The sequence below is a fragment of the Mycobacterium sp. IDUB_5 genome (assembly GCF_055419565.1).
Genome location: NZ_JBVAXX010000006.1, coordinates 317,590 through 374,590, shown reverse-complemented (window position 1 = coordinate 374,590; position 57,001 = coordinate 317,590). Strand labels below are relative to the sequence as shown.

General features: G+C 68.8%; 57 protein-coding genes (2 of these 57 running past the window's edge). 18 read left to right on the top strand and 39 right to left on the bottom strand.

What is annotated here, in order from left to right:
* Together mntR and ACZY1G_RS21780 are read left to right on the top strand one after the other, a co-directional pair.
* Nucleotides 1–299 carry the 3' portion of a manganese-binding transcriptional regulator MntR gene (gene mntR, locus ACZY1G_RS21785; RefSeq protein WP_463823585.1) on the top strand. 406 nt of this gene lie to the left of the window's left edge, so only the last 299 of its 705 coding nucleotides appear in the window; its start codon lies off the left edge, out of view; it ends in the stop codon at nt 297–299.
* 92 nt (nt 300–391) lie between these two features.
* Nucleotides 392–823, top strand: coding sequence for a type II toxin-antitoxin system Rv0910 family toxin (locus tag ACZY1G_RS21780; protein WP_463816801.1), 432 nt, complete (start codon nt 392–394; stop codon nt 821–823).
* A gap of 25 nt (nt 824–848) precedes the next feature.
* Here the strand turns inward: ACZY1G_RS21780 and ACZY1G_RS21775 are convergent, their stop codons facing one another.
* Nucleotides 849–1,727 (bottom strand): LysR family transcriptional regulator, encoded by an 879-nt coding sequence (locus ACZY1G_RS21775; RefSeq protein ID WP_463823584.1) that lies wholly within the window; start codon nt 1,725–1,727, stop codon nt 849–851.
* 87 nt (nt 1,728–1,814) lie between these two features.
* Between ACZY1G_RS21775 and ACZY1G_RS21770 the strand changes: the two genes are divergently transcribed.
* From ACZY1G_RS21770 to ACZY1G_RS21755, 4 genes are read left to right on the top strand one after another with little or no spacing between them, the layout of a single operon-like run.
* Nucleotides 1,815–3,026 (top strand): acetyl-CoA C-acetyltransferase, encoded by a 1,212-nt coding sequence (locus tag ACZY1G_RS21770; protein ID WP_463823583.1) that lies wholly within the window; start codon nt 1,815–1,817, stop codon nt 3,024–3,026.
* The gene (pcaD, locus tag ACZY1G_RS21765) at nt 3,023–3,793 is read left to right on the top strand and encodes a 3-oxoadipate enol-lactonase (protein ID WP_463823582.1); all 771 of its coding nucleotides are present in this window, start codon (nt 3,023–3,025) and stop codon (nt 3,791–3,793) included. The genes ACZY1G_RS21770 and pcaD overlap by 4 nt, the downstream gene beginning before the upstream one ends.
* The gene (locus ACZY1G_RS21760) at nt 3,790–4,590 is read left to right on the top strand and encodes a CoA transferase subunit A (RefSeq protein WP_463823581.1); all 801 of its coding nucleotides are present in this window, start codon (nt 3,790–3,792) and stop codon (nt 4,588–4,590) included. The genes pcaD and ACZY1G_RS21760 overlap by 4 nt, the downstream gene beginning before the upstream one ends.
* Entirely contained in the window at nt 4,587–5,273 is a 687-nt protein-coding gene (locus ACZY1G_RS21755) for a 3-oxoacid CoA-transferase subunit B (protein ID WP_463823580.1), read from the top strand. The genes ACZY1G_RS21760 and ACZY1G_RS21755 overlap by 4 nt, the downstream gene beginning before the upstream one ends.
* Nucleotides 5,274–5,325: 52 nt before the next feature.
* Here ACZY1G_RS21755 and truB read toward each other — a convergent pair whose 3' ends face one another.
* From truB to ACZY1G_RS21740, 3 genes are read right to left on the bottom strand one after another with little or no spacing between them, the layout of a single operon-like run.
* The gene (truB, locus tag ACZY1G_RS21750; RefSeq protein ID WP_463823579.1) at nt 5,326–6,225 is read right to left on the bottom strand and encodes a tRNA pseudouridine(55) synthase TruB; all 900 of its coding nucleotides are present in this window, start codon (nt 6,223–6,225) and stop codon (nt 5,326–5,328) included.
* Nucleotides 6,222–6,899 (bottom strand): 4'-phosphopantetheinyl transferase PptT, encoded by a 678-nt coding sequence (gene pptT, locus ACZY1G_RS21745; protein WP_463823578.1) that lies wholly within the window; start codon nt 6,897–6,899, stop codon nt 6,222–6,224. The genes truB and pptT overlap by 4 nt, the downstream gene beginning before the upstream one ends.
* Entirely contained in the window at nt 6,896–7,843 is a 948-nt protein-coding gene (locus ACZY1G_RS21740; protein ID WP_463816809.1) for a metallophosphoesterase family protein, read from the bottom strand. Before ACZY1G_RS21740 ends, pptT begins: the two co-directional genes overlap by 4 nt.
* Before the next feature lie 138 nt (nt 7,844–7,981).
* Here ACZY1G_RS21740 and ACZY1G_RS21735 point away from each other — a divergent pair, with 138 nt between their 5' ends.
* Nucleotides 7,982–8,554 carry a DUF3558 domain-containing protein gene (locus ACZY1G_RS21735; RefSeq protein ID WP_463816810.1) on the top strand — a complete coding sequence of 191 codons (573 nt, stop codon included), beginning with the start codon at nt 7,982–7,984 and terminating at the stop codon, nt 8,552–8,554.
* 22 nt (nt 8,555–8,576) lie between these two features.
* Nucleotides 8,577–10,190, top strand: a complete 1,614-nt coding sequence (locus ACZY1G_RS21730) for a CocE/NonD family hydrolase (protein WP_463823577.1) — start codon at nt 8,577–8,579, stop codon at nt 10,188–10,190.
* Here the strand turns inward: ACZY1G_RS21730 and ACZY1G_RS21725 are convergent.
* Nucleotides 10,179–10,739 carry a DUF1802 family protein gene (locus tag ACZY1G_RS21725; RefSeq protein WP_463823576.1) on the bottom strand — a complete coding sequence of 187 codons (561 nt, stop codon included), beginning with the start codon at nt 10,737–10,739 and terminating at the stop codon, nt 10,179–10,181. The two genes, ACZY1G_RS21730 and ACZY1G_RS21725, sit on opposite strands and share 12 nt — an antisense overlap.
* Nucleotides 10,736–11,002, bottom strand: coding sequence for a DUF2277 domain-containing protein (locus ACZY1G_RS21720; RefSeq protein ID WP_463816813.1), 267 nt, complete (start codon nt 11,000–11,002; stop codon nt 10,736–10,738). The genes ACZY1G_RS21725 and ACZY1G_RS21720 overlap by 4 nt, the downstream gene beginning before the upstream one ends.
* Before the next feature lie 45 nt (nt 11,003–11,047).
* Between ACZY1G_RS21720 and ACZY1G_RS21715 the strand changes: the two genes are divergently transcribed.
* Nucleotides 11,048–11,809: an enoyl-CoA hydratase gene (locus ACZY1G_RS21715; RefSeq protein ID WP_463816814.1), complete on the top strand. Its 762-nt coding sequence runs from the start codon at nt 11,048–11,050 to the stop codon at nt 11,807–11,809.
* Between the two features lie 147 nt (nt 11,810–11,956).
* Here the strand turns inward: ACZY1G_RS21715 and ACZY1G_RS21710 are convergent, their stop codons facing one another.
* The 7 genes from ACZY1G_RS21710 to rimP all read right to left on the bottom strand — a co-directional run bounded on the left by ACZY1G_RS21710 (nt 11,957) and on the right by rimP (nt 19,730).
* Nucleotides 11,957–13,279 carry an MATE family efflux transporter gene (locus ACZY1G_RS21710; RefSeq protein WP_463823575.1) on the bottom strand — a complete coding sequence of 441 codons (1,323 nt, stop codon included), beginning with the start codon at nt 13,277–13,279 and terminating at the stop codon, nt 11,957–11,959.
* Nucleotides 13,272–14,261: a DHH family phosphoesterase gene (locus ACZY1G_RS21705; RefSeq protein WP_463816816.1), complete on the bottom strand. Its 990-nt coding sequence runs from the start codon at nt 14,259–14,261 to the stop codon at nt 13,272–13,274. Before ACZY1G_RS21705 ends, ACZY1G_RS21710 begins: the two co-directional genes overlap by 8 nt.
* Nucleotides 14,242–14,757: a 30S ribosome-binding factor RbfA gene (rbfA, locus tag ACZY1G_RS21700; RefSeq protein ID WP_463816817.1), complete on the bottom strand. Its 516-nt coding sequence runs from the start codon at nt 14,755–14,757 to the stop codon at nt 14,242–14,244. Before rbfA ends, ACZY1G_RS21705 begins: the two co-directional genes overlap by 20 nt.
* A 29-nt stretch (nt 14,758–14,786) precedes the next feature.
* Nucleotides 14,787–17,603, bottom strand: a complete 2,817-nt coding sequence (gene infB / locus ACZY1G_RS21695) for a translation initiation factor IF-2 (protein ID WP_463823574.1) — start codon at nt 17,601–17,603, stop codon at nt 14,787–14,789.
* 103 nt (nt 17,604–17,706) lie between these two features.
* Nucleotides 17,707–18,120 (bottom strand): YlxR family protein, encoded by a 414-nt coding sequence (locus tag ACZY1G_RS21690; protein WP_463823573.1) that lies wholly within the window; start codon nt 18,118–18,120, stop codon nt 17,707–17,709.
* Nucleotides 18,121–18,150: 30 nt separating this feature from the next.
* Nucleotides 18,151–19,200 (bottom strand): transcription termination factor NusA, encoded by a 1,050-nt coding sequence (nusA, locus tag ACZY1G_RS21685; RefSeq protein ID WP_463816820.1) that lies wholly within the window; start codon nt 19,198–19,200, stop codon nt 18,151–18,153.
* Nucleotides 19,197–19,730, bottom strand: coding sequence for a ribosome maturation factor RimP (gene rimP / locus ACZY1G_RS21680; RefSeq protein WP_463823572.1), 534 nt, complete (start codon nt 19,728–19,730; stop codon nt 19,197–19,199). The genes nusA and rimP overlap by 4 nt, the downstream gene beginning before the upstream one ends.
* Before the next feature lie 147 nt (nt 19,731–19,877).
* On the opposite strand from rimP, the gene ACZY1G_RS21675 reads away from it, so the two are divergent.
* Nucleotides 19,878–20,402 carry a hypothetical protein gene (locus ACZY1G_RS21675; protein WP_463823571.1) on the top strand — a complete coding sequence of 175 codons (525 nt, stop codon included), beginning with the start codon at nt 19,878–19,880 and terminating at the stop codon, nt 20,400–20,402.
* Nucleotides 20,399–20,881 carry a ferritin-like domain-containing protein gene (locus ACZY1G_RS21670; protein ID WP_463816824.1) on the top strand — a complete coding sequence of 161 codons (483 nt, stop codon included), beginning with the start codon at nt 20,399–20,401 and terminating at the stop codon, nt 20,879–20,881. Before ACZY1G_RS21675 ends, ACZY1G_RS21670 begins: the two co-directional genes overlap by 4 nt.
* Before the next feature lie 3 nt (nt 20,882–20,884).
* Here ACZY1G_RS21670 and ACZY1G_RS21665 read toward each other — a convergent pair whose 3' ends face one another.
* From ACZY1G_RS21665 to mqo, 9 genes are all read right to left on the bottom strand, one after another.
* Nucleotides 20,885–22,627 carry a proline--tRNA ligase gene (locus ACZY1G_RS21665; protein WP_463816825.1) on the bottom strand — a complete coding sequence of 581 codons (1,743 nt, stop codon included), beginning with the start codon at nt 22,625–22,627 and terminating at the stop codon, nt 20,885–20,887.
* Between the two features lie 36 nt (nt 22,628–22,663).
* A complete protein-coding gene (locus tag ACZY1G_RS21660; RefSeq protein WP_463816826.1) occupies nt 22,664–24,133 on the bottom strand; it encodes an MFS transporter in 1,470 nt (489 codons plus the stop codon).
* Between the two features lie 79 nt (nt 24,134–24,212).
* The gene (locus tag ACZY1G_RS21655; RefSeq protein ID WP_463816827.1) at nt 24,213–25,814 is read right to left on the bottom strand and encodes an MFS transporter; all 1,602 of its coding nucleotides are present in this window, start codon (nt 25,812–25,814) and stop codon (nt 24,213–24,215) included.
* Nucleotides 25,815–25,847: 33 nt separating this feature from the next.
* Entirely contained in the window at nt 25,848–27,044 is a 1,197-nt protein-coding gene (gene cobA, locus ACZY1G_RS21650; protein ID WP_463823570.1) for a uroporphyrinogen-III C-methyltransferase, read from the bottom strand.
* Nucleotides 27,041–28,411, bottom strand: a complete 1,371-nt coding sequence (locus ACZY1G_RS21645) for a cobyrinate a,c-diamide synthase (RefSeq protein WP_463823569.1) — start codon at nt 28,409–28,411, stop codon at nt 27,041–27,043. The genes cobA and ACZY1G_RS21645 overlap by 4 nt, the downstream gene beginning before the upstream one ends.
* A gap of 111 nt (nt 28,412–28,522) precedes the next feature.
* A complete protein-coding gene (gene cobO / locus ACZY1G_RS21640; protein ID WP_463816830.1) occupies nt 28,523–29,137 on the bottom strand; it encodes a cob(I)yrinic acid a,c-diamide adenosyltransferase in 615 nt (204 codons plus the stop codon).
* Between the two features lie 12 nt (nt 29,138–29,149).
* Nucleotides 29,150–31,024, bottom strand: coding sequence for a magnesium chelatase subunit D family protein (locus ACZY1G_RS21635; RefSeq protein ID WP_463823568.1), 1,875 nt, complete (start codon nt 31,022–31,024; stop codon nt 29,150–29,152).
* Entirely contained in the window at nt 31,021–31,467 is a 447-nt protein-coding gene (locus ACZY1G_RS21630) for a GNAT family N-acetyltransferase (RefSeq protein WP_463816832.1), read from the bottom strand. The genes ACZY1G_RS21635 and ACZY1G_RS21630 overlap by 4 nt, the downstream gene beginning before the upstream one ends.
* A gap of 13 nt (nt 31,468–31,480) precedes the next feature.
* Nucleotides 31,481–33,037, bottom strand: a complete 1,557-nt coding sequence (gene mqo / locus ACZY1G_RS21625; RefSeq protein ID WP_463823567.1) for a malate dehydrogenase (quinone) — start codon at nt 33,035–33,037, stop codon at nt 31,481–31,483.
* Nucleotides 33,038–33,154: 117 nt separating this feature from the next.
* On the opposite strand from mqo, the gene ACZY1G_RS21620 reads away from it, so the two are divergent.
* Together ACZY1G_RS21620 and mtr are read left to right on the top strand one after the other, a co-directional pair.
* Nucleotides 33,155–34,141, top strand: coding sequence for an alpha/beta hydrolase (locus ACZY1G_RS21620; protein ID WP_463823566.1), 987 nt, complete (start codon nt 33,155–33,157; stop codon nt 34,139–34,141).
* Nucleotides 34,134–35,558, top strand: a complete 1,425-nt coding sequence (gene mtr / locus ACZY1G_RS21615) for a mycothione reductase (protein ID WP_463823565.1) — start codon at nt 34,134–34,136, stop codon at nt 35,556–35,558. Before ACZY1G_RS21620 ends, mtr begins: the two co-directional genes overlap by 8 nt.
* Before the next feature lie 5 nt (nt 35,559–35,563).
* On the opposite strand, the gene ACZY1G_RS21610 is transcribed toward mtr, so the two are convergent.
* Together ACZY1G_RS21610 and ACZY1G_RS21605 are read right to left on the bottom strand one after the other, a co-directional pair.
* The gene (locus ACZY1G_RS21610) at nt 35,564–36,244 is read right to left on the bottom strand and encodes a sigma-70 family RNA polymerase sigma factor (protein ID WP_463816836.1); all 681 of its coding nucleotides are present in this window, start codon (nt 36,242–36,244) and stop codon (nt 35,564–35,566) included.
* Nucleotides 36,245–36,275: 31 nt separating this feature from the next.
* Nucleotides 36,276–36,686: a DoxX family protein gene (locus tag ACZY1G_RS21605; protein WP_463816838.1), complete on the bottom strand. Its 411-nt coding sequence runs from the start codon at nt 36,684–36,686 to the stop codon at nt 36,276–36,278.
* Nucleotides 36,687–36,876: 190 nt separating this feature from the next.
* On the opposite strand from ACZY1G_RS21605, the gene ACZY1G_RS21600 reads away from it, so the two are divergent.
* Nucleotides 36,877–37,644, top strand: coding sequence for a response regulator transcription factor (locus tag ACZY1G_RS21600; protein ID WP_463816839.1), 768 nt, complete (start codon nt 36,877–36,879; stop codon nt 37,642–37,644).
* A 62-nt stretch (nt 37,645–37,706) separates the two neighbouring features.
* Entirely contained in the window at nt 37,707–39,167 is a 1,461-nt protein-coding gene (locus tag ACZY1G_RS21595; RefSeq protein WP_463823659.1) for a sensor histidine kinase, read from the top strand.
* On the opposite strand, the gene ACZY1G_RS21590 is transcribed toward ACZY1G_RS21595, so the two are convergent.
* The 15 genes from ACZY1G_RS21590 to ACZY1G_RS21520 all read right to left on the bottom strand — a co-directional run bounded on the left by ACZY1G_RS21590 (nt 39,127) and on the right by ACZY1G_RS21520 (nt 53,182).
* Nucleotides 39,127–39,747, bottom strand: coding sequence for a superoxide dismutase (locus ACZY1G_RS21590; RefSeq protein WP_463823564.1), 621 nt, complete (start codon nt 39,745–39,747; stop codon nt 39,127–39,129). The two genes, ACZY1G_RS21595 and ACZY1G_RS21590, sit on opposite strands and share 41 nt — an antisense overlap.
* Before the next feature lie 213 nt (nt 39,748–39,960).
* Nucleotides 39,961–40,701 carry an energy-coupling factor ABC transporter ATP-binding protein gene (locus tag ACZY1G_RS21585; protein WP_463823658.1) on the bottom strand — a complete coding sequence of 247 codons (741 nt, stop codon included), beginning with the start codon at nt 40,699–40,701 and terminating at the stop codon, nt 39,961–39,963.
* An 11-nt stretch (nt 40,702–40,712) separates the two neighbouring features.
* On the bottom strand, nt 40,713–41,492 hold the full coding sequence (cbiQ, locus tag ACZY1G_RS21580) for a cobalt ECF transporter T component CbiQ (RefSeq protein WP_463816841.1): 780 nt from the start codon (nt 41,490–41,492) through the stop codon (nt 40,713–40,715).
* Between the two features lie 16 nt (nt 41,493–41,508).
* Nucleotides 41,509–41,871: a PDGLE domain-containing protein gene (locus ACZY1G_RS21575; protein ID WP_463816842.1), complete on the bottom strand. Its 363-nt coding sequence runs from the start codon at nt 41,869–41,871 to the stop codon at nt 41,509–41,511.
* Nucleotides 41,868–42,554, bottom strand: coding sequence for an energy-coupling factor ABC transporter permease (locus ACZY1G_RS21570; protein WP_463817182.1), 687 nt, complete (start codon nt 42,552–42,554; stop codon nt 41,868–41,870). Before ACZY1G_RS21570 ends, ACZY1G_RS21575 begins: the two co-directional genes overlap by 4 nt.
* Nucleotides 42,555–42,667: 113 nt before the next feature.
* Nucleotides 42,668–45,127, bottom strand: a complete 2,460-nt coding sequence (locus ACZY1G_RS21565) for a GcvT family protein (RefSeq protein WP_463816843.1) — start codon at nt 45,125–45,127, stop codon at nt 42,668–42,670.
* 1 nt (nt 45,128) lies between these two features.
* Nucleotides 45,129–46,058, bottom strand: a complete 930-nt coding sequence (locus ACZY1G_RS21560) for a phosphotransferase (RefSeq protein WP_463823563.1) — start codon at nt 46,056–46,058, stop codon at nt 45,129–45,131.
* Between the two features lie 48 nt (nt 46,059–46,106).
* Entirely contained in the window at nt 46,107–46,889 is a 783-nt protein-coding gene (locus ACZY1G_RS21555; protein ID WP_463816845.1) for a GntR family transcriptional regulator, read from the bottom strand.
* Nucleotides 46,886–47,206, bottom strand: a complete 321-nt coding sequence (locus ACZY1G_RS21550; protein WP_335333292.1) for an ArsR/SmtB family transcription factor — start codon at nt 47,204–47,206, stop codon at nt 46,886–46,888. The genes ACZY1G_RS21555 and ACZY1G_RS21550 overlap by 4 nt, the downstream gene beginning before the upstream one ends.
* Before the next feature lie 48 nt (nt 47,207–47,254).
* Nucleotides 47,255–48,100, bottom strand: a complete 846-nt coding sequence (locus tag ACZY1G_RS21545; RefSeq protein ID WP_463823562.1) for a class I SAM-dependent methyltransferase — start codon at nt 48,098–48,100, stop codon at nt 47,255–47,257.
* A gap of 70 nt (nt 48,101–48,170) precedes the next feature.
* Complete coding sequence (locus ACZY1G_RS21540; RefSeq protein WP_463823561.1) at nt 48,171–48,893, bottom strand: FadR/GntR family transcriptional regulator; 723 nt, start codon at nt 48,891–48,893, stop codon at nt 48,171–48,173.
* Nucleotides 48,894–48,911: 18 nt separating this feature from the next.
* Nucleotides 48,912–49,688, bottom strand: a complete 777-nt coding sequence (locus tag ACZY1G_RS21535; protein WP_463817184.1) for a 3-oxoacyl-ACP reductase — start codon at nt 49,686–49,688, stop codon at nt 48,912–48,914.
* Nucleotides 49,685–51,067, bottom strand: a complete 1,383-nt coding sequence (locus tag ACZY1G_RS21530; protein ID WP_463823560.1) for an aldehyde dehydrogenase family protein — start codon at nt 51,065–51,067, stop codon at nt 49,685–49,687. The genes ACZY1G_RS21535 and ACZY1G_RS21530 overlap by 4 nt, the downstream gene beginning before the upstream one ends.
* Entirely contained in the window at nt 51,064–51,831 is a 768-nt protein-coding gene (locus tag ACZY1G_RS21525) for a gamma-glutamyl-gamma-aminobutyrate hydrolase family protein (protein ID WP_463823559.1), read from the bottom strand. Before ACZY1G_RS21525 ends, ACZY1G_RS21530 begins: the two co-directional genes overlap by 4 nt.
* Nucleotides 51,818–53,182 (bottom strand): glutamine synthetase family protein, encoded by a 1,365-nt coding sequence (locus tag ACZY1G_RS21520; RefSeq protein ID WP_463817185.1) that lies wholly within the window; start codon nt 53,180–53,182, stop codon nt 51,818–51,820. The genes ACZY1G_RS21525 and ACZY1G_RS21520 overlap by 14 nt, the downstream gene beginning before the upstream one ends.
* Nucleotides 53,183–53,364: 182 nt before the next feature.
* Between ACZY1G_RS21520 and ACZY1G_RS21515 the strand changes: the two genes are divergently transcribed.
* The 3 genes from ACZY1G_RS21515 to ngg all read left to right on the top strand — a co-directional run.
* Entirely contained in the window at nt 53,365–54,936 is a 1,572-nt protein-coding gene (locus ACZY1G_RS21515; RefSeq protein WP_463823558.1) for an amino acid permease, read from the top strand.
* 141 nt (nt 54,937–55,077) lie between these two features.
* Complete coding sequence (locus ACZY1G_RS21510) at nt 55,078–56,883, top strand: N-acetylglutaminylglutamine amidotransferase (protein ID WP_463816852.1); 1,806 nt, start codon at nt 55,078–55,080, stop codon at nt 56,881–56,883.
* 80 nt (nt 56,884–56,963) lie between these two features.
* On the top strand, nt 56,964–57,001 hold the start of the coding sequence (gene ngg, locus ACZY1G_RS21505; protein WP_463823657.1) for an N-acetylglutaminylglutamine synthetase. The gene runs 1,675 nt beyond the window's last position; the window shows 38 of its 1,713 coding nt (coding positions 1–38); its start codon is at nt 56,964–56,966; the stop codon falls past the right edge of the window.

Below are 57,001 nucleotides of genomic sequence, written 5' to 3'. Positions count from 1 at the left end.
GCGACCCGATACCCGCCGCGGACGGCCGGGTGCCGACCCCGCCGGCCCGTCAGCTCTCGGCGTGCCAGAACGGGGAGGCCGGCACGGTCGCGCGGATTTCCGACGCTGACCCAGAGATGCTGCGCTACTTCGACTCCGTGGGTATCAGCCTGGATTCGCGCGTCCGGGTGGTGGCGCGTCGCGATTTCGCCGGAATGATCTCGGTCGCCGTGCACAATGCTCACGATGGCGACGGACCCGAAGAGACGACCGTCGACCTGGGAAGCCCGGCCGCGGACGCGATCTGGGTCGTCGCATAGTCGTTGCACGTACATAGTCGTTGCACGTACATAGTCGTTGCACGTACATAGACGTTGCACGTACATAGACGTTGCTGAGGAGCGCACACCAGATGGCCAAACTCGAACTGTCCCGGTCCTTGCCGATGTCGGCCGAGGACGCGTGGGAGCACGTGTCCGATCTGTCCACACTCGGGGACTGGATGGTCCTGCATCAGGGCTGGCGCTCGGATCTGCCCGACGAGCTGGCCGTCGGCACGACGATCGTGGGGGTCGCAGGCGCCAAGGGCATGCGTAACCGGGTGACGTGGACGATCCGCGAGTTCGATCCGCCGAAGACGCTGTCGATCAGCGGCGAGGGCGTGGGCGGGACCCGGTACAAGCTGTCGATGAACGTCGCCGACACCAAGGACGGGTGCGCGTTCACCGTCCGGATGGATCTCGGGGGTGCGCCCCTGTTCGGACCGATCGGCGCCGCGGCTTCTCGTGCGGTCAAGGGCGACCTGGACGCATCGATCAAGAAGTTCGAGAAGCTCTACGCGTGAGAAGGCCCTTCAACCTGGGACGAGTTCACACCATGCCGCGCAGCACGCGAACCACGTTGGCGACCAACGGGTCCGGACCGGGATTGCGGTAGGCGACGACCAGGTCGATGAACGCCGGGTCGACCAGCGGGCGGTAGCACACCCCAGCCACGTCGAGCCCCGACGTCGGCTCCGGCACGATCGCCACCCCCAGGCCCGCGGCCACCAGCGTCACCAACGTCGAGGTCTCCTCCGCCTCGTGGCGAACGGTCGGGACGAACCCCGCTGCGGCGCACAGTGCCGTCAGCTCGGTCTGCATGCGCGAGCGACCCCGCCCGGCGTGGCTGATGAAATCCTCGTCCGCGAGATCGGCGACATCGATCGACTCGCGGCCGGCGAACCGGTGGTCGGTCGGCAGCGCCACCAGCAGCCGCTCGCGGCGGAGGGTCTCGACCGCGATGTCGGGATGGCGCACCGGCGGCCGCAGCAAGCCGAGATCGATCTCCCCGGCGCGCAGTGCCTCGACCTGCGCCGGAGCGAGCATCTCGCCCTGGACATTGACGTCGACCTCCGGCAGCGTGCGCCGGAGCTCACGAACCAGCTCCGGCAACAGGGAGTAGGTGGCCGACCCCACGCACCCGATCATCAGCCTGCCCTCCACACCCTGTTCCGTACGGCGGGCCTGGTCGGCGGCCGCGTCGACGGCGTCGAGTATCTCGACGGCCCGGCTGAGGTAGATCCGTCCCGCCGCGGTCAGCTCGACACTGCGAGTGGAGCGAGTCAGCAGGGTCACCCGGAGTTCACGTTCGAGCTGGCGGATCTGCTGGGACAGCGGCGGCTGAGCGATGTGCAGACGCTCCGCCGCGCGGCCGAAGTGCAGTTCCTCGGCGACCGCCCGGAAGTAACGCAGATGCCGCAGTTCCACGCCTACCTCCTTTTGATATGCAGAACATATCAATAGCCGTCATTTGTGTATTTCAGAATATCGTTGCCGAGACCTACCTTGGCAGACATGGACGTCGTCATCTGCTCCCCGCTCCGCACACCGGTCGGCCGGATGGGCGGCTCGCTGTCGACGAGAACCGCCGCCGACCTGGCCACCGCCACCCTGCGCGCACTCGCGGATCGCACGGGCCTCGGCGAGGGCGACGTCGACGACGTGGTCCTCGGGCACGGCTACCCCAGCGGAGAGGCACCGGCGATCGGACGCATCGCCGCGCTCGACGCAGGCCTGGGCACCGGGGTGCCCGGCGTGCAGATCGACCGCCGCTGCGGCTCCGGTCTGCAGGCGGTGCTGTACGCCGCGGGCCAGATCGCCACGGGTGCTGCGAATCTCGTCATCGCCGGCGGCGCCGAATCCATGTCGAACGTCGAGCACTACGCGCTCGGCCTGCGGACCGGCGTCCGCCAGGGCGGCGTCACCCTGGTCGACCGGCTCGACCGGGCCCGCGAAACAGCCGGCGGTGCAACGCATCCGATCAGCGGCGGCATGATCGAGACAGCGGAAAACCTACGCCGCCTCTACGGCCTGACCCGCCGCGAGCAGGACGACATGGCCGCCCGGTCACACCAGCGGGCGGTCGCCGCCCACGAGGCCGGCCACTTCGCCGACGAGATCGTGCCCGTGACAATTCCCGGCACCCGAGGCCGACCCGACGTCGTCGTCGACCGCGACGAGCATCCGCGCGCCGACGTCGACGCCGACTCACTCGCCGAATTGCGCACTGTCCGTGGACGACTCGATCCCGAGTCGACAGTCACCGCCGGCAACGCGTCCGGACAGAACGACGGCGCCGCGATGTGCGTGGTCACCACGCGCGCCGAGGCGGAGCGGCGCGGGCTCGACCCGCTCCTGCTTCTGCGGTCATGGGCGGTGACCGGCTGCGCACCCGAGACGATGGGACTCGGCCCCGTCGCGGCCAGCACGGCCGCCCTGGACCGGGCCGGTCTCACACTCGACGACGTCGACCTGATCGAGCTCAACGAAGCATTCGCCGCTCAGGTGCTCGCCGTCCTCGCCGAATGGAAGGTCGATCCACTCGACGACCGGCTGAACCCGAACGGGTCCGGCATCTCACTCGGCCATCCGGTCGGCGCCACCGGGGCGCGCATCCTCGCCACCGCGGCGTACGAGGCCCGCCGGCGCCGGGCCCGCACCGTGCTGGAGACCATGTGCATCGGCGGCGGCCAGGGTCTCGCAGCAGTGTTCGAGGCGATCTCGTGACCGCCGTCGAGGTACACGCGGTCGTCACGGGTCCGCAGACCGCGCCGACGGTCGTGCTGTCGAACTCTCTCGGCTCCACCCACCGGATGTGGGACGCCCAGATCTCGGTGCTGGAAGAGCACTTTCGGGTGGTTCGCTACGACACCCGCGGCCACGGAGATTCGCCGGTACCGACCGGCCCGTACTGCGTGGACGATCTGGCCGACGATCTCGTGGCGCTGTTGGATCGTCTCGGCATCGAGCGCGCCCACCTGGTCGGCTTGTCACTCGGCGGCATGACGGTGATGCGCGTCGCCCAGCGCACCCCCGAGCGCGTCGACCGGCTCGCACTGCTTTGCACCGGCGCTACGCTGCCCCCGGCAGCGGCATGGACCGAGCGTGCCGCGCTGGTCCGTGCGCAAGGCACTCGAGCGGTGGCCGCCCCCGTGGTCGAGCGGTGGTTCACCGCCGACTACCTGCACGGCAACCCCGATGCGCGCCGCGGCTACGAAGACATGGTCGCTGCCACCCCGACCGAAGGGTACGCCGCGTGCTGCGACGCGATCGCCGAATGTGATCTGCGCGAACAGCTTTCGGCCATCACTGCGCCGACGCTGACGATCGCAGGCGCCGACGACCCGGCGACTCCGCCGCAGAAGCTCGCCGACATCGCGGCCGCCATCGCCGGCGCGCGGTCTCTGGTCGTCGACCACGCCGCCCACCTCGCCAACGCCGAACAGCCCGCGGTCGTCACGGCCGCCCTCATCGAACACCTGGAGCAGCAATGACATCGAGCAGGAGACTCGACAAGGTGGTGGCCACACCACACGACGCCGTCGCCGAGATCCCCGACGGGGCAAGCCTGGCGGTCGGCGGATTCGGACTGGCCGGCATCCCGTGGTTCCTCATCGAGGCGCTGCTCGCCCAGGGCGCAGCCGATCTGACGATCGTGAGCAACAACTGCGGTGTCGACGGCGGTGGCCTCGGCCTGCTGCTGGAAGCCCGGCGCATCTCCCGCGTGATCGCGTCCTACGTCGGCGAGAACAAGGAGTTCGCCCGCCAGTACCTGGCCGGTGAGCTCACCGTCGAACTCACTCCGCAGGGCACGCTGGCCGAACGCCTGCGGGCCGGGGGCAGCGGCATCGGGGCGTTCTTCACCCCCACCGGCGTGGGGACCCTGGTGGCCGACGGCGGCCTGCCGTGGCGCTATCACCCCGACGGGAGTGTGGCTCTGGCGTCGCCGCCGAAGGAGGTGCGCACGTTCGGCGGGCGGCAGATGCTGCTCGAGGAGTCAATCGTCACCGACTACGCGCTGGTGCGCGCCGCAGTCGCCGACAGGGCAGGCAACTGCGTGTTCCACGCCGCCGCCCGCAACTTCAACCCGCCGGCCGCGATGGCCGGACGTATCACCGTCGTCGAAGCCGAAACCGTCGTCGAGGTCGGCGAGCTGCACCCCGACGAGGTCCACCTGCCCGGCATCTTCGTCCAGCGGGTGGTCGCACTGACCCCGGATCAGGCCGCCCGCAAGGGAATCGAGAAACGCACCACCCGCCCCCGACCCGACCAGCAGGAGGTCACGGCATGAGCTGGACACGTGAGCAGATGGCGGCCCGCGCCGCGCGGGAGTTGCGCGACGGCGACTACGTGAACCTCGGCATCGGGTTGCCGACCCTGATCCCCGATCACCTCCCGGAAGGGTCGGCGGTGACCCTGCACGCCGAGAACGGGATTCTCGGCGTCGGGCCGTTCCCCTACGACGACGAGGTCGATCCCGACCTGGTCAACGCCGGCAAGCAGACCGTGTCGGTGGTCGACGGCGCGTCGTTCTTCGACTCTGCCACCAGTTTCGCGATGATCCGCGGCGGTCACGTCGACGTCGCCGTGCTGGGCGGCATGCAGGTGGCCGCCAACGGCGACCTCGCCAACTGGATGGTGCCCGGCTCGATGGTCAAGGGCATGGGCGGTGCGATGGATCTCGTCAGCGGCGCCGAACGGGTGATCGTACTGATGGACCACGTGTCGAAATCTGGTGCCGCCAAGCTGGTCCTGACGTGCGACCTTCCCCTCACCGGTAAGGCCGTGGTGAGTCGGGTCATCACCGACCTCGGCGTCTTCGATGTGACCGGGACCGGCTTCGCGGTCGTCGAGCTGGCACCGGAAGTGTCCCTCGACCAGGTGGTCGCGGCCACCGGCGCACCGGTCACCGACGACCGTCAGCGCCGCAGCGCCGCCAGCTCCGACCGGGAGCGGACGCCGAGCTTGGCGTAGACGCGGGTCAGGTGGATTACCCCGGCTTCGCGAATGCTCGTCACAGTTCTCTCTACAGCGTCGCCGGGCGGATCACGACGACCGAGGTGGTTTTCGACCCGGCGTCGCGTAGCAGCGCCATCACCCGGCCGTCGGGCGCCGTCGCCGCATAGATGCCGTCGACGCCGGCAGCCGCCAGCGCGCGCCCGTGGCCGGTGTCGATCGTCTCGGCGTCGGTCAGGTCGCGGCGCGGAAACGCCTGCAGACAGGCGTCGTCGAGGCTGTAACTGAGCGTCGGCGCCTCCGCGAGTTGCTCGAGCGTGCGCGCATGGTCGAGGCCGAACCGGCCCACCCGGGTGCGCCGCAGCGCGGTGAGATGACCCCCCACCCCGAGCGCGGACCCCACGTCGCGCGCCAGTGCCCGGATGTAGGTTCCGCTCGAACAGTCCACCGTCACATCGACATCGATGACATCGACGACATGGGCCACATCGCCCCCGCGGCGCACGGCCACGACGTCGAAGCGGTCGATGCGCACCGGGCGGGCCGCCAATTCGACCGACTCCCCGTCGCGCACCATCTGGTAGGCCCGCTTGCCCCCCACCTTGATCGCGCTGACCGCCGACGGGATCTGCTCGATGGCCCCTCGCAACGGGGCGATCGCCGCCTCGATCTGGTCGTCGGTCACCTCCGCCGCCGACACGGTCCGCAAGACCTCGCCCTCGGCATCCTCGGTGGTGGTCGTCTGCCCCAGCCGGATCGTCGCGTCGTAGGACTTGTCGGTAGCGGTGAGCAGGCCCAGGATCTTGGTGGCCCGATCGATTCCGACCACGAGCACGCCGGTCGCCATCGGATCGAGCGTCCCGGCATGGCCCACCTTGCGGGTGCCGAACAGCCTGCGACACCGACCGACCACGTCGTGGCTGGTCATCCCTGCCGGTTTGTCGACGATGACCAGACCCGGCGCACTCACAGCACGATCGCGGTCAGCGTGATGCCGCCCCGCACCGCCCACCGACCGGTCAGCGACCTCAGCGGCGGACCGGACAGCGCCTCGGGATCGATCAGGATCTCGGAGGTGAACGTGCCGGCCTCACCGGATCCGTCGACGTCGAAGGTGATGTGGGCGTCCTCGAAACCCAGCCACCGCCGCGTCAGCGGGAACCAGGCCTTGTACGTTGCCTCCTTGGCGCAAAACAAGACTCGGTCCCAATGCACGCCTGGCGGCAGCGCGGTCAGTTCCGAACGCTCGGCTGGGATGCTGATCGCATCGAAGACACCATCGGGCAGCACGCCGTTGGGCTCGGCATCGATGCCCACCGAGCGGACGTGCTCGCGGCGACCGACCGCCGCGCCGCGGAACCCCTCGCAATGGGTCAGGCTGCCGACGAACCCGTCCGGCCAGCACGGTTCACCCTTGTCTCCCTTGAGGATCGGGGCGGGTTCTGAGCCGAGCTCGACGAGTGCCTGCCGCGCGCAGTAGCGCGCGCTGATGAACTCGTTGCGGCGCTTGGGCACCGACTTGGCGATCAGCGGCTCCTCCTCGGGCAGCGGCGCCAATTCCTTGGGATCGGAATACAGTTCGGCCGCGGCGAGACCGTCGAGGTCACCGGGCAGCACACCGGCCAGCAGGGTCGCAGCGATCATGCCCGATCCCTGATGCGCTGCTGCATCTTCTCCGCGTGCTCCCGCATCTCCTGGGTGATCTGGAAGTGGCCGCCGAACTCGTTGAGGTAGCCGGGGCTGTACTGCGGGTCGGGCAGGATCTGGCGCAACCACCGGTAGGGCCGCCGGCGCCGCCACTCACGCGGGTATCCGACCGACACCTCCTCGAACCGCACCCCGTCGTACCAGGTGGTGCGCGGGATGTGCAGGTGGCCGTAGACCGAGCACACCGCGTTGTAGCGGGTGTGCCAGTCGGCGGTCGCGGTGGTGCCGCACCACATCGCGAACTCGGGGTAGAACAGCGCGTCGCAGGGCTCACGCACCATCGGGAAGTGATTGACCTGAACCGTCTGGTCCATCCAGTCCAGTTCCTCGAGGCGCTTGCGGGTGTAGGCGACCCGCTCCCGGCACCAAGCGTCGCGCGTCGAGTACGGCTCGGCCGACAGCAGGTACTCATCGGTGGCCACGACGTTGCGATCCTTGGCGATCGCCAGCCCCTCGGCCTTGGTGCCCGCGCCCTGCGGCAGGAAGGAGTAGTCGTAGAGCAGGAACATCGGCACGATCGTCGCCGGACCGCCCTCGTCGGTCCACACCGGGAAGGGGTGCTCAGGGGTGATCACGCCCATCTCGTCGCACATGTTGACGAGGTAGTCGTAGCGGGCGCGGCCGAAGATCTGCATCGGATCGCGGGAGGTGGTCCACAGCTCGTGGTTGCCCGGCACCCAGATCACCTTCGCGAACCGCTTGCGCAGCAGATCCAGCGCCCACCTGATCTCGTCGGTGCGCTCGGCCACGTCGCCGGCGACGATCAGCCAGTCATCCGGGCTGGCGGGGTGCAGGGACTCGGTGACCGGCTTGTTCCCGGTGTGCCCGGTGTGAAGATCGCTGACCGCCCACAGCGTCGGGCGGCGATCCTCGGAGTTCACAACCTGGGAGCCTACTGGTGCGCCGCCCACCCCCGCTTCCGGGCAACTAGAACAGGTTCTAAGGTCTTGCCGTGAAGCCGGTCGTCGGCCGTTACACTCCGGGCAGGGACGGGGCCGGATCGGGATTTGAGGGGTGCGATGCTCGCGAAGGCGCGATTGCTGTCGGCACTGGGTGCTCTCGTCGCCGCCGTCGTGGTGGTGTGCCAGGCGCAGCCGGCTCCGGTGGCCGGCCCGGACGCAGTTCAGCTGCGGTCCACCGACATCCCGATGACCACGATCAAATGGCCTGTGATCGAGACCGTCAATCCTGATCCGTTCGATCCGTGCCGGGACATCCCCCTCGACGTCGTCGCGCGTATCGGGCTGGCGTACACGCCGCCGGCGCCGGAAGACGGGCTGCGCTGCCACTACGACGCAGGCAACTATCAGATGGCGGTCGAGGCGTTCGTCTGGCGCACCTACGAGCAGACGCTGCCGCCCGACGCAGTCGAGCTCGACATCGACGGCCACCGGGCCGCGCAGTACTGGATCATGAAGCCCACCGACTGGAACAACCGGTGGTGGATCACCTGCATGATCGCGTTCAAGACCAGCTACGGCGTGCTGCAGCAATCGCTGTTCTACTCGCCGATCTACTCCGAGCCCGACCCGGACTGCATGCAGACCAACCTGCAGCGCGCCCACGAACTGGCCCCGTTCTACAAGTTCTGAGCGATCTCCTAGCCTGGCGCGGGTGAGCGTCAAACATGCCGTGACGAGCCGGCTGAGCAGCCTGCTCCACCTTCCACCGCCGAGCACCGAGGTCTCCGTCGACCGCGGGCTGCGGGTGCCGATGCGCGATGGGGTCGATCTCGTCGCCGACCACTACGCCCCGCGCAGCGGCACGCCCGCGGGCACCCTGCTGGTGCGCGGTCCGTACGGGCGTGCGTGGCCGTTCGCCGCGCTGTACGGCCAGGTCTACGCCGCGCGCGGCTACCACGTGCTGCTGCAGAGTGTGCGGGGGACCTTCGGCTCCGGCGGCGAGTTCGACCCGTTCGTCCACGAGGTCGACGACGGCGCCGACACGGTCGCGTGGCTGCGCGAACAACCCTGGTTCACCGGCACGTTCGGCACCATCGGGCTGTCCTATCTGGGCTGGACCCAGTGGGCGCTGCTGGCCGACCCGCCGCCCGAATTCAAAGCCGCCGTGATCACCGTCGGCCCGCACGACGTCACCGGGCCGCGCTGGGGCACCGGGTCGTTCGCGCTGAACGACTTCCTGGGCTGGAGCGATCTGGTCGGCCGCCAGGAGGACGGGCACCGGCTGCGCCAGCTGCTCCGGCAGGCCCGCGCGCAGCAGCTGGTCACCGCCGCGTCGCTGGGCGTTCCGCTCGGCGAGTCCAGCAGGGCGCTGCTCGGTGACGGGGCGAGCTGGTTCGAGTCCTGGCTCGACCACCCCGAGAAGACGGACCCGTTCTGGACGGGCTTGCACCTCGGCGACGCGCTGGAGCGCACCGACGTCCCGGTGCTGCTGCTCAGCGGGTGGCAGGACCTCTTTCTCGAGCAGACGCTCGAGCAATACCGGCGTCTGAGCTCCCGCGGCGTGCCGACGGGTCTGACGGTGGGCCCCTGGACGCACTCGCACATGATGACCAGCGCCGCGCCGACCGCACTGCGTGAATCACTGGACTGGCTTGGTGCGCACCTGTCCGGCATCCCCCTACGCCGGGCCTCACCGGTGCGCATCCACGTCGCCGGGGCGGGCTGGCGCGACCTGCCGGACTGGCCGCCGGCGTCGACCGACCGGGTGCTGCATCTGCATCCGGCCCGCCACCTGGCCGAGCGCAAGCCCGAGTCGACCGGCACGGCCTCGTTCGTCTACAACCCGGCCGACCCCACCCCGACGATCGGCGGGCGGCTGCTCTCCCCCGCCTCCGGTTACCGCGACGACACCGCATTGGCCCGCCGTGCCGACGTCCTCACCTTCACCAGCACGCCACTGGCCGCGGACCTCTGCGTCATCGGCGAGCCGTTCGTCGAACTCGCGCACACGTGCGAGAACCCCTTCAACGACCTCTTCGTCCGCATCAGCGAGGTGGACGCGCAGGGCAACTCCCGCAACGTCAGCGACGGCTACCTCGCATCGGTGCCCGACGCGGACAGCGTGCGGATCGACCTCGACGCGACGGCCCATGTGTTCCCGGCCGGGTCACGTATCCGGGTGCTGATCGCCGGCGGATCGCATCCCCGGTTCGTCCGGAACCTGGGCACCGGTGAAACCCTCTCCACCGCAACGTCATTGGCGACAGCCAAGCACACGGTGGCGCTGGACGGCAGGTCGCGGCTGGTGTTGCCGTCAGCCGACTGAGCGGCGCACGCGCGCCGCGATCTCGCGCAGGGCCGCGTCGTCGTGCACCGGCGCACCCCACTGCGGCGTGACCGGCAGGCTCACCCAGCTGGTGCAGCCGCGGTAGTCGGGAGTGCGGGGCAGCGTCACCGGCTCGGTCAGGGCTGCGGCAGAGACGACGAGCACCGTCAAGCGGTGCCGGGGACGAAAGTCCAGCCGATCCTCCTGAATCGACGCCGCTGTCCAAATATGTTCGGAGGCAATGTCACCGAGGCTCTCCGGGCGGGTGACCTCGATCGCGTCGATCACACGGGCACCGGCACGCACCACGACCTGATCTTCAGTGCTGTCGGCTGCAGCGGGCTCGAGAAGGTCCCGATGCTCGGGCCGCACCCGGTCGAGGTGGCTGTGCGCGACGGTCGGGAACAGCAGGAAGCGCGGGGCGGCCACCTCGAAGCGCTTCTCGTGGATTCCGCCCTTGCGCAGCAGCACGGTCTGCCTGCCGTCCAGCAGCGCGTGCACCGCCGCGCTCCACTCCTTGAGCCCGGGGCTGGTCAGCGTCGCTGTCATCGTTGCGCGAGCCGGGCCCGCACCTCGGGACGGCGAAGGGGCGGAATGGTTTTCGGTGGTTGGCGGCGCGGCGCCAGACCATCCAGCAGACGCCGGGTGGTCGCGGTCACCTCGGCCACCGCGGTCTCGAAAGCCTCGACGTTGGGGCCGGACGGGCGGGTGATTCCGCTGACCTTGCGGACGTACTGGCGTGCGGCGGCTTCGACCTCCTCGTCGGTCGCCGCTGGCTCCAGGCCGCGCAATTCGGTGATGTTTCGGCACATGACCTCCACGATAGGCGCGGGTCGCCAGGTCGATACGGTGAGCAGATGACCAACGCCTCCGATGTCCTGCTCATCGATACGCGCGACCGGATCCGCACGCTGACGCTCAACCGCCCCGATGCGCGAAACGCGCTCTCGGCGGCGCTGCGCAGCCAGTTCTACGCGGCACTGCGCGCGGCGGAGGACGACGACAGCGTCGACGTCGTCATCGTCACCGGCGCCGACCCGGTGTTCTGCGCCGGCCTCGATCTCAAGGAGCTGGGCAACACCACGGAGTTGCCCGACATCTCACCCAAGTGGCCGCCGATGTCCAAGCCCGTGATCGGCGCGATCAACGGCGCGGCGGTCACCGGTGGCCTCGAGATCGCGCTGTACTGCGACATCCTGATCGCGTCGGAGAACGCGCGCTTCGCCGACACCCATGCGCGGGTCGGTCTGCTTCCGACGTGGGGGCTGTCGGTCCGGCTGCCGCAGAAGGTGGGTGTCGGGATGGCGCGCCGGATGAGCATGACCGGCGATTACCTGTCGGCCGACGAGGCGTTGCGCACCGGCCTGGTCACGCAGGTCGTGCCGCATGATCAGCTTCTCGACACCGCGCGCCAGGTCGCGACGTCGATCGTCGGCAACAACCAGAAGGCCGTGCGCGCCCTGATGCGCTCGTACCACTTGATCGACGACACGCAGACCAGCGGTCCGCTGTGGCTCGAGGCGGCGTCGGCCCGGGAGTGGATGAAGAGCGCCTCCGGCGACGACATCGCGGCGAGCCGCGCGACGGTCATCGAGCGCGGCCGCAGCCAAGTGCGCTGACCGGTTGTTCGGCGAGCGCGCGGGTCTGCACGCCGACACGCCGGCCTGGGCGGCAGTCCGCGTGCGCTCGGCGGCGACGAGCGCACGCAGATGTACAGGACCGGCGGCGCGCCGCTGTACAAACCCGCGCGCTCGCCGAAGGGCTGGTCAACCCGGGACCAGCCAGCGACCCGACAGCGTGCGCCAGCCGACGAACACCAGCCGCATCACCATGAACGTGCTCAGCCCCGACCAGATGCCGAGCAGACCCCACCCGAACACCAGCGACAGCCAGATCAGCGGCAGGAACCCCAGCAGCGCGCTGACCAGCGTCGCCGTCCGCATGAACCGGGCATCGCCGGCGCCGAGCAGCACGCCGTCGAGCGCGAACACCACTCCGGCGACCGGCAGCTGCGCGACCAGGAACCACCACGGCACGGTGATCTGGTCGAGCACCGTGCGATCGTCGGTGAACACGGCCGGCACCACCGAGGCGCCGAGCGCGAACAGCGCCGCGAGCACGCTCGCCGCCACCGCAGAGAACACCGTCACCCGCCAGGCCACCGACTGGGCGTGCCGCAGCTTGCCCGCACCCAGCGCGGCGCCCACCAGCGACTGCGCCGCGATCGCCAACGAATCCAGCACCAGCGCAAGGAAACTCCACAGCTGCAGCACCACCTGGTGGGCGGCCACAGCCGCTGCCCCGAACCGCGCCGCCACCGCACCCGCCGAGATGAAGCACGCTTGGAACGCCATCGTCCGGATCACCAGGTCGCGGCCCATCACCATCTGCGCGCGCAACACTGCCGGGCGCGGGCGAATCGGCACCCGCTCGACACGCAGCGCGTGCAGGAACAGGACCGCCGCGATCCACTGACCGATGACGTTCGCGACCGCCGACCCGGCGAGGCCCAGGGCCGGCGCTCCGAACCAGCCGTACACGAGCGTCGGGCACAGGACCGCCGCGATGGCGAAGCCGATCACCACGTAGCGCAGGGGCCGGGCGGTGTCCTGCACGCCACGCATCCACCCGTTGCCCGCGGCGGCCACCAGAATCGCCGGGACCGCCAGACTGGCGATGCGCACCCACGGCAGCGCCGCGGCGGCGATGTCTCCGCCGGCGGCCAGCGCCGTGACGAGCGGGACCGCGAAGATCTGCACGGCGACCACGACCACCGTGCCGATCGCCGCGGCCAACCACGTCGCCTGAACGCCCTCGGCAACCGCTGCCGCGCGGTCATCGCGGCCGTAGAAGCGCGCCGCACGCGCCGTCGTGCCGTAGGACAGGAACGTCAACTGCGAGCTCAGCACGCCCATGATCAGCGCGCCGATCGCCAGCCCCGCCAGACTCAGCGCACCGAGGCGCCCCACCACGGCGAGGTCGAACAGGAGGTAGAGAGGTTCGGCGGCGAGCACACCGAGCGCTGGGAACGCCAGTGCGGCGATGCGCCGGCTGGTGGCGGGCGCCAGGGCCCCGTCGGCGTCAGCCAAGAACCCTGCACAGAGCTGAAACGACGTCCTCGGCGCTGCCCGTCGCGGAGAATCCCGAGGCCAACCGGTGACCGCCCCCGCCGAACGTGGCGGCGACCGCAGCGACGTCGAGTGCCTTGGACCGCATCGACACCGACCACTGCGCCGGCCGGATCTCTTTGAACACCGCGGCCACCTCGGCCTCCTGGGTGGTGCGCACGATGTCGACGATGCTCTCCACCTCTTCGGGCCGGGCATCGAGCCATTCCTGGTGTGAGACCACGGCGTAGACGAAGCCTCGCCCGTCACACGCCCCGCGAATCAGCTGCGCTGTGCCCAGCACCCGCGACAGCATCGGCAGCCACGCGAACGGGTGCGTGTCCATCAGCGTGCGGCTCACGACGGCATTGTGGACGCCGAGCTCGATCAGGCGCGCAGCCAGCCGCAGCCCCCGCGCACTAGCCCAGCGGAACGATCCGGTGTCGGTGGTCAGGCCCGCGTAGACGCAGTGCGCGACGGCCTCGTCGATCGGCTCGCCCCACGCGTCGAGGAGGTCCGCGATCATCATCGTCGTCGAATCGGCCGTCGCGTCGACGAAGTTGGCGGTGCCGAACATCTGGTTGCTGTGGTGATGGTCGATGACGAGGACCGGCCGGTCGGCGGTCACCAGGTCCGACAGCCCGCCGAGTCGATTGATGCTGGGTACGTCGACCGTGACGACCAGGTCGACATCTCGGCGCAGATCATCGGGGGCCACCAGCAGCCGACCGCCCGGCAGCGACTGCAGGGAATCGGGCAGCTCAGCCGGCTCTGCGTACGTGACCTGCACGCTGGTGCCGATCCGGTCGAGAACCAGGGCCAGAGCCAGACCCGCACCCACGGTGTCGGCGTCAGGGTGGACGTGGCAGAGCACGCTGACCGACCCCGCTGAGGCCAGCAACTCGGCGGCGCCCCTGGCGTCGACCCGGGCACCCGTCAAGGCGTCAGCGGTCGTGTCGGTCATGGAGCGTGTCGGAGTCACCGGTGTCCTCAGCGTTCGCCTCGTCTGGCCCGTGGTCTTCGTCCTCCGCCCCGATTACACGGTACGGGTCCGGCTCGCCAGCGTGCTTGGCACCTTCGCGAACTCTCGCCAAATCCTCATCGGCCGCGCGCGCCCTGGCCAGCAGCTCCTCCATCCGGTGGGCCGCGTCGGGGACGGTGTCGCGTTCGAAGGCCAGCGTCGGGGTGAAGCGCACCCCGAGCGAGGCCCCGACCTTGGTGCGGAGGACGCCTGTGGCTTTCTCCAGCCCGACGGCGGCGCCTTCGTAGTCCGGTTCCTCGTCGAGGGACCGGCCCAGCACCGTGTAGAACAGCGTCGCGTCGTGCAGGTCGTTGGTGACCTTGGCATCCGTGATCGTCACGCCGGCGAGCCGAGGATCTTTGATCTCGTACTCGATTGCCGACGCGACGATCGTGGATATCCGCTTGGCCATCCGCTTCGCGCGTGCAGGATCAGCCATGAGCGTGTCCGATCATGAACGTCCGGTCATCAGGTGCGCGCCTTCTCGACCAGCTCGTACGCCTCGATGACGTCACCCTCCTTGATGTCGGAATAGGTGAGCGTCAAACCGCACTCGTACCCGTCCCGCACCTCGGTGGCGTCATCCTTTTCGCGCTTGAGCGACGAAATGGTGACCGACTCCGCAACGACGACGTTGTCACGGAGCAGACGTGCCTTGGCGTTACGACGCATGATGCCCGAGGTGACGAGGCAACCGGCGATGTTGCCGACCTTGGACGACCGGAAGATCGCCCGGATCTCGGCACGGCCGAGCTCCTTCTCCTCGTAGATCGGCTTGAGCATGCCCTTGAGCGCGCTCTGGATCTCGTCGATCGCCTGGTAGATCACCGAGTAGTAGCGGATGTCGACGCCCTCGCGGTTCGCGAGCTCGGTGGCCTTGCCCTCGGCACGCACGTTGAACCCGATGATGATCGCGTCCGATGCCGATGCCAGGTTGACGTTGGTCTCGGTGACACCACCGACACCGCGGTCGATGACCCGCAGCTCCACCTCGTCGTCGATCTCGATCCCCAGCAGGGCCTCCTCCAGCGCCTCGACGGTGCCGGAGTTGTCGCCCTTGAGGATCAGGTTCAGCTGCGAAGTCTCCTTCAACGCTGCATCGAGATCGTCGAGGCTGATGCGCTTGCGCGTCCGTGCGGCCAGCGCGTTGCGCTTACGTGCACTTCGGCGATCAGCGATCTGCCGGGCGATCCGGTCCTCGTCGACGACGAGCAGGTTGTCACCTGCACCGGGCACCGAGGTGAAGCCGATGACCTGGACCGGTCGCGACGGCAGCGCCTCCGCGACGTCCTCGCCGTGCTCGTCGACCATGCGGCGCACGCGGCCGTAGGCATCGCCGGCCACGATCGAGTCTCCGACGCGCAGCGTGCCGCGCTGGATGAGCACGGTGGCCACCGGGCCGCGACCACGGTCCAGATGGGCCTCGATCGCGACGCCCTGGGCCTCCATGTCCGGGTTGGCCCGCAGGTCCAGCGCGGCGTCAGCTGTCAGGATGACCGCTTCGAGCAGGGCGTCGATATTGGTGCCCTGCTTGGCCGAGATGTCGACGAACATGGTGTCGCCACCGAAGTCCTCGGCGACCAGCCCGTATTCGGTGAGCTGGCCACGGATCTTGGCCGGGTCCGCGCCCTCCTTGTCGATCTTGTTGACCGCCACGACGATCGGCACGTCGGCCGCCTGGGCGTGGTTGATGGCCTCCACCGTCTGTGGCATGACGCCGTCGTCAGCCGCGACCACGAGGATCGCGATGTCGGTGGCCTTCGCGCCGCGGGCACGCATGGCGGTGAACGCTTCGTGGCCCGGCGTGTCGATGAAGGTGACCAGTCGCTCGTTGCCGTCCAGTTCGGTAAGGACCTGGTAAGCGCCGATGTGCTGGGTGATGCCGCCGGCCTCGCCCTCGCGGACGGTGGCGTTACGGATCGTGTCGAGCAGTCGGGTCTTGCCGTGGTCGACGTGACCCATGACGGTGACCACAGGGGGACGGAACTCGAGATCGTCCTCGTCGCCCTCGTCCTCGCCGTAGGTGAGGTCGAACGACGACAGCAGCTCGCGGTCTTCGTCCTCCGGGGACACGACCTGCACGACGTAGTTCATCTCGCTGCCGAGCAGCTCGAGCGTCGAATCGTCTACCGACTGGGTCGCAGTGACCATCTCACCGAGGTTGAACAGCGCCTGGACCAGCGAGGCCGGGTTGGCGTTGATCTTGTCGGCGAAGTCGACCAGCGACGCGCCGCGTGGCAGCCGGATGGTCTCGCCGTTGCCGTGCGGCAACCGCACGCCACCGACGACCGGGGCCTGCATGTTCTCGTACTCGGCGCGTTTCGCCCGCTTCGACTTGCGACCTCGGCGGACTGCGCCGCCGGGACGACCGAACGCACCTGCCGCGCCTCCGCGCTGGCCGGGGCGTCCACCGCCACCGCCGCCGGGACGACCGCGGAAACCGCCGCCTGCGGGCGCACCGCCGCCGCCGCCGGCACCGCCGCCGCGGTAGTTACCGCCGCCACCGCCGCCGCCACCGGGACGACCGGCGCCACCGGGAGCCGGCCGAGGACCGCCGCCGGGACGCGGACCGCCACCGGGGCGAGGACCGCCACCGGGACGGGCTCCCTGCGGACGGGGAGGCATGTTGCCGGGCGAGGCGCCGGGCCGCGGGCCGCCGCCGGGGCGGGGTCCGCCTGCGCCGGGAGCTGGGCGGGGACCGCCGGGCCCGGCCTGGGGCCGGGGTGCGGGCCGTTCCACCGGCTGTTGCGACGAGAACGGATTGTTGCCGACGCGCGGGGTTCGCCCGGCGGGCTTGGGGGCCCCGGGGCGGGGGCCGCCGGGACCGGGCCGAGGGCCCGGTGTGGGGCCGGGTGCCGGACCCGGGCGCGGCGCCGCGGACGGCGCGGACGGCGCTGACGGCGCGGAAGCGGCCGCGGGCGGAGCCTGAGCCGGTTGCGGCGCGGCGGGCGGTGCGCTCGGGGTGGGGGCCGCAGGTGCCGCGGGGGCGGCGGGTGCGGCGGGGGCCGGCGCGGCCGGCTGCTGAGCCGCCGGCGCGGACGGTCGGGGACCGGGCCGCGGGCCTGGCTTGACCGGTGCTGCCTGGGCGGAGCCGTTGCTGCTGCTCGCAGAACCAGAGGGCTTGGAGCCGCCGAACGACTCCCTCAATCGGCGGGCGACGGGCGCCTCCACCGTGGACGACGCCGACTTGACGAACTCACCTTGTTCGCTCAGTCGCGCCAGAACTTGCTTACTTGTGACACCGAGTTCCTTAGCCAACTCGTGCACGCGGGCCTTACCTGCCACTACATCTCCTGTCTGAGAGGCGACAGCGGTGGTAGGCGCCGCGCCTCGGGTTAGCTATGACGCATGGTCATCGGGACTTCACGGTGTGCTCATGTTCTTTTCGCTACCTGTTCTCTTGCCCGGGTGCCTCAAGCGTTCCGTATTCCGCGAAACGCTCGACCACCGCGGTGATGTCCGGTGAACCGGTGATCCGGAGCGCTCGGCCGAAGGCTCGCCGGCGAACCGCCTCGTTTAGACACCCTGGATCGGGATGCAGCCATGCACCCCGCCCCGGAAGCCTCTTCGCCTCGTCAACGGTCACGACCCTGGTGTCATTCCCAGGACCCTGCCCGCCGTCGACGGCGACGACCCGAAGCAGATCGGCGGCCAGCTCTCGTCGTCGACATCCGATGCAGGTCCGCACCGGGCCCCCGGAGGGGTTGTCGCTGCTTTTCTGCGTCCGAGCCGATCTCTCGCGCTGGATCACAGCTGAGTCTACCGTCACGATGTCGTCCAAAAGGAAATCGGTCCGCGGCATGGGTCTACGGCAGAACCGGGGCGCGACTCGTTACTGCTCGCCCGCCGCGCCGCGGGCCGCGTCGGACCGCCGCCCGCCGCGACCGGTGTCCGACGCCGCGTCATCGCTGCGGATGTCGATGCGCCAGCCGGTGAGCCGCGCCGCCAGCCGCGCGTTCTGCCCTTCCTTGCCGATGGCCAGCGAGAGCTGGAAGTCCGGGACGATGACACGCGCAGCCTTGGCCACCTCGTCGATCACCGTCACGGACACGACCTTGGCCGGGGACAGCGCGTTGGCAACGAACTTCGCCGGGTCCTCGTCGAAGTCGATGATGTCGATCTTCTCCCCGGACAGCTCGCTCATCACGTTGCGCACCCGCTGGCCCATCGGCCCGATGCACGCCCCTTTGGCGTTGAGTCCCGGCGCGCGCGAGGCCACTGCGATCTTGCTGCGGTGCCCGGCCTCGCGGGCGACGGCGACGATGTCCACCGAGCCGTCGGCGATCTCAGGGACCTCCAGGGAGAAGAGTTTGCGGACCAGATTCGGGTGCGTGCGGGACAAGGTGATCAGGGGTTCGCGCGCCCCACGGGACACGCCGACGACGTAGCACCGCAGCCGGTCGCCGTGTTCGTAGCTCTCCCCCGGTACCTGCTCGGCCGCCGGGATCACCCCCTCGGAGCCCTTCGTCTCGCTGCCCATGCGGACGACGACGAGGCCGCGGGCATTGGCGCGGGCGTCACGCTGGATCACGCCGGCCACGATGTCGCCCTCACGGGCGGAGAACTCTCCGTAGTTCTTCTCGTTCTCCGCGTCCCGCAGCCGTTGCAGGATCACCTGACGGGCTGTGGTCGCCGCGATCCGGCCGAACCCTTCCGGGGTGTCGTCCCACTCGTGCAACACGTTGCCGTCGACGTCGGTCTGCCGCGCCATCACCTTCACGACACCGGTCTTGCGGTCGACGTCGATGCGGGCGTCGGCCTCATGCCCTTCGGTGTGCTTGTAGGCCGTCAGCAGGGCCGACTTGATGGTCTCGACGACCACGTCGACCGAGATTCCCTTGTCGGCCTCGATCGCGTGCAGCGCGGCCATGTCGATGTTCATGATCCACCGTGCCTTCCGGTTTGGCCCGCGAGCTCCAGCTCTTGCGGACTCGGTGGTGAGAATTCCACCTGGACAACAGCTTTGGTGATTTTCTCCCGCGCGACCGCACGCACGGACAGAGCGCGTCGCGGCCTGTCGCGCACTACGACGTCCACGGTGGAGTCGTGCAGTTCACCCAGCCGGCCGGTCAGTGTGGAGCCGTCGGCCAACGTGAGTTCCACCAGCCGCCCCTGGGCGCGGCGGAAATGCGTGTCGGTGCTCAGTGGTCGGTCCACCCCGGGCGAGGTGACCTCCAGCGTGTAGGCCTGCGAGTCGAGATCGTCGAGGAGGGCCGAGGCGGTCCGGGACAGTTCGGCGATTGTGTCGAGGTCGAGACCCTTGTCACCGTCGGCGATCACCGTCACCCGGGGCGGGCGCGCCGCCGCGTCGATCACGACGTCTTCGATGTCGTACCCGGCGCGCGCGAACTCCTCGGCGAGCAAATCGATCACCTGTCGCTGCGACGGCAATCCCGCATACCGCTCCGCCACGGTGAACTCCTCGTCTTGAGTTGTCTCTCGAACTGGTCGAACGGGACCCTACGATACGCCAGGCAGACGGTCCGAAGAACGAAAGTGCCACCTCCGCGGGCCTGTGCGGGAGACGTCGGGCTCGTCGCCACAGGGCGCAATGGCAGGATGTGGCACGTGCCGAGCCGCCCGCCGACCCTGCGCCGCCGTCAGGTGCTGGCCGGGCTCGCCCTCCTGCCCGCCGTCGCGGCGGCCGCATGTGGCGCTCCGCCACCCCCGCCGGATCTCGACGACCTCACCACCGCACTGGACCGGGCCCGCGCCGACAGTCGGCTCGCCGGCCAGGCGGCCGCCGCGCTGCGCGGCCGCGCCGCGGCAACGCTGGCCGAGATCGCGCACTTGCGCACCGCTCACGAACAGGCCCTCTCCGACGAGATCGTCCGGCTGACCGGCGCGGCCGCGCCGAGTACCGGCGTGACGGTGACGACGTCGGCGAGCCCGGCGGCGGGCACCCCCGAGCCACCGCCGCCGAACGCCGACGACGTCGTCGGGTCGTTGCGCGCGTCGGCCGACAGCGCATCGCACTCCGCGGCGACGCTGTCGGGCTACCGCGCCGGATTGCTCGCCTCGATCGCCGCGGCCTGCACGGCCGCCTACACCGTGGCACTGGCCTCCCCCGGCGGTGCCGGGTGACATCTCCGACGCCGAGTCCTACTCAGGGCCCGACCACACGTCCCGCCGACCCCGCTCTGGGCGCGCTGTTCGACGCGGTCGCCGTCGAACACGCGACGATCTACGGATACGGGTTGGTGTCGGCGCACTCCACCCCGGAGGACAACAGTCTGGTCGCCGGCGCGATGGCCGAACACCGGGCTCGGCGCGAGGCCGCGATCAAGTTGCTCGAGGACACCGGGGGCGCCGTGCCGCTGCCAGCGGCGGGCTACTCGATGCCCTCGGAAGTCGACACCCCCACCCAGGCAGCCTCGCTCGCAGTACGCATGGAAGACGACGCCGCGACCGCGTGGCGGGCGGTCGTCGAGCAGGCGACCGACGAGAAAGTGCGCGCGTTCGGTGTGGCCGCGATGCTCGAAACCGCGGTCACCGCCGCGCGATGGCGCGGTGTCGTCGGGACGACACCTGTCACGGTGCCGTTCCCCGGCGGTACCGAGTAGCAGCTAGCGGATCGCTGCGAGGATCTCCTCGGACGCCGAGCCCGCGGGGACATCGCGCTTGTCACCGCTGAACCGGTCCCGCAGTTCCACGACGCCGTCGGCCCAGCCGCGACCGACCACGACGATCCACGGCACACCGAGCAGTTCGGCGTCCTTGAACTTGACCCCCGGTGACGCGGTCCGGTCGTCGAGCAGTACGTCGACGCCGCGGAGGTCCAGATCGGCGGCCAATTCCGTTGCCCCGGCGCGCGCCTCGGCGTCCTTGTTCGCGATCACCACGTGCACGTCGAACGGCGACACCGACGACGGCCACCGCAACCCCAGTTCGTCGTGTTGCTGCTCGGCGATCACCGCCACCAGCCGGGACACCCCGATCCCGTAGCTGCCCATCGTCAGGCGCACCGGTTTGCCGTCCTCGCCGAGCACGTCGGCAGTGAATGCGTCGGCGTACTTGCGGCCGAGCTGGAACACGTGGCCGATCTCGATCCCGCGGGCGGCCACCAGCGGGCCCGCCCCGTCCGGCGACGGATCCCCCTCCCTCACCTCGGCGGCCTCGATCGTGCCGTCGGCGACGAAATCGCGCCCCGCGACCAGGTCGACGACGTGCTTGCCGACCTCGTCGGCGCCGGTGATCCACGCGGTGCCGTCCACCACACGGGGATCGACCAGATAGCGAACCCCGTTGGCCAGCAACCCTTTCGGACCGATGTACCCCTTCTTCAGGAACGGGTACTTCGCGAAGTCCGCGTCGTCGAGCATCGCGAACTCGGCCGGCTCCAGTGCCGCGCCGAGGCGCTTCTCGTCGACCTCGCGGTCCCCGGGCACGCCGACGGCCAGCAACTCCCAGTCACCGCCGGGCACACGGATTTTCATCAGGACGTTCTTCAGGGTGTCGGCCGCCGTGACGGTGCGCCCCAGGTCGGCGGAGTTGGCCCAGTCGACCAGTGTCGCGATCGTCGGGGTGTTTCCGGTCTCGTACACCGTCGCCTCGGGAAGCCCGTCGAAGGGGATCGACTCGGGAACCGCCGTGACGACGGCCTCGACGTTGGCCGCGTAGCCGGACTCGACACACCGCACGTAGGTGTCCTCACCGACCTCGCTCTCGGCGAGGAATTCCTCAGAGGCGCTGCCGCCCATCGCCCCGGACACCGCGGACACGATCACGTAGCGGACCGCGAGGCGGGCGAAGATCCGCTGATATGCCTCTCGGTGCGCGTGGTAGGCCTTTTTCAGACCGTCTTCGTCGATGTCGAACGAGTACGAGTCCTTCATCAGGAACTCGCGGCCCCGCAGGATGCCGGCGCGGGGACGCGCCTCGTCGCGGTACTTGTTCTGGATCTGGTAGAGCCGCAGCGGAAAGTCCTTGTACGACGAGTACTCACCCTTGACGGTCAGGGTGAACATCTCCTCGTGGGTGGGGCCCAGCAGGTAGTCGTTGTCGCGCCGGTCCTGCAATCGGAACAACGTGTCGCCGTACTCGGTCCAGCGGTTGGTGGTCTCGTAGGGCGCGCGCGGCAGCAGCGCCGGGAACAGGATCTCCTGTCCGCCAATGGCGTTCATCTCGTCGCGGACGATCGCCTCGATCCTGCGAAGCACCTTGAGCCCGAGGGGCAGCCAGCTGTAGAGCCCGGGACCGACCGGCCGGACGTAGCCGGCCCTGATCAGCAGCTTGTGGCTCGGCACTTCGGCGTCGGCCGGGTCGTCGCGCAGTGTGCGCAGGAACAGCTCGGACATGCGGGTGATCACAGCCGACCACCTTAGGCCACTTTTGCGACGGCCTGCCTAGAGCTCCCCCGCCTCCACGGCTTCCCTGGTCTCTCGGGCCCGGGCGATGTCGCGCGCCGGGTAGCCGATGAACAGCGCCGCGACGCCGACGAGGATCGCGATCGCAGCCACCCACAGCAGCGCGTAGGTGTACCCGTGACCAAGGGCGTCGAGCTGCGCGGGTGTCATGGCCGTGACCGAGCCGGTGGTGCCTCCCAGGTACAGCGTGCGGGAGACCTGCACGGCCTGGACCACCACGAGGACCAGCGGACCGCCGAGGTTGAACACCATCAACGTGACCGACGACAGCGAGCCGATCCGACGGGCGGGAACGTTGGCCAGCAGACACAGCGGCAGGATCACCGAGATCACGCCGATGCCGAGCCCGCCCACCACGACGGGCACGAACAGGTCGGGGAAGTAGGGCACGAATCGGTCCAGCGTCGAGCCGTAGAGCATGGCCAGCAGCACCAGCACGCCTCCGCCGAGGATCACCCAGCGCGGCGCGATCCGGGGTGCGACATAGGTCGCGATCACGTTGCCGACGACGAAAGCGGCCGCGAACGGCAGGAAGCTGATGCCGGCCCGCAGCGGCGAGTACCCGAGGACATCCTGGACGAGCAGGCCGATCATCACCGACAACGTGAGCATGACGCCGCCGGCCAGGAAGTACGCCACGAACGACGCGATGCGGTGCCGGCTGTCGAAGATCGACAGCGGCACGAGCGGATTGTCCGCACCGCGCTCGTCGAGCACGAACGCGACGAGAAAGACGACGGCGGCCACCGCGGCGCCGATCACCCACGGATCGCCCCAACCCAGCGCCGGGCCCTGGGTGAAGACCAGCACCGCCGATGTACAGGCCAGCGTGGCCAGCAGCGCACCGGTGATGTCGAGCTTGATGCGCTCGAGGTGGGTCTCGGTCAGCCGGAACACCGCGATCGCAATGATCGCCACCCCGATCGGCACGTTGACCAGGAACGCCAGCCGCCACGAGATGCCCGTGACGGCGCCCCCGAGCACCAGCCCCAGGACAGAGCCGAGGCCCTGCATGGCCGCGGAGACGGCGAGCGCGCGGTTGCGTGGCTCTCCGACGGCGTAGGTCGTCGCGATGAGCGCCAGACCCGTCGGGGCGGCCACCGCCGCGCCGATGCCCTGCACCGCGCGGGCGATGACGAGCGTGGCCTCGTCGTTGGCCAGCCCGCAGATCAGCGATGCGATCGTGAACACGCCGACTCCGGACAGGAACGCCCGCTTGTGGCCGATGGCGTCACCGATGCGCCCGCCGAGCAGCAGCAGACCACCGAAGGCCAGCACGTAAGCGGTGATCACCCAGCTCTTGCCCGCATCGGAGAGGCCGAGGTCGGCCTGCATGCGCGGCAGAGCGACGATCACGATGGTCCCGTCGAGGGTGGCCATCAGCTGCATGCCGGTGATCGCGACGATCGCGATGCCCAACGAGGACGCCAGCGGGGCCCGGGAGGACATGGTTCGCCACCCTACCGGTGCGACTTCGGCGTGTTGGTCGTCGCTGTGCGACGGTCAGCACGCCGTAATCGCGCTGGAGCTAAAGCTCTCCGGCGTCGATCGCGTCCTTGACTTCCTGCGCGTGCGCCACCTGCTCGGCGGTGTACCCGATGAACAGCGCCACCGCGCCGACGATCACCGCGACTGCCGCCACCCACAGCAGACCGTAGGTGTAGCCCTGGTCGAGAGCGTGCAGCTGCACGGCGTTCATGTCCTTGACCGGGCCGTTGGTGCCGCCCAGGTACAGCGTGCGGGACGTGATGACCGCCTGGATGATCGCGAGCACGACCGGCCCGCCGAGGCTCTGCAGCATCAGTGCGATCGCCGATACCGGACCGATCTGATCGAACCCGACGCCGGCGATCGCCGACACCGTCAGCGGCACCACGATCATGCCGATCCCGAAGCCGCCGATCGTGATGGGCAGCACCAGGTTCGGGAAGTAGGGAATGTTGGCGTCCAGCGTCGAGCCGTAGAGCATCGCCGCCAGCACCAGGATGCCGCCGCCGATGACCAGCACGCGGGGCGGGAACTTCGACACCAGCGCCGACGACACGCCGAGTCCGATGCCCAGGGCGATGACGAACGGGATGAACCCGACGCCCGCCTTCAGCGCGCTGTAGCCCATGATGTCCTGCACGTAGAGCCCGATCAGCACGGTCAGCGTGAACATCACGCCGCCGGCGAGGAAGATCGCCGCGAAGGTCGACAGCCGGTTGCGGTCGCGGAACAGCTCGAACGGCACGACGGGGTTCTCGGCGGTGCGCTCCACCCACAGGAAGGTCAGGCCGCAGGCCATCGCCACGACACCGGAGCCGATGGTGATCGGCGAGACCCAGCCGGCCTCCGGACCCATCGAGAACGCGAACACCGCGGCGGTGCAGCCCATCGTGGCCAGAAGTGCCCCGGTGGCGTCGAGCTTGAGCCGTTCACGGTGGGTCTCGCGCAGTGTGGTGCGGGCCAGGTGGATCATGACCAGGCCGATCGGCACGTTGATCAGGAACGCCCAGCGCCACGACACCTCGGTCAGCGCGCCACCGACGATCAGCCCCATCACAGAGCCGACGCCGGTCATCGCCGCGAAGATCGCCGTGGCGGCGTTGCGCGCCGGACCCTTCGGGAACGTGGTCGCGATCAATGCCAGCGCGGTCGGGGAGGCGATCGCCGCCCCGACGCCCTGCAGCAGCCGGGCGATCACCAGGGTCGCTTCGTTCCAAGCCAGCCCGCACAGGATGGAGGCGATGGTGAACAGAGCGACACCGACGACGAAGGTCCGCTTGCGCCCGATCACGTCACCGAGGCGGCCACCGAGGAGCATCAGGCCGCCGAAGGTCAACACGTAGGCGGTGATCACCCAGCTGCGTCCTGCGTCGGAGAGGCTCAGCTCGTCCTGGATCTTGGGAAGCGCGACGATCGCGACCGTGCTGTCCATCGTCGCGAGAAGCTGCATGCCGCCGATGGCGATGACCGCGGCGATGAAGCGCCGCGACGGCAGCCAGGCCGGCGTCTTGGGGGATCGTGAGCCACCGGCTCCGTCCGCAGCCGCGCTGATGCGGGCCGGTACGGCCTTGTTGGCGCCCCGCCCCTTGCCTTCAGCATCTCGAGAGATGGCGGCACGCTCTGCGTCATTGAGAGCCGTCATAACGAGTTACCTTACAGTACTCTTAATATCTCTTTAGGCCGCGAAGGCCGCCACGGCACCGATCACGATGATCGCGGGGGGCCGAATTCCTTCGGATCGGATGCGTTCCGGTGCGTCCGCGAGGGTCGCCCGCAAACTTCTTTGTGCCGACGTCGTTCCATGCTGCACCACGAGCACCGGCGTATCCGCAGGTCGTCCGCCGTCGAGCAGGACTTTGGCGAAAAGCTCGATCCGTTCGACTGCCATCAGCAAAACAATTGTGCCGTGGAGAGCGGCGAGCGCATCCCAATTGACTAACGATTCGGGGTGGTCGGGCGCAACGTGGCCGCTGACCACCACGAACTCGTGCGTCATCGCCCGGTGAGTGACCGGGACACCAGCCAACGCGGGCACCGCTATGGCACTGGTCACACCCGGCACGATCGTCACCGGAATGCCGGCATCCGCGCACGCGATCACCTCTTCGTAGCCGCGTGCGAACACGAACGGATCGCCGCCCTTGAGGCGGACCACGAACTTGCCCTGTTTGGCGCGATCGATGAGGACCTCGTTGATGGCCTCCTGCGCCATCGCGCGCCCGTAGGGGATCTTGGCGGCGTCGATGACCTCGACGTCCGGGGACAGCTCGGCGAGCAGATCCTGCGGCGCGAGCCGGTCGGCCACGACGACGTCGGCGTGGGCGAGCAACCGGCGGCCGCGCACGGTGATCAGCTCCGGGTCACCGGGACCTCCCCCGACCAGTGCGACTCCGCCGGCGACCACGCCGGGCGCGTCGGCCGCGATCACGCCCTGCTGCAGCGCCTCGTGGATCGCCGAGCGGATGGCCGCCGAGCGGCGGTGCTCTCCACCGGCCAGCACGCCCACCGACAGGCCTTCGTACTCGAACGTGGCCGGGGTGACGGCGGTACCTTCCACGGCGATGTCGGCCCGGACGCAGAACACGCGGCGGCTCTCCGCCTCGGCGACGATGGCGGCATTGACATCGGGATCGTCGGTGGCCGCGATCACATACCAGGCACCTTCCAGATCTCCGTCACGAAAAGGCCGCAGCGTCAGCGTGATTCCCTCGATCGCCTCGACCGCGGGGGTGGCAGCGACGGTGATGACGTGCACGTCGGCCTCGGAGGCCACCAGCAGGGGCAGGCGTCGCTGGGCGACCGTGCCGCCTCCCACCACGACGACCTTCTTGCCGGCCAGGCGCAGGCCCACCAGATAGGCGTTGTCGGTCACCCGGCGAGCTTAGAGCGTGCCGCCGCACGGACGAAGCGGGCGATGGCTTCTGGATGTGCAGCCGGATGGATGTGCAGATACCCCGCGTGCACACCCGCCCGGACCGCACCGTCGTCGACCATCGCGCCCGTCCGGCCTCGGTAGCGCCAGGCGGGCTGCCGGTCTGGCGCGTAATGCATTGCGGTGCGGTGGAATTCGTGCCCGACGGCGCGATCGCCGATGCGGTGCAGCGACGAGTCGGTGACAGCCACCGCGTCTCGGTATCCCAGGGTCAGCGATGGCGTGAACGACGCCGAGCCGTTGATCACACCGCACATGGGATGCCCGTCGAGATCGTCGGCCAGGTAGGTCAGACCGGCGCACTCGGCGTGGATCGGGGCACCCGAATCGGCCAGCGCGGCGACCTGTTCACGCGCCGCATGATTCGCGGAGAGCTCCGGGCCGAACTCCTCCGGGAAGCCGCCGGGGATGACGAGTGCCGCCGTGTTCGGAGGCAGCGGCTCGGTGAGGGGGTCGAAGGCGACGACGTCTGCGCCTGCCGCGCTGAGCAGTTCGGTGTGCTCTGCGTAGGTGAACGTGAACGCGCGACCTGCGGCCAGCGCAACGGTGACCGGTGGTCCCGCGGGTTCGCAGACGTGCGGGGTCCACGGGTCATCGGGGACATCGCTGCGGGCAGCCGCGACGACGGCGGCGAGATCGACGTGCCGGGCGATCAGCTCCGCCATCGCGTCGACCGCGGCCCCCGCCTGCCGGCCGTGCTCGATCGCGGTCACCAACCCGAGGTGGCGCGACGGGACCGCGAGCTCGTCGGTCCGCGGGACGGCGCCCAACACGGCGATGCCGGCCTGCTCGCATCCCTGGCGTAGCACCGCCTCGTGGCGGTCAGAGCCCACGCGGTTGAGGATCACGCCGACGAGGCGCACCGAATTGTCGAAGGTGGCGAAGCCGTGCACCAGCGCGCCCACGCTGTGGCTCTGTCCGCGGGCGTCGACGACGAGGATCACGGGGGTGCCGAGCAGTCCCGCCACATGGGCGGTGGAGCCGCGCGCAGCCCCGGCCGCCGGCGCGTCGCTGATGCGCCCGTCGAAGAGGCCCATCACGCCTTCGACGACGGCGATGTCGGAGTCGGCACTGCCGTGTCGGTAGAGCGGCCCGATGAGGTGGTCACCGACGAGCACGGGATCGAGGTTGCGGCCGGGCCGACCTGCGGCCAGCCCGTGATAGCCCGGGTCGATGAAATCGGGGCCGACCTTGAACGGGGCGACGCGATGCCCGGCCCGCCTCAGTGCGCCGATGAGCCCGGTCGCGATCGTGGTCTTGCCGCTGCCGGAAGCCGGCGCGGCGATGACGATCCCCGGGGTACTCACCACTCGGAACCCCGTCTGTCGTGGTTCGCTGCGCTCACCACTCGGAACCCCGTCTGTGGTGGTTCGCTGCGCTCACCACTCGGAACCCCCGTCTGTCGTGGTTCGCTGCGCTCACCACTCGATTCCTCGCTGGCCCTTGCGGCCCGCGTCCATCGGATGCTTGACCTTGGCCATCTCGGTGACCAGATCGGCGGCATCGAGCAGTGCGGCCGGGGCGTCGCGCCCGGTGATCACCACATGCTGCGTGCCGGGCCGCGACGCCAGCACGTCGACGACCTCGGCCACGTCGACCCACCCCCACTTCAGCGGATAGGTGAACTCGTCGAGCACATAGAAGTCGTGGCGCTCCTCGGCGAGCCGCCGCACGATCTCGGCCCAGCCCTCGGCGGCCGCGGCGGCGTGGTCCTCCTCGGAGCCGGCCTTACGCGACCACGACCAGCCCGCACCCATCTTGTGCCACTCGACGGGTCCGCCGACTCCACGTTCTGCATGCACCCGCCCGAGTTCGCACAGCGCCGTTTCCTCCCCCACCTTCCACTTGGCGCTCTTGACGAACTGGAACACCGCCACGTCGAAGCCCTGGTTCCAGGCCCGAAGCGCCATCCCGAACGCCGCGGTGGACTTGCCCTTGCCCGCACCGGTGTGCACTGCGAGCAGCGGCGCGTGGCGGCGGGCCCGCGTGGTCAATCCGTCGCGGGGTACAGCCACGGGCTGACCCTGAGGCATCGCATTCCCTTCTCAGGCCGCGGCCTGTGTCTTGACCACAGCGGTCAATGCGTCGGCGCGCAACTGATCCAGCCGCACCGCCGGCGCCAGCAGCCGCCGCGCCAGATCTTCGGCCAAACCCAAACGAACGTAGGAGGTTTCGCAGTCCACCACGACGGCAGACGCGCCCTCGGCCACCAATCGTGCTGCTGCTGTGGCCGTACGGCCCAGCGGATCGGGACCGCCGGTCGCCCGCCCGTCGGTGAGTACCACCACCAGGCTGCGGCGCGCCCGGTCCCGCGTCCGTTCCCGGACCACCATGTCGCGCGCGGCGAGCAACCCCTGCGCCAGCGGCGTCCGCCCCCCGGTGTCGAATCGCGCGAGCCGCGTGCTGGCCACGTAGACCGACGACGTCGGCGGCAGCAGCACCCGGGCATCCTGGCCGCGGAACGTGATGACGGCGACCTTGTCACGACGCTGGTAGGCGTCACGCAGCAGCGACAGCGTGGCGCCGCTGACCGCCGACATCCTGTCGCGCGCGGCCATCGAGCCCGACGCGTCGACGACGAAGATCACCAGGTTGCCCTCGCGGCCCTCACGCACCGCGCGCCGCAGATCGTCGGGGCCGGGTCGCAGCCGGCCCTGCCCGCGGTGGCGACCGGCGGCCGCGAGCAGCGTGCCGAACACGTGCATACCGTGGCCGGCTTGCGGGTCGGTGGTCGCGGCGACGACGGTTCCGGTGCGGTTGCGGGCCCGCGAACGACGCCCGGGCGCACCGTCACCGACACCGGGAACCACCAGTGCCTTGGTCCGGAACGCTGCCGAGGGCGCCGCGCTGGGCCGGGTCGGTGGCGGTGAAACCGCTTGCGGCGCAGCGTCTTCGGCGCCATCGGACGATGAGGTCTGCCCGCCGCCGGGCGGGTCGGGATCCGGCTCGGGTCGGGACTCCTCGGCGGCCTCGCCGGCCTGAGCCATTGCGTCGTCGAGCCGACCCTCGTCGAGCCCGGGGTCGTCGAACGGATCGCGACGGCGGCGATGCGGCAGCGCCAGTTCCGCCGCCACGCGCACGTCCTGCTCGGCGACCTCGGCCGCGCCGCGCCACGCGGCGTGGGCCACCGCGGTGCGCGCCACCACCAGGTCGGCGCGCATCCCGTCGACGTCGAATGCCGCGCAGAGTGCGGCGATGCGCCGTAGTTCGCTGTCGGGCAACACCACATCGCCCACTCGGGTCCGCGCGTCGGCGATGTGGCGGGCCAGCTCGGTGTCGGCGTCGGCGTAGCGCGCGGCGAAGGAGGCGGGGTCGGCTTCGTAGGCCAGCCGCTGACGGATCACCTCTGCGCGGACGTCGACGTCGCGGGAGGCCATGACGTCGACGGTCAGCCCGAACCGGTCGAGCAGCTGCGGGCGCAGTTCTCCCTCTTCGGGATTCATCGTGCCGATCAACACGAAGCGCGCCTCGTGGCTGTGGGAGACCCCGTCGCGTTCGACATGCACCCGGCCCATCGCGGCCGCGTCGAGCAGGACGTCGACGAGGTGATCGTGCAGCAGGTTGACCTCGTCGACGTAGAGCACACCACGGTGCGCCCGGGCCAGCAGTCCCGGCGAGAAGGCGTGCTCACCGTCGCGCAGCACCTTCTGCAGGTCCAGCGACCCCACCACCCGGTCTTCGGTCGCCCCGATCGGCAGCTCGACGAGATGTCCACCCGGATGGGCACTGTCGCCGCCCGCGGCGCGGAATGACTGCGTCAGCACCTGCGCCAGACCCCGCACCGCAGTCGATTTCGCGGTGCCCTTCTCGCCGCGAATCAGCACGCCGCCGATGTCGGGGCGTACCGCGCACAACACCAGCGCCAGCTTCAGGCGATCGTGGCCGACCAGTGCGCTGAACGGGTAGAGCTGTTCTGTCACGGCTTGACCATCGGAACGTGGGGAATCCCGTCGTCGAGGAATTCGTCTCCGTCGCGGACGAATCCGTGCCTGCCGTACATCTCCTCCAGATACGTCTGGGCGTTGATGTGACAGGGATAGTCGCCGACCTCGGCAAGCGCTGCGGTCAGCAACCGCGCAGTGTGCCCGTGTCCGCGATCGGAGCGTTTGGTGCACACCCGCCCGATGCGGAAGGCCTTGTGCCCGGCCGGATGTTCCTCCATCAGGCGCAACGTCGAAATCACTTGCCCCTCGGTGTTTTCCAACCAAAAATGGCGCGTCTCGCTGAGCAAGTCACGGCCGTCGAGCTCGGGATAGGGCGTCGCCTGCTCCACGACGAACACCTCCACCCGCAGCTTGAGGAGCTCGTAGAGCGTGGCGGCGTCGAGATCCTTGGCCCAGCTCCGTCGCAACGCCGCGGTCATCGGCACCGGACCGTCACACGGTCGCCGCGGTCGGGGAATGCTCGGTACCCGCCGACGACACATCGGGTGCGGTCTCGGGCAGCGCACCCGCGGGCTTGTCGAGCTTGAGCACCTTGGTGCCGCGCGCCCAGATCTCTTCGAACAGCTTGGGTTCGGTGGACAGTTGGGCGCCCAGCGACGGGACCATGGCCTTGATCGTGGGCAGCCATGCCTGGTAGCGGTCGCCGAAGCACCGCGACATCACCTCGAGCATCGCGGGCACCGCAGTGGACGCCCCCGGCGACGCGCCGAGCAAGCCGGCGATGCTGCCGTCGGCCGCCGAGAGCACGGTGGTGCCGAACTCGAGCACCCCGCCCTTGCCCTTGGCCTTGCGGATCACCTGCACCCGCTGTCCCGCGATGTCGAGTTCCCAGTCCGAATTCTTGGCGCTCGGCGCGAACTCCCGCAGTGCGTCGACACGTGCCGATTCGCTGAGCAGCAGCTGACCGATCAGGTAGCGCAGCAAGCCCATCTCGGTGAGCCCGACCCCGAGCATCGAGACCAGGTTGTCCGGTTTGACCGACAGCGGCAGATCTGTGATCTTGCCCTGCTTGAGGAACTTCGGGGACCAGCCGGCGAACGGCCCGAACAGCAGCCACGAGCGACCGTTGATCACCCGGGTGTCCAAGTGCGGCACCGACATCGGCGGTGCACCCAGAGGCGGCAGTCCGTACACCTTGGCCTGGTGGCGCGCGGTGAGGTCGGCGTTGCCGCTGCGCAGCCACTGACCGCCGACCGGGAATCCGCCGAAGCCCTTGGCCTCCTTGATGCCCGCCTTCTGCAGCAGCGGCAACGCGCCACCGCCGGCGCCGACGAACACGAAGCCCGCGTTGAACTTCCGCTTCTGGCCGGTGCGGCGGTTGACGACCTTGACCGTCCACCGCCCGTCCGAGCCCTGGTCGAGGTCGGTGACGCTGTGGCCGAACAGCGTCGACATGCCCTTCTTGGCGCCGAAGCCGATCAGCTGCCGAGACAGCGAGCCGAAGTCGACGTCGGTACCGTCCTGGGTCCAGTTCAGGCCGACGGGCTCGGAGAAGTCGCGCCGCTCGGCCATCAACGGCAGCCTGCGCACGAACTCGTCGCGGTCGTCGATGAACTCCATCGTCGAGAACAGCGGGTTGCTCACCAGTGCGTCGTGCCGGGCCTTCAGGTACTTCACGTTGTCCTCGCCCTGCACGAAGCTGACGTGCGGAATGGGATTGAGGAAGCTGCGCACGTCGGGGATCACGCCGTTCTCGACGGCGTAGGTCCAGAACTGGCGCGACACCTGGAACTGCTCGTTGACGTTGACGGCCTTGCTGATGTCGATGCTGCCGTCCGGACGCGCCGGGGTGTAGTTCAACTCACACAGCGCCGAGTGGCCGGTACCGGCGTTGTTCCACGGGTCGCTGCTCTCGGCCGCCGCGCCGTCGAGGCGCTCGACGAGCGTGATCGACCAATTGGGTTCCACCAACCGCAGCAGCGCCGACAGGGTCGCGCTCATGATCCCTGCTCCAACCAGCAGGACGTCGGTCTTCTCCGCTTCAGACACCAACTCGATCGGCCCTTCGTGGTCGCGTCCCCGTTGCTCACGGCTTACCTGCGTTCAGGTTATCCCGCCGCGCGCAGCCGCAACCCTCCGACCACCTCGCCCACTATGGTGGCTGTCGTGTCCGGATGGCAGCCCGACGTTCTGTCCGGGTACTGGCAGACCACCTTCGCGCTGGGTCCCGACCCCGACGGAGAGGGCGATCTGGAAGCCACCCTGGTACGCCGAGGTGCCGCCGATCCGGCGGCACGCCAGGCCGTGCTGATGGTGCACGGTTTCACCGACTACTTCTTCAACACCGAGTTCGCCGACCACCTGGCCGCCCGCGGCATCGCGTTCTATGCCATCGACCTGCACAAATGTGGCCGCTCGCACCGGCAGGGCCAGACCCCGCACTTCACCACCGACCTCGCCCGCTACGACACCGAGCTCGAGCGTGCACTGACAACGATCGTCGACGAGACCTCGGCCACCGTTCTGATCTCCGGCCATTCGGCCGGTGGGCTGGTGGTCTCGCTGTGGCTCGACCGGCGCCGCCGTCGTGACGCGCAGCCGGTCGTCTCGGGGCTGCTGCTCAACAGCCCCTGGTTCGACCTTCAGGGACCCGCGATCCTGCGCTCTCCTCCGACCACGGCAGCACTTCGCACGTTGGGACGATGGCGCACGCGAACCGTGGTCCGGCGCCCCACCGAGGGCGGCTACGGGACCACGCTGCACCGCGACTATGCCGGCGACTTCGACTACGACCTGACGTGGAAACCCGTCGGCGGATTCCCGGTGACTCTCGGCTGGATTCGAGCGATCCGCCGCGGACAGGCACAGCTGCACCGCGGACTCGACGTCGGCGTGCCCAACCTGATCCTGCGGTCGGACCGCAGCGTGCGCGAGGTTCCCGACACCGAGCTCATCCAACGCGGCGACGCGGTGCTCGACGTCGCCCAGATCGCCCGCTGGGCCGGCTGTGTCGGCAACCGCAGCACGGTGGTGCCGATCGCCGACGCCAAGCACGACGTGTTCCTGTCGCTGTCCGAACCCCGGCGCGTGGCCTATCGCGAGTTGGATCGCTGGCTCGACTGGCACTCAGAAGAGGGAGAAACCCATGGCTGACTTCGACATCGCAATCATCGGCACCGGCTCGGGCAACAGCATCATCGACGACCGCTACGTCGACAAGAAGGTTGCGATCTGCGAGCAGAACATGTTCGGCGGAACCTGCCTCAATGTCGGCTGCATTCCCACCAAGATGTTCGTCTACGCCGCCGAGGTGGCCGAACAGATCAAGCAGGCATCGACATTCGGCATCGACGCACACGTGGAGGGGGTGCGCTGGCCCGACATCGTCTCCCGTGTGTTCGGCCGCATCGATCCGTTGTCGGCCGGCGGCGAGCAGTACCGGCGGTCGTCCCCGAACGTCGAGGTGTTCAGCAGCCACACCCGATTCGCCGAATCCACAGGCGGCCGCACCGATCCCGATGGCTATCGGCTGCGCACCGACGACGGTGACGAGTTCACCGCCGAGCAGGTGGTGATCGCCGCGGGCGCCCGGGCCACCGTGCCACCGGCGATCACCGAGTGCGGGGTGGCCTACCACACCAGCGACACCATCATGCGGATCTCCGAGCTGCCCGAACACATCGTGATCGTCGGAGGCGGTTATGTCGCAGCCGAATTCGCGCACATCTTCTCATCGCTGGGGTCGCGGGTGACGATCGTGCTGCGCGGCACGACGATGCTGACGCACTGCGACGACACGATCTGTGAGCGGTTCACCGATCTCGCGGGAAAGAAGTGGGAGATCCGCAGCCGCCGCAACATCGCGCACGGATCCTCGGACGACTCCGGGGTGACGCTGACGCTCGACGACGGCGCCACGGTGCACGCGGACACCCTGCTGATCGCGACGGGCCGGGTGCCCAACGGCGACCTCCTCGACGCGCATCACGCCGGTGTGGACGTGGTCGACGGGCGCGTCACCGTCGATGAGTACCAGCGCACCACCGCCCGCAACATCTTCGCCCTCGGCGACGTGAGCTCGCCGTTCCAGCTCAAGCACGTCGCCAACCACGAGGCCAGGGTGGTGAAGCACAACCTGCTGCAGGACTGGGACGACACCGAGAACCTGATGCCGGTCAATCACCGCAACGTGCCGTCTGCGGTGTTCACCGATCCCCAGATCGCCAGCGTCGGATTGACCGAAAACGAGGCGCGCGCAGCGGGTTACCGCATCCGATCCAAGGTGCAGGACTACGGTGACGTCGCCTACGGCTGGGCGATGGAGGACTCCACCGGCTTCGCGAAGCTCATCGTCGACGACGACAGCGGACTGTTGCTCGGTGCACACATCATGGGACACCAGGCGTCCTCGATCATTCAGCCGATCATTGGCGCGATGGCCTTCGACCTGCCGGCCCAGGAGGTGGCTCGCAGCCAGTACTGGATTCACCCGGCGTTGCCCGAGGTGATCGAGAACGCGCTGCTGGCCCTGTGCGGTGAGCCGCCGTGGCCGCCCTCGAGGAGACACTAGCCAGCTCACGCGGCTGCGCGCAGGTATCCGCGGTCGGCTGCGACGTCGACGAGGAGCCGGCGCAGTGTGTTGCGCCCCCGGTACACCCGCGACATCACCGTGCCCACCGGGATGTCGAGGATCTCGGCGATCTCCCGGTGCGGCAGCCCCTCCACGTCGGCGTAATACACGGCCAACCGCTGGTCTTCGCGGAGCTGACCGAGTGCGTGGCGTACCTCGTCGTCGCCGAGCGCCGTCAGGGCCGCGAGTTCGGCTGACGGCAACCCCGTCGACGAGTGGGCCGCCTGCGCTGCGACCTGCGCGTCGGTGACGCTCTCGGAGAGCAGCTCCGCCGGCCGGCTCTGCGCCCTGCGATAGGACGAGATCCAGGTGTTGGTGAGGATGCGCAGCAACCAGGCGCGGATGTTGGTGCCGTCCTGATAGTGGTGAAACGCCGCGTAGGCCTTCAGCATCGTCTCCTGCACCAGGTCTTCGGCGTCGGCGGTGGTGGCGGTGTGACGGCGAGCCGCCCGGTAGAGGGTGTCGAGCAGGGGCAGAGCGTCGCGCTCGAAGCGCTCAAGGTGCGGGTCTGTCGTCATCACCGTGGTCCTCCACATCGATTGCCGGCCAGATGATTCCGGCCTCCTGATGTCCAATCTAGGAGCCGCCCGCCGTACCGCCAGGTGTTCATAGCGAACACACAACATGTGTATCGGGTATGAAAGACGCTCTGACAGATCAGCTTTCGGACGACACGCGACGCTGCTGCACCGTCAGCGCGCCGGGTCCGGTGGCGACGAAGAGCAGGAAGATGAAGCAGTACAGCACCGCCGTCTCTCCGCCGTTGACCAACGGCCAGAAGGCGTCGGGGAAGTGCATCCAGAAGTACGCGACCGCCATCATCCCCGAAGCGACGAATGCCGCAGCGCGGGTGAACAACCCGAGTGCGATGAGGCTGCCGAGCACCACTTCCAGAACGCCGGCCCACCACGCCGGCCAGGTACCCAGCGGAACGGGTTGGCCCTGTGGCCATCCGAACAGCTTCGCCACGCCGTGCATGGCGAACAGGAGCGCGACGACGATTCGAAAGGCCCCGAAGGCCACCGCGGACTGGTTGGTGATCCGGGTTTCGAGCGTGTTGGTGCTCATGGTGATGAAGTCCTCCCCTGTGATTGGGCGCGATTGCATGACTCGGCCGGCGACCATTGGCGGCCACTGCCATCGTCAACGCCCCGGCGGACCGCGCACCGGACTCATAGGCGATTCATAGGTGGCGAGGAAGTTATGAGGACTCTATGAACCGTGATGCCTTCCGTCGGATTCCCGCGACAATGGACCGATGACGTCTGCACCGCTCGAGGGCAGCGGGCCGCGCCGCGCAATCCTGGGCAAGCTGCCGCGCTTGTCGCGCCCCGACGGGTCCCCGATCCGCGTGCTGCTTGTCGACGATGAGCGCGCCCTGACCAATCTGGTCCGTATGGCTCTGAAGTACGAAGGCTGGGACATCGAGGTGGCTCACGATGCCGCGGAGGCGGTCGAGAAGTTCCGCACGCAGTCCCCCGACCTCCTGGTGCTCGACATCATGCTGCCGGACATGGACGGGGTCAGCGTGCTCGGCGAGCTGCGCAGCAGCGGGCCCTACATCCCCACGCTGTTTTTGACCGCCCGCGACTCGGTGCACGATCGGGTCACCGGTCTGACCGCCGGCGGCGACGACTACATGACCAAGCCGTTCTCGCTCGAGGAGCTCGTCGCGCGCCTGCGCGGCCTGCTGCGCCGCTCGGCCCACCTCGCGCCGCCGGACGACGAGATCCTGACGGTCGGCGACCTGACCCTCGACGCCGCCAGCCGCGAGGTGACCCGCGCCGGCGAGCCGGTGAGCTTGACCTCGACCGAGTTCGAACTGCTGCGGCTGCTGATGCGCAACCAACGCAAAGCTTTGTCCCGCAGCGACATTCTGCGACAGGTGTGGAACTACGACTTCGGCGGCCGCTCGAGCATCGTCGACCTCTACGTCTCCTATCTGCGCAAGAAGATCGATGCAGACCACGAACCGATGATCCACACCGTGCGCGGCGTCGGCTATCTGCTGCGGCCCGCATCGTGAGGAATGCCTGGCGACGCTGGAGTCTTCTGCGACAGCTCACGGTCGGGGTGTCTGTCGTGGTGATGGCCGTGCTGGTCGCGGTGGGCACGGCATCGGTGGTGAGCCTGCGGGGGTCGGTGCTGGGCATCATCGACGCGCAGCTGGCCGGGGCCGCTAACGCCTCTGTGCAATCGGTCGAGAAGTACCGCAGCACCGTGGGGCCCGACGGTGAACTCCCGCCCCCCGGGTCGATGAAGCCGCTGACCCGTCTGATCGGCCAGGCCCCCGGCAACGTCGTCGCGCTGCTTCGGGGCGGCGCCGTCGTCGACTCGGCGTTGTTCGGTGACGGTGACGCGCAGCCCGCACCACCTGAGGCCACCGCAGCGATTGCCAACCTCTCGTGGAGCGATCCAGCGCCCCGCACCGTCGAGCTGCCCGGACTGGGCTGGTACCGGATGACCGGTCAACCGGGTGGGGCCGGCGAGATCCTGGTGACCGGCGTCTCACGCGCGCCGGCCTGGGACGCGATGATCCAGGAGTCGGCGGTGGTGTCCGGGATGGTCGCCCTCGCCGTGCTGGTCACCGCCCTGTGCACGATCGCCATCGTGCGCTTCGCGCTGCGCCCTCTGCGCCGGGTCGCGGCAACCGCGGCCGCGGTGGCCGAATTGCCCCTCGACGGTGACAACCACACGATCACACCGCGCGTCGAGGTCGGCGACACCGATCCGCGAACCGAGGTCGGGATGGTCGGGGTGACCCTGAACCGTCTCCTCGACCACGTCGAGCGCTCCCTCGGCGACGTCGCCGCGTCAAATCGGCGGATGCGCCAGTTCATCACCGATGCCAGCCACGAGCTCCGCACCCCGCTCGCGGCGATCCACGGCTACGCCGAGCTGACCCGCCAAGACAGTGAGGTCCTGCCGGAGACCACGGAGTACTCGCTGGCCCGCATCGAATCCGAGGCGGGGCGAATGAGCGATCTGGTGAGCGATCTGCTGCTGCTGGCTCGCCTGGACGAAGGGCAGGATCTCCAGATCACCGATATCGACCTGACCGAGCTCGTGGTCGACGCGGTCAACGACGCCGCGGTGTCAGCTCCGGCGCACCACTGGCTGACCAGGGTGCCCGACGATCCGGTCTGGGTGCGGGCCGACCGCGCCCAGCTGCACCAGGCGCTGGCCAACCTGCTGTCCAACGCCCGAGTTCACACGCCGGCAGGCACCACCGTGACCACGTCGATCGGACCCGGGATCGGCGACGCGGGTGAACCCTTCGTCGAGTTGACTGTCGCCGACGACGGGCCGGGCATCGACGCCGCCCTGCTGCCGCATCTGTTCGGCCGGTTCGTCCGCGCCGACACGTCCCGGTCCCGGGAGACCGGCAGCTTCGGGTTGGGTTTGTCGATCGCCGCATCCATCGTCGAATCCCACGGCGGCAGCATCGAGGCCGAATCCGGTTCTGAGACAACGACCTTTTTGGTTCGTCTGCCGACAGCCGTGCCGCTCAGTTCGCCAGACCCTGCGCCTGCGTCGTCGCGGCGGTGAACCGCCGCTGCACGCCGGCCCAGTTGACCACGTTCCAGAAGGCCTTCACGTAGTCGGCTTTGACGTTGCGGTACTGAAGATAGTAGGCGTGCTCCCACATGTCGACCTGCAGCAGTGGGACCACACCCAGCGGCACGTTGCCCTGCTGGTCGAACAGCTGAAACGTCAGCAGCCTGCTACCCAGCGTGTCGTAACCCAGCACAGCCCATCCCGAGCCCTGTAACCCGTTGGCCGCCGCGGTGAACTGGGCGCGGAACGCGTCGAAGGAGCCGAACTGGTCGTCGAGTGCCGCGGCCAACTCTCCGACCGGCTTGTCTCCGCCGTCCGGCGACAGGTTCTTCCACCAGATCGTGTGGTTGACATGCCCTCCGAGGTGGAACGCGAGGTTCTTCTCGTGGAGAAAGATCGCACTGTGGTCGCCGGCGCCACGCGCCTCCTCGAGTGCCGCGATCGCGTCGTTGACGCCCTTGACATAGGTCGCGTGGTGCTTGCTGTGGTGAATCTCGTTGATCTGCCCGGAGATATGGGGTTCGAGCGCGCCGTAGTCGTAGCCCAGGTCGGGCAGCGTGTAGTCAGCCATGCACATCCTCTCGTCGGTTACGGACCTCGACTATATCTGTCCACCTGTTCAGATGAGCACTTTTGTGTTATCGTTGCAGTGCGGGCCCGGCCGCGGCAGTCGTCGATGCAGCACATCACCGCATTGCCGCGGCAGGCCCGCGCCATACATGGCGAAAACTGTTGATCGAGAACAGGTTCAAAGAGTCTGAACGGTTCACGGAGTGTGAACGGCTCACGGAGTGTGAACGGCGAAGCCCCAGGGCAGTTCGAGTCGATGCGCCGCGAGCAGTGCAGTGTCGGAGAGCACCTCGCCGATCGGTCCGTCGGCCACCACCGAGCCGTGGTCCATGATCACCGCGCGGGTGCACAACTGCGCGGCATAGGGCAGATCGTGGGTGACGATCATCATCGTGGCCTCGAGCCCGGCCAGTGTCTCGGCCAACTCACGTCGAGCCACCGGGTCGAGATTCGCAGAGGGCTCGTCGAGGACCAAAACTTCTGGCTCGCAAGCCAATACGGTCGCCAATGCGGCCCGTCGGCGCTGCCCACCGGACATGTGGGCCGGGCTGCGGGCGGCCAGTTCGGACATCGAGACGGCCTCCAGTGCGCTGGCCACCCGTGCCTCGAGCTCGGCGCCGCGCAGGCCGAAGTTCGCCGGACCGAACGCGACGTCCTGGGCAAGCGTCGGCATGAACAGCTGGTCGTCGGGGTCCTGGAACACCAACCCCACGCGACGTCTGATCTCGCGCAACGTGCTGCGCACCACCGGTGTTCCACCGATATCGACGCGGCCCCGCGATGCGCTGAGCACCCCGTTGAGGTGCAGCATCAGCGTGGTCTTGCCCGCCCCGTTGGGTCCGAGGAGGGCGATCCTCTCCCCCGGCGCGACATCGAGGTCGACACCGGCCAGCGCGGCGTGTCCATCGGGATAGGTGTAGTGCAGGTCCTCGACGTGGACCGCAGCGGTGCTCATCGAATTCGAGCTCACCGGATCACCCACGCTGACATGGCGACCAGCACCGCGACCGAGGCGGGCAGCAGCGCGAGCACCCACTGCCGAGACGACGCGGCGGCGGGACAGCCTGCGCCGAGAGCCAGCGGCGGTACCCGCCCGTCGAAGCCACGCGACAGCATGGCCAGATACACCCGCTCACCACGCTCATAGGACCGCAGGAACAACGCTCCGACGCCGGCAGCGGTCGCGCCGATCTGGTGCAGCATGCGCGGCGAGTCCCCCCGCGACACCCGGGCCAGCCGCATCCGCCGGATCTCGGCGGCGAGCACGTCGATGTAGCGAATCATCAGCGTCAGCATCGAGACGATCACCGCGGGCACCCGCAGCCGGCTCAACGCGACCGGCAACTCGCGCGCCGTCGTGGTGGCGGCCACGGTCAACGAGGCGGCCACCCCCAGCGTGCCTTTGATCACGATGCCCCACGCCGCGTACAGACCCGGCACCGACAGAGACAGTCCGCCAATGGTGACCTGCTCACCGCCCTCGGCGAACGGAAGCAACACTGCCAGCACGACGAACGGCGCCTCGATGAGCATCCGCGGCAACACCCACCGCAGCGGGATCCTGGCGACCGACCAGACCACGAGCACGATCAGCGCGTAGATACCGAAGGGCCAGAACATCTCTCGCGGGGTGGCGACGACCGCGAGCACGAACGCCATCAGCGCGACGATCTTCACTTCGGCGGGAAGCCGATGCAGCGGCGAGTCACCGTCGCGATACAGCGGATGCGCGTGGCCGGCCCCCATGGTGTCAGTCTCGCTGTCAGTCTTCGGAGGCGGGCGCGGAGACCCGGCGCGAGCGCGCGATCATCCAGAAGGCGCCGGAGGCGACGAGCACCGTCACGGCCACACCGGCCACGCCGGCCAGCCCGCCCGTCCCGTCGCGTCCGCCGATGGAATAGTCCGCCAGCGGGGAGTGCGCGAGCCCGTGCTCGCCGGCGTGCTGGGCGATGCAGTCACCCTGCAGCTGTTCACCATCGGGGGTCTGGACGAGTTGGCAGCCCTGCATGGTGACCGAGTCGAGCCCGTCGGGGCTCGAGCTCGCCAGGTAGGAGAGCCCGCCGGCGATCAGCAGTGTCGCCACAGCGAAGGCGGCCCAGAAGCGCCAGCGGCGCGCGCCGCTCATGCCGCCACCGCGGCAGGTGTGCGGGTGGAGCGCAGGAGGTAGACCAGGTCCGGCCGGGCGCGCACCACGGCGACCACCGTCAGGGCGGTGATGATGCCCTCCCCGATGCCGATCAGGACGTGGGTGCCGAACATGTAGCTCGCCACCGTGGTCAGTGAGGACGATCCCGCGCCGCCCAGTGCGTACTCCAGCACGAAGCCCATCGCGGCGCACACGGTGCCCACGACCGCCGAGACGAACGCGACTCCACCCACGACCGGCACCGACACCTCGCCGCGCATCCGCCGCACGAGGCGGTAGGTCAGCACGGCGGTGCCGTAGCCCGCGGCAACCCCGATCAGCGCCATGTTGGTGATGTTCGTGCCCAATGCCGTGACGCCACCGTCGGCGAACAGCAGACTCTGCACGACGAGCACGATCGCCACACACAGCGCGCCGGTGAACGGTCCCACCAGGATGGCCGCCAGCGCGCCACCGAGCAGGTGTCCGCTCACGCCGGGCAGGATCGGGAAGTTGACCATCTGGACGGCGAAGATGAACGCGGCGACCAGGCCGGCCAGCGGCACGGTGCGCTCGTCGAGCTCCTCCCGGGCCCGCCACGCGCAGATGCCGAGGGCCACCAGGGCGAGGACCCCGAACAGTACGGAGACCGGGGCGTTGACGATGCCGTCGCTCATGTGCATCGCCTCGTAGTGGACAGTCACATCGGCGAGCGTATGACCCATCTGATCATCTGTCTAGCTGATCAGATGAGCAGGCTTTCGGGCTCGTCGACCTACCCGTCCGGGTAGGTGTTTCAGCCTCGGATCCGTTCGCCGGCGGGGTCGTAGAGCGGTCGCAACGACACCGAGATCGGATACCGGCGGGCCCCGACGCTGATCTCGTAGTCCCCGGAGCGCACCCAGTCGGCGTCGATCACGGAGCCGCCCCCGGCGCGCAGGTACGCCAGCCCCACGCAGGCGCCGGTCGTCTCACCCCACGCCGCCGAGGTGGCCTGCCCGGCGACCACACCGTTGCGCAGGATCAGCTCACCACCCCACAGCATCGGTTCGGCCGAGTCGACGCGGAATCCGGCGAGTTTGCGCGCCGGCCCCCGTCGGCGCGCGTTCTCCACTGCCGCACGGCCCAGGAAGTTGATGTCGGTGCCGAGCTTGCAGGCGAACAGCAGGCCGGCCTCCACGGGGTTCTCGCTGGGCGAGAGCTCCCGGCCGAAGGCCCGGTACCCCTTCTCCAGGCGGAGTGACTCGAGGGCGTAGTAGCCACCGCGCGCGACCCCGGGGTCGGCGCGCATCAGGTCCTCATAGACACCGACGGCGAATTCGGCAGGCACGTACAGCTCCCAGCCGAGCTCGCCGACGTAGGTGATGCGGGTCGCGCGCACGGTCGCATACCCCAGCGACAGCAGGCGGCTCGTCCCGAATCCGAAGGCGGCGTCGGACAGGTCGGCGTCGGTGAGCTGTGCCAACAGCTCGCGTGAGCGCGGACCCATGACGCCGAACACCGCGTAGGCCGAGGTGACGTCGACGATGTGAGCGTCCATCCGCGCGTCCGGCAGATTCCTGCGCACGTGGTCTTTGTCCCGCTCGGTGCTCGCGGCGCCGCTGACGACGAGGAATTCCTCGGCGCCGGTGCGGGTGACCGTGACGTCGGCCTCGTAGGTGCCGCGCGCGTTGAGCATGCCGGTGTAGACCGACCTGCCGACCGGCACTCCCACATCGGCGGTACACAGCCACTGCAGGGCGGCTTCTGCGTCTCGGCCGACGACGAGGTACTTGGAGAACGACGTCTGGTCGAACACCGTCACCGCGCTTCGGGTGCTGCGCTGTTCGGCCGCCGACCAGGCGAGCCAGTTCGGCTTGCCCCAGGTGTACTCGATCTCCGGGGCCTGCCCCTCCGGGGCGAAGAAGTTGGCGCGCTCCCACCCCATCTTGCTGCCGAAGTTAGCGCCCGCCGCGTCGAGCAGATGATGCACCGGGGACCGCCGGAAGGGCCGGGCTGTCGTCATTTCCCTATTGGGCCAAGGGATTTCGTAGTGAATGCCCAGCACCTCGGCGACCCTGTCGTGCAACCATCGGTTGTTGCCGTTGAACGGGGCGAACCGGCGGATGTCCACGCCGGTGAGATCGGTGGTCGGGGCGCCCTCGACGATCCATTCCGCGAGTGCACGCCCGGCGCCGCCCGCCGTCGCGATGCCGACGGAGTTGAAGCCGGCGCCGACGAAGAAGTTTCGGCACTGCGGCGCTTCGCCGAGGATGAACTGATTGTCCGGGGTGAAGCTCTCCGGCCCGTTGTAGAACTTCTTGATGCCGGTGGTCTCGAGCGCCGGGATGCGCAGCAGCGCGCTGTTCATCAGGATCTCGAAGTGCTCCCAATCCTCGTCCAGCAGCTGGAATTCGAACGGATACGGGATCGCATCGGGGGACACCCACGGTTTGGCCTCGGGCTCGAACCCACCGATGACCAGTCCACCGACCTCTTCCTTGAAATAGGTGTAGCCGTCTGGGTCGCGCAGGATCGGCAGGTCCGGATGCACCCCGGCGATCGGTTCTGACACGACATAGAAATGCTCGGCCGAATGCAGCGGCACGTTGGCGCCCACCATCGCGGCGACCTGTTTGGCCCACTGGCCGGCGCAGTTGATGACGATCTCGGCCTCGACGTCGCCGGCGTCGGTGCGCACCCCCGTCACCGCGCCGTCTGCGGTCGTCACACCGATCACCCGGGTCTTCTCGACGATCCGGGCGCCGCGCATCCGCGCCCCCTTGGCTAGCGCGAACGTCAGGTCGGTCGGGTTGGCCTTCCCGTCGGCGGGCAGCCAGATCGCACCGACCAGATCGTCGGTACGCATGACCGGGTAGTACTCCGCGGCTTCTGCGGGAGTGAGGAGCCGGCAGTCGAGGTCGAAGGCCGCGGCGTTGGCGGCGGTACGGCGCAGCTGCTCCATCCGGTCCTCGGTGCGCGCGACCGTGACGCCACCGCATTGCTTGTAGCCCGCCGACAGACCCGTCTCGGCCTCGAGCTCGCCGTAGAGCGCCGTCGAGTACTGCACGAGCCGCGTCATCCCCTCCGAGGCGCGCAGCTGACCCACCAAACCTGCTGCGTGCCAGGTGGTTCCACTGGAGAGCTGACCCTGTTCGATCAGCACGACGTCAGTCATGCCCAGCTTCGTCAGGTGGTAGGCCACGCTGGTACCGATCACTCCCCCACCGATGATCACGGCGTGGGCGCGCGCGGGCAAGGACTTCGCGGAGGTCATGTCATCCTCGTCGGTCGTCGGCTGCTACCTGGTCGAGCAGCTCGTGGTAGCCGGGACTACGGAACTCGGCGACGGCCGCCTCATAGCGCTCCATCGCCCACTCCCAGAAGTCGAATTCGAGTGAACTGGAACCATTTTGGATGCACCCCCACAGCGTCCAGCCGTACTTGGCCACGATCCCCTGCAGGTGGGCCCGCGCCGTCTTCTCGGGTCGCGGACACCCGTAGTACGCGGTGACGAGCTCGTCGAGCTGGTCGAGGGACAGACCGCACTCGCTCCAGATGTTGCCCAATTCGAAGCACGGGTCGTTGTTGCCCGAGTACTCGTAGTCGATCAGGTGAATCCGGTCGCCGTCCTCGATGAAGTTGCCGGCCAACAGATCGTTGTTGCACGGCACCAGCGTGGTGTCCGCGGTGAGCACCTTCCGTGCTGCGGCGAATGCGCCGGCGTGGTCGTGGTAGTCGGCGGGGATTGCGAACCCGAGCCGTTGGGTGGTCGCCAGATACGCCGGCTGGCGTTCGAACATGTCGAACCGGTTGACGAAGCGGGGCCCCTCGTGCAGTGTGCGCACCGCCCGCGCCGCCTTCGCGATCACTCCGGGGCGTTGGAAGTCGTTGTTGGACAGCGTCTTACCCTCGACATAACCGAGGAGGAGCACACCGAGGTCCGGCCGGTAGTCCAGCACCGGCGCCCCCACCCCGGCGCGGTGCGCAGCCACGCTGTTGGCGTGCTCGCAGTCCCGGTCGATCTCGAGCAGGTTGCGCGTGGTGTCCACGCAGCGCGCGACGTAGATCCCGTCGGCGGTGGTGATCTTCACGTTGCGGTTGGTCAGGCCGCCGGAGAGGTCTTCGGTTGTCCGCTCCCGGCCCGCCAGCACCGGAAGCTGCTCGAGCAGCCCGTCCAGGTGATCGTCGGACAAGGGTGACGACATCGCTTCACTGTACGGGGTCGCCCTTCAAAGGTCTAGACTTAAACCGTCTCAGGTGGTGTCGGCGCGCGACCGGACGCGGATGGTGGTGCGGTCCGAGCGGTGGTAGTCACGCGAATACTCGACCGCAACACCGTTGTCGGAGAACGACGTTCGCACGATGAGCAGCAGCGGGCTGGTCGGCTCGACCCCGAGGATCGCGGCCTGCTCCGGAGTAGCCGACGTCGCCTCGATCCGCTCGTCGGCCGACGACGGACCATGGCCGTACCGGCGCATCAGCGCATACAGCGAGCCGTCCAGGTCGTCCGCAGGCAGGTCCGGAAACACCCCGGCAGGCAGATACGCCTCCTCGTAGACGATCGGTTCGCCGTTGGCCGTTCGGGCCCGCAGGATCTGGTGCACCTGATCGGTTCGGCGCAGTCCCAGTGCCCGGCTCACGTCGGGCTGCGGAGGGCCTGTGCGCACGCCGAGCACCTGCGCGCCGGGTTCGACCTCGATGCGGCGCATCTGCTCGGTGAAACCGGGCAGGCTCGCGTGGTCGAACTCGATACGGGGCGACGTCACGAAGTTGCCGCCGAATCGGCCGCGCCGGCGGTCGATCAGACCCTTGCTCTCCACGGCACCCAGCGCCTGACGCAACGTCATCCGGCTACATCCCAGCGCGGTGGCGATCTCCACCTCCGGCGGCAGCTTGTCCCCCGGCACCAGCCGCCCGGACGCGATGAGCCCTTGAAGCCAGGCCGCGATGCGGGCGTGCACCGGCCCGTCGCTCTTGCCACCGAGCACCGGCCCCGGCGCCAGCGGCGGCTCGTCGATGCTCAGGACCCGTGTCACCCGTGTCTGGCCCCGATCCAGTGCAGCAGATCGTGGACGGTCTCGTCGTCGAGTCGGTACCGCACCGACCTCCCGACCCGCTCGTTGCTCACCCACCCCTGCTGACGGAGCACCCGAAGCGCCTGGGACACCGCGTTCTCCGACCGTCCGAGGGCTGCGGCAAGATCGCTGACGACGATTCCCGGCGAGCGATGCAGGCACAGCAGGATCTCGAGGCGGTGCGGGTCGGACACCAGGTCGAAGCGCTGCGCCCAGCCCGCGGTGTCTACCTCGGCCAGCGCCGACGACGCGCGTTCGACCAGTTCGGCATCCTCCACACGTGCAATCTAGCCTCCGAGCCACCCCGGTGGCCCACATCCGCGCCGTCAGCGCTTCGTCGCGGTGACGAGCAGGTACTCCGCGTCGTAGGCGGTGCTGCCCTCGTCCTCGCTGCGATTCCACGCGGTCAGGAACTCCAGGAAGTCACGGTCGAGGGCCTCGACGCGCTCGGGATGCTCGCGGGTGTTGCGGTACGCAGCGATGGTCGGCCCGTAGTTGCGCTTCCAGTACTCCCTGAACTCCAGTGGTGTGGCGCAGTGGTCCATGCGCACGCTGCGCCGCCGCATCGACATGTCGCTGACGCGGTCACCGAACAACGCGCGGACGTGCTCTTCGCTGCCCCACAGCGGGGGCGGGTCGGCTCCGGGCGGGGGTGGCGGCGCGTACGGCTTCATCGTCGCGAACAGGTGACCGATGAACCCTTCGGGCGTCCAGCTGATCAGACCGATCCTGCCGCCGGGGCGGGCCACGCGGACCAGTTCGTCGGCGGTCGCCTGGTGGTGGGGTGCGAACATCGCACCGACACAGGACATCACGATGTCGAAGCTGTCGTCGGCGAACGGCAGCGACTCGGCGTCGGCTTCCACCCACTCGAGCGTCACTCCGCGCTCGTCGGCGATGCGCCGCCCCTGATCGAAGAGCTCGGGGGTGAGGTCGCTCGCGGTGACGACCGCACCTGTCGCCGCGGCGGGGATCGCGGCGTTGCCGGAGCCGGCCGCGACGTCGAGGACCCGGTCACCGGCGGCGACGCCGCAGGCCGCGACGAGCTCCGGGCCGAGGCTCGGGATGATTTCTGCGGCGACCGCGGGATAGTCGCCGGAGGCCCACAGCGCGCGGTGTCTGGCTTTGAGCTCTCGGTCCTGCGCTGCCCTGTCATGGGTGGTGTCGGCCATCGCGTGTTACCTCCGTGCAGCGATGGTCCCACTTTCCGCCCTGGCCGACGGCGGTTCGAAGCTCCTGGAATCAGTCCAGGAAGCCGTGCAGCAGGGCCGCCGAACCCCAGACGTGCGCGGCCATCGTCTGGGCGGCGGTGTCGACGTCGCCGGCCAGGATCGCCGCGACGATCGCCTCGTGCTGCTCATCGGAGTGCGCGATGTTGCGCGCCAACAGCGGGATGCAGTCGAGCAGTTCGTTGAGCCGCATCCGGTTCTGCGCCACCAGCGGCACCAGTGACGGCACCCCTGCCGCCTCGGCGATCGCGAGATGCAGGCGGGAGTCCAGCCGTCGGTAGTCGGCTGGATCGGCACCGCGCACGTCGATCAGCCTGCCGCGCAACGCTTCCCGCTCACTCACGCCAAGGGTGCGCTCGGCGGCCATGCGCGCCGCCCCCACCTCGAGGATCTCGCGCAGCCGTAGCGCGTCGTCGATGTCGGCGCGGCGCAATTCGACGTCGTCGGTGTGCGGTGTCGGCAGCTCCTCGGCCAGGAAGGTGCCGCCGTAGCGGCCGCGGCGCGAGACCAGATACCCGGCGTCCGAGAGGGATTTGATCGCCTCCCGCACGGTGTCGCGGCTGACACCGAGCCGGGCGGCGAGCTCCCGCTCCGGCGGCAGTGACTGGCCCGGTGCCAGCACTCCCAACCGGATCGTCTGCAGGAGTCGCTCGACCGTGTTCTCGAATGCGTTCAGCGGCCGCACCGGGCGCAGCAGGGCTGCGCTCGGGTCGGAGTCGTCCGCATCGGCCGTCATCGGGTGGCTACCGAGGCATCACAGCGGGGTGACGTAGTGGCCGCTGATCCCGCCGTCGACGAGGAACGACGATGCGGTGATGAACGAGGCGTCGTCGCTGGCGAGGAACGCGACCGCAGCGGCCAGTTCCTCGGGCTCGGCGAAGCGACCGACGGGCACGTGCACCAGACGGCGCGCCGCCCGCTCGGGGTCCTTGGCGAAGAGTTCCTGCAGCAGCGGGGTGTTGACGGGGCCGGGGCACAGCGCATTGACCCGAATGCCCTGGCGGGCGTACTGCACACCGAGCTCGCGCGACATCGCCAGCACGCCGCCTTTCGACGCGGTGTAGGAGATCTGCGACGTCGCCGAGCCCATCACCGCGACGAACGACGCCGTGTTGATGATCGAGCCCTTCTGCGCCGGAACCATGTGTCGCAGAGCGGCTTTGCAGCAGAAGAACACCGACTTGAGGTTGATGTCCTGCACGCGCTGCCAGGCGTCGATGCCCGTGTTCTCGATGAGGTCGTCCTCGGGCGGGCTGATGCCGGCGTTGTTGAACGCGATGTCCACCCCGCCGTGGACCTCGACGGCCGTGTCGAAGAGCTTGTCCACCGCGACCTGATCGGACACGTCGACCTGCACGAAGGTCACGTTCATGTCGTTGGCGACGCTCTGCCCGGTGGCCTCGTCGAGGTCGCCGATGACGACGATGGCACCCTCGGCCTGCATGCGCTTGGCCGTCGCCAGACCGATGCCGCTGGCGCCGCCGGTGATCACGGCGACCTTGCCGGCCAGCCGCTGGGTCAGATCCATCAGTGCTCAACCTCCTGAAGTGTGTCAACAGCTATGAAGACGTTCTTGGTCTCGGTGAACGACAGTGGGGCGTCCGGGCCGAGCTCACGACCCAGCCCGGATTGTTTGAAGCCGCCGAACGGGGTGCTGTAGCGCACCGACGAATGCGAGTTGACCGACAGGTTGCCCGATTCCACGGCGCGGGACACCCGCAGCGCACGCGACAGGTTGTCGGTCCAGATCGACCCGGACAGCCCGTAGGGGGTGTCGTTGGCGAGCGCGATCGCATCGGCCTCGTCCTCGAACGGCAGCACCGTCACGACCGGACCGAAGATCTCCTCGGTGACCGTGCGGTCGTCGCGCGCAGGTGTGAGAACCGTGGGCGGGAACCAGTATCCCGGACCCGATGGCGCGTCCCCGCGGAAGGCCACCGGGGCGTCGTCGGGAACGTAGCCGGCCACCGATTCCCAATGCGGCTTGGACACCAGCGGGCCCATCTCGGTGCCTTCGGCGCGCGGATCCCCCACCACCACACCCTTGACGGCCGGCTCGAACAGTTCCATGAAGCGATCGAAGACGCTGCGCTGCACCAGGATTCGGCTGCGGGAGCAGCAGTCCTGGCCGGAGTTGTCGAACACACCGTAGGGCGCCGTCGCCGCGGCTTTCTCGAGATCGCAGTCGTCGAAGACGATGTTGGCGCTCTTGCCTCCGAGTTCCAGCGTGACGCGCTTGACCTGCTGCGCCGCGCCGGCCATCACCCGCATGCCGACTTCGGTCGAGCCGGTGAACACGATCTTGCGGACATCGGGATGGGTGACGAAGCGTTCGCCCACCACGGAGCCGCGGCCGGGCAACACCTGGAACAGGTCAGCCGGCAACCCCGCCTCGAGGGCGAGTTCGCCGAGCCGCATCGTGGTCAGCGGCGTCCACTCGGCGGGCTTGACCAGCACGGCGTTGCCAGCGGCCAGCGCTGGGGCGAACCCCCACGACGCGATCGTCATCGGGAAGTTCCACGGCGTGATCACACCGACCACGCCGAGCGGTTCGTTGAACGTGACGTCGAGCCCGCCGGCGACCGGGATCTGCTTGCCGGACAACCGCTCCGGGCTGGCCGAGTAGTACTGCAGCACGTCGCGGACGTGGCCGGCCTCCCAGCGGGCGTTGCCGACGGGGTGGCCGGAGTTGGCGACCTCCAGCTGCGCCAACTCCTCGACATGGGCGTCGACGACGGCGGCAAAGGCACGCAACGCGCCCGCCCGCTCCGCCGGCGCCAGCCTGGCCCACGCCTTCTGCGCCACGGCGGCCCGCTCGACCGCGTCGTCGACGCCGGCCTCGTCGGTGTGGGTGACGGTGCGCAGCACCTCCTCGGTGGCCGGGTTGATCACGTCACTGGTCTTGCTCATGCGCTCACTTTCCTCGCTGCGTTCTGCGCCGCGGCGCCGACCAGGCCCGCGAACAGACGCAGGTCGTCGAGCCGCTCTTCGGGATGCCACTGCACCGCGATCACCCATTGGCCGGGGTGGCGGCGCGGATCCACCTCGATAGCTTCGATCACGCCGTCGCTGTCCGACGCGCTGACGATCAGACCGTCGCCCAGTCGATCGATGGCCTGGTGGTGGTAGCACTGCGCGTCGGTGCCCGAGCCGACCAGCGCGGCCACCCGCGTACCGGGGACGGTGGTGATCGTCGACGTCGAGAACATCGCGTTGCCCTGCTGGTGGCGGGGATGGCCGAGCACGTCGGGCAGGTGCTGGTGCAGCGACCCGCCGAGCGCGACGTTGAGGACCTGGGCGCCGCGGCAGATACCCAGCACGGGCAGGCCGCGGCGCAGGGCGGCGTGCAGCAGCGCCAGCTCGAACGCGTCGCGGGTGCGGCTGTCCGCGGTCGGTTCGTCGGTGGCCGGATGCCGGGTGCTGCCGTAGGCCGCGGGGTCGACATCTCGCCCGCCGGTGACGATCAACCCGTCCAGCCCGTCGAGGATGCGTTCGGCGATGGCGTCGTCGACCGGCTGCGGCGGGAGCAGCGTCGCGATGCCGCCGGCCAGCCCGACGCCCTCGAAGTAGATCGCGGGCAAGAAGCTGGCCCGCACATCCCACACCCCGGTCTGGGCCTGCTGCAGATAGGTCGTCAGCCCGATGACTGGCCGTACAGGATCAGAGGCGTTCAAAACCGCGCACCCTTTCCCAATCTGTCACCGCGGCGTTGAAGGCCTTGAGCTCCACGCGCGCGTAGTTCAGGTAGTGGTCGACCACGTCGTCGCCGAACGCCTCACGGGCGATCGTCGAGTTGTCGAACAACTCCACGGCCTCGGCCAGCGTCGTGGGCAGCCGCTCGGCGTCGCTCTTGTAGGCATTGCCCTCCAACGCATCCGGCAGCTCGAGCTCGTTCTCGATGCCGTACAGACCGCCGGCGATCAATGCCGAGACCGCGAGGTACTGGTTGACGTCGCCGCCGGGCGCACGGTTCTCCATCCGCATGCCTGCTCCGTGGCCGACCACGCGCAGCGCGCAGGTGCGGTTGTCGAAACCCCACGCGATCGCCGTCGGCGCGAAGCTCCCTTCGGCAAAACGCTTGTAGGAGTTGATGTTCGGCGCATAGCACAGGCTGAATTCCCGCATGGTGGCGAGTTGACCTGCGATGAAGCTGCGGAACAACGGTGTCATCCCGTCCGCGGCGTCGGCGTCGGCGAACACCGCACTGCCATCCTCACCGCGTAGCGAAATATGGATGTGGCAGCTGTTGCCCTCGCGCTCATCGAATTTCGCCATGAACGTCAGGCTCTTGCCGTGCTGGTCGGCGATCTCCTTGGCGCCGTTGCGGTAGATGGTGTGGTTGTCACAGGTGGTGCGCGCATGGTCGTACCGGAACCCGACCTCCTGCTGGCCCAGGTTGCACTCCCCCTTGACGCCCTCGCAGTACATACCCGCGCCGTCCATGCCGAGCCGGATGTCACGCAGCAGGGGCTCCATGCGCGTCGACGCGAGCATCGCGTAGTCGATGTTGTAATCGGTTGCCGGGGTGAGGTTCTTGTATCCGGCGGCCCAGGCGTCGCGGTAGGTGTCGTCGAACACGATGAATTCGAGTTCGGTGGCGGCATAAGGCACCAGACCGCGCTCGGCGAGGCGGTCGATCTGGCGGTTGAGGATGCTGCGCGGCGCCTGGGTCACCGGTCGACCGTCCGTCCATGACAGATCGGCCATCACCAGCGCGGTGCCCGGCTGCCACGGGATACGGCGCAGCGTGGCGAAATCCGGCGTCATCACCATGTCGCCGTAACCGGTCTCCCAGCTCGAGATCGCGTACCCGTCGACGGTGTTGTTGTCCACGTCGACAGCCAGCAGGTAGTTGCAACATTCGGCGCCGTGCTCGGCGACGTCGTCGGCGAACAACCGCGCCGAGATCCGCTTACCGGTCAACCGGCCCTGCATGTCGCAGAACGCGACGATCACCGTGTCGATGTCCCCGGAGTCGACCAACCCGTCCAGCTCGGATCGCGACAACATGCCTCGTGTCCCCATCGGTGTCCTCATCCTCGTCACCCTGCATCGGCCCGTGTGCCCGCCGCGCGCTTTCGCGCCCGAACACACTCGCACAAATCTGCCTCCAAAGGTAGGACACCAGACCAATAGCGGTTTATTGTCATGCTCGGCGCCTGCGCCGCCGCCGACGCGCACCTGTCCCCCCACACAGGAGGTCCCCCGTGCCCGAAGGTCACGAACTGCTCGACGACGACGAAAAGCACCTCGCCTCGCTGGGATACACCCAGGAACTGCACCGATCGTGGTCGGCGTTCTCCAACTTCGCGATCTCGTTCTCGATCATCTCGATCCTGGCGGGCTGCTTCACCTCGTTCGGCCTGGGCTGGAACAACGGCGGCCCGGCGGCCATCGCCTGGGGCTGGCCCATCATCGCGGTCTTCATCCTGATCATCGGGCTGTGCATGTCCGAGCTGGTCTCGGCGTTTCCCACCTCGGGTGGGATCTACTGGTGGGCAGCCAAACTCGGCGGCCCCAAGGCCGGCTATTACACCGGTTGGCTCAACCTCGTCGGGCTCATCGCCATCCTGGCTTCCGTCGCCTACGGCAGCGCGACCTTCCTGGACCTGACGTTGGGCACCTTCAGCGAGAGCTGGCTCGCCGGCTACAGCCTCACCCGGACCTTCGTGATCTTCATCGTGATCCTCGTCGTCGTCGCGCTGATCAACATCTTCTCGTCGCATCTGCTGGCCGTCATCAACAACATCTCGGTGTGGTGGCACGTCATCGGCGCCCTCGCCGTCGTCGCCATCCTGTGGCTGATCCCCGAGCAGCACGCCAGCTTCTCCACCGTGTTCACCACCACCGTCAACAACACAGGCTGGTTCGGCGGCTCGACCTCCGGCTTCGGCTTCCTTCTCTTCGTGCTGCCGATGTCGGCGATCCTGACGCAATACACGATCACCGGGTACGACGCGTCCGCGCACCTGTCCGAGGAGACCAAGAGCGCGGCCGACGGAGCGGCCAAGGGCATCTGGCGATCGATCTTCTACTCCGCGATCGGCGGCTGGATCCTGCTGCTGACGTTCCTGTTCGCCGTCCAGGACGTCGACGGCGTGACCGCCGGCGGCGGCGCCGTGGCCACGATCTTCACCCAGGCCATGGACTCCAAGTGGGTGGCGATCGTGCTGCTGATCTCCACGGCCGGGCAGCTGTTCTGCACCACCGCCTGCCAGACCAGCGCGTCCCGCATGCTCTTCGCCTTCAGCCGCGACCGGGCCGTGCCGGGACACCAGTTGTGGTCCAAGGTCAACGGCAATCGGGTGCCCGCCAACGCGGTGATGCTGACGGCGGCCATCGCGGCGATCATCACTCTGCCTGCACTGGTCGAGGTCGACATCAACGGCGCCCCGGTTCCCGTCGCGTTCTTCGCCGTCGTCTCGATCGGCGTCGTCGGCCTGTACCTATGCTTCGCCGTGCCGATCTACTACCGCTGGAAGGCCGGCGATTCGTTCCCGCTGGGCAAGTGGAACCTGCGCGGACACCACCGGTGGATGGCTCCGGTGGCGATCCTCGAGATCGTCATCACCTCGATCATCGCGATGTTCCCCACCTCGATCAGCGGTGCGCCGTGGGACCCGAGTTTCGAGTGGAAGTTCGTCAACTACACCCCGCTGCTCGTCGGCACCGTGCTCATCCTGCTCTACATCTACTGGCACGCCTCGGTGAAAAAGTGGTTCACCGGGCCCATCAAGCAGGTCGACGAGTCCGGCGGAGAGCTGGAGAACGTCGGCTGACCCTGTGACGCGGATCTCGATCTTGATGCCGAATCGGCGTTTGGCGGGCTGACGGGCGGGTAAACCGTTCCATCGCCGCGCGGTGCTGCGCGGAGTCAACGTCTGATCGAGGAACGCCGACACTACAGTAGGGTCGAACACGTGTGTGGAGCCACCGGCGAGGTACGCCTCGACGGAACCAACCCAGATGTCCGCGCCGTCACCGCGATGGCCGAAGTCATGGTCCCCCGCGGCCCCGACGCCGCCGGCGTCTGGTCGCAAGGCCGTGTCGCTCTCGGCCACCGGCGGCTGAAGATCATCGATCTCACCGAAGCCGGTGCGCAGCCGATGGTCGACGCCGAGCTCGGACTGTCGATCGCCTGGAACGGCTGCATCTACAACTACGAGAGCCTTCGGGACGAACTGTCCGGCCACGGGTACCGGTTCTTCTCCCACAGCGACACCGAGGTGCTGATCAAGGCCTACCACCACTGGGGTGACCGGTTCGTCGACCGCCTCAAGGGCATGTTCGCGTTCGCGATCGTCGAACGCGACAGCGGGCGGGTGCTGCTGGGCCGCGACCGGCTGGGGATCAAACCCCTCTACCTGTCGGAGACGGACCGCCGGATCCGGTTCGCCTCCTCACTGCCTGCCCTTCTGGCCGGCGGTGACATCGACACCCGCATCGACCCGATCGCGCTGAACCACTACATGACGTTCCACTCGGTGGTGCCCTCGCCCCGCACCATCCTGCGCGGGGTGACCAAGCTCCCGCCGGCCTCGCTGATGGCCATCGAACCCGATGGCACCCGCACGGTCACGACGTACTGGGAGCCGGACTTCACCCGCCACGCCGATCGCGCCGACTGGTCCGAAAAGGACTGGGAGGACGCCGTACTCGAGTCCCTGCGGGTCGCGGTCAAACGTCGGCTGGTCGCCGACGTTCCCGTCGGGTGCCTGCTGTCCGGCGGCGTCGACTCCAGCCTGATCGTCGGATTGTTGGCCGAAGCCGGCCAGCACGGCCTCGCCACGTTCTCGATCGGCTTCGAGTCGGTCAACGGGGTGGCCGGCGACGAGTTCAAGTACAGCGACATCATCGCGAAGCGCTTCGGCACCGACCACCACCAGATCCGCATCGACACCGCGCGCATGCTGCCCGCCCTCGACGGCGCGATCGGAGCGATGAGCGAACCGATGGTCAGCCACGACTGCGTGGCGTTCTACCTGCTGAGCCAAGAGGTGGCCAAGCACGTCAAAGTCGTGCAGTCCGGGCAGGGCGCCGACGAGGTGTTCGCCGGCTATCACTGGTATCCCCCGATGGGAGAGCCCTCGGCCGCGTCCCTGGAGGGCTCCGTCGCCAGCTACCGCGGCGCGTTCTTCGACCGGGACCGCACCGGTTACAGCGATCTGGTGTCGGCCGCCTACCTCGCCGAGGACGACCCGAGCGAACTGTTCGTCACGGAGCACTTCGCCCGCGGCGGCGCCGAGACCGGGGTGGATCGGGCGCTGCGCCTGGACACCACCGTGATGCTGGTCGACGATCCGGTCAAGCGCGTGGACAACATGACGATGGCCTGGGGGCTGGAGGGTCGCGTCCCGTTCCTCGACCACGACCTCGTCGAGCTCGCCGCGACCTGCCCGCCGCAGCTCAAGACCGCCCACGAGGGCAAGGGCGTGCTCAAACAGGCTGCGCGGCAAGTCGTTCCGTCTGAAGTGATCGACCGCCCCAAGGGCTACTTCCCGGTGCCCGCACTGACCCACCTCGAAGGCCCCTACCTGAATCTGGTGCGTGATGCGCTTTATGCGCCGGCGGCCAAGGAGCGCGGCCTGTTCCGGCCCGAGGCGGTCGAGCGCCTGCTGGCCGACCCCAACGGCAAACTCACGCCGCTGCGCGGCAACGAGCTGTGGCAGATCGCGCTGCTCGAACTGTGGCTGCAGAAGCACGGCATCAGCGGGCCGGCGGCGTGACCAGCGTGGACAGGACCGATCCGGCGTCAGAGCGGTCCGAGGCCATCACCCTTGCGCTGCACGAGGCGTCTCCACCCGACATGGTCGACGCGATGGCCGACGATGTGGTGCTCGAATT

Coding starts and splice junctions, on each gene's coding strand:
- ACZY1G_RS21780 (WP_463816801.1), top strand. CDS start 392: ATGGCCAAACTCGAACTGTCCCGGTCCTTGCCGATGTCGGCCGAGGAC.
- ACZY1G_RS21770 (WP_463823583.1), top strand. CDS start 1,815: ATGGACGTCGTCATCTGCTCCCCGCTCCGCACACCGGTCGGCCGGATG.
- ACZY1G_RS21760 (WP_463823581.1), top strand. CDS start 3,790: ATGACATCGAGCAGGAGACTCGACAAGGTGGTGGCCACACCACACGAC.
- ACZY1G_RS21755 (WP_463823580.1), top strand. CDS start 4,587: ATGAGCTGGACACGTGAGCAGATGGCGGCCCGCGCCGCGCGGGAGTTG.
- pptT (WP_463823578.1), bottom strand. CDS start 6,899: ATGATCGCTGCGACCCTGCTGGCCGGTGTGCTGCCCGGTGACCTCGAC.
- ACZY1G_RS21735 (WP_463816810.1), top strand. CDS start 7,982: ATGCTCGCGAAGGCGCGATTGCTGTCGGCACTGGGTGCTCTCGTCGCC.
- ACZY1G_RS21725 (WP_463823576.1), bottom strand. CDS start 10,739: ATGACAGCGACGCTGACCAGCCCCGGGCTCAAGGAGTGGAGCGCGGCG.
- ACZY1G_RS21720 (WP_463816813.1), bottom strand. CDS start 11,002: ATGTGCCGAAACATCACCGAATTGCGCGGCCTGGAGCCAGCGGCGACC.
- ACZY1G_RS21715 (WP_463816814.1), top strand. CDS start 11,048: ATGACCAACGCCTCCGATGTCCTGCTCATCGATACGCGCGACCGGATC.
- ACZY1G_RS21705 (WP_463816816.1), bottom strand. CDS start 14,261: ATGACCGACACGACCGCTGACGCCTTGACGGGTGCCCGGGTCGACGCC.
- rbfA (WP_463816817.1), bottom strand. CDS start 14,757: ATGGCTGATCCTGCACGCGCGAAGCGGATGGCCAAGCGGATATCCACG.
- ACZY1G_RS21690 (WP_463823573.1), bottom strand. CDS start 18,120: ATGCCGCGGACCGATTTCCTTTTGGACGACATCGTGACGGTAGACTCA.
- nusA (WP_463816820.1), bottom strand. CDS start 19,200: ATGAACATCGACATGGCCGCGCTGCACGCGATCGAGGCCGACAAGGGA.
- ACZY1G_RS21675 (WP_463823571.1), top strand. CDS start 19,878: ATGTGGCACGTGCCGAGCCGCCCGCCGACCCTGCGCCGCCGTCAGGTG.
- ACZY1G_RS21660 (WP_463816826.1), bottom strand. CDS start 24,133: ATGTCCTCCCGGGCCCCGCTGGCGTCCTCGTTGGGCATCGCGATCGTC.
- ACZY1G_RS21655 (WP_463816827.1), bottom strand. CDS start 25,814: ATGACGGCTCTCAATGACGCAGAGCGTGCCGCCATCTCTCGAGATGCT.
- cobO (WP_463816830.1), bottom strand. CDS start 29,137: ATGCCTCAGGGTCAGCCCGTGGCTGTACCCCGCGACGGATTGACCACG.
- ACZY1G_RS21630 (WP_463816832.1), bottom strand. CDS start 31,467: ATGACCGCGGCGTTGCGACGGAGCTGGGCCAAGGATCTCGACGCCGCC.
- mtr (WP_463823565.1), top strand. CDS start 34,134: ATGGCTGACTTCGACATCGCAATCATCGGCACCGGCTCGGGCAACAGC.
- ACZY1G_RS21610 (WP_463816836.1), bottom strand. CDS start 36,244: ATGTTGTGTGTTCGCTATGAACACCTGGCGGTACGGCGGGCGGCTCCT.
- ACZY1G_RS21605 (WP_463816838.1), bottom strand. CDS start 36,686: ATGAGCACCAACACGCTCGAAACCCGGATCACCAACCAGTCCGCGGTG.
- ACZY1G_RS21600 (WP_463816839.1), top strand. CDS start 36,877: ATGACGTCTGCACCGCTCGAGGGCAGCGGGCCGCGCCGCGCAATCCTG.
- ACZY1G_RS21595 (WP_463823659.1), top strand. CDS start 37,707: ATGGCCGTGCTGGTCGCGGTGGGCACGGCATCGGTGGTGAGCCTGCGG.
- ACZY1G_RS21590 (WP_463823564.1), bottom strand. CDS start 39,747: ATGGCTGACTACACGCTGCCCGACCTGGGCTACGACTACGGCGCGCTC.
- ACZY1G_RS21585 (WP_463823658.1), bottom strand. CDS start 40,701: ATGAGCACCGCTGCGGTCCACGTCGAGGACCTGCACTACACCTATCCC.
- cbiQ (WP_463816841.1), bottom strand. CDS start 41,492: ATGGGGGCCGGCCACGCGCATCCGCTGTATCGCGACGGTGACTCGCCG.
- ACZY1G_RS21575 (WP_463816842.1), bottom strand. CDS start 41,871: ATGAGCGGCGCGCGCCGCTGGCGCTTCTGGGCCGCCTTCGCTGTGGCG.
- ACZY1G_RS21570 (WP_463817182.1), bottom strand. CDS start 42,554: ATGCACATGAGCGACGGCATCGTCAACGCCCCGGTCTCCGTACTGTTC.
- ACZY1G_RS21565 (WP_463816843.1), bottom strand. CDS start 45,127: ATGACCTCCGCGAAGTCCTTGCCCGCGCGCGCCCACGCCGTGATCATC.
- ACZY1G_RS21560 (WP_463823563.1), bottom strand. CDS start 46,058: ATGTCGTCACCCTTGTCCGACGATCACCTGGACGGGCTGCTCGAGCAG.
- ACZY1G_RS21545 (WP_463823562.1), bottom strand. CDS start 48,100: ATGGCCGACACCACCCATGACAGGGCAGCGCAGGACCGAGAGCTCAAA.
- ACZY1G_RS21540 (WP_463823561.1), bottom strand. CDS start 48,893: ATGACGGCCGATGCGGACGACTCCGACCCGAGCGCAGCCCTGCTGCGC.
- ACZY1G_RS21530 (WP_463823560.1), bottom strand. CDS start 51,067: ATGAGCAAGACCAGTGACGTGATCAACCCGGCCACCGAGGAGGTGCTG.
- ACZY1G_RS21520 (WP_463817185.1), bottom strand. CDS start 53,182: ATGGGGACACGAGGCATGTTGTCGCGATCCGAGCTGGACGGGTTGGTC.